The 56,656-nt window shown below is 63.9% G+C and carries 53 protein-coding genes (1 of these 53 cut by a window edge); 32 read left to right on the top strand and 21 right to left on the bottom strand.

The window, feature by feature from the left end; all coding sequences use genetic code 11:
* Positions 1 to 540 carry the 5' portion of a response regulator gene (locus AB4Z38_RS16310; protein ID WP_364536737.1) on the bottom strand. 138 nt of this gene lie to the left of the window's left edge, so only the first 540 of its 678 coding nucleotides appear in the window; it begins with the start codon at positions 538 to 540; its stop codon lies beyond the left edge, outside the window.
* Positions 537 to 3,179 (bottom strand): ATP-binding protein, encoded by a 2,643-nt coding sequence (locus AB4Z38_RS16305; RefSeq protein ID WP_441430673.1) that lies wholly within the window; start codon positions 3,177 to 3,179, stop codon positions 537 to 539. The genes AB4Z38_RS16310 and AB4Z38_RS16305 overlap by 4 nt, the downstream gene beginning before the upstream one ends.
* A gap of 324 nt (positions 3,180 to 3,503) precedes the next feature.
* Between AB4Z38_RS16305 and AB4Z38_RS16300 the strand changes: the two genes are divergently transcribed.
* The 3 genes from AB4Z38_RS16300 to AB4Z38_RS16290 are packed head-to-tail and all read left to right on the top strand — an operon-like array spanning position 3,504 to position 5,731.
* A complete protein-coding gene (locus AB4Z38_RS16300; protein ID WP_441430672.1) occupies positions 3,504 to 3,665 on the top strand; it encodes a hypothetical protein in 162 nt (53 codons plus the stop codon).
* Between the two features lie 49 nt (positions 3,666 to 3,714).
* Positions 3,715 to 5,094 carry a hypothetical protein gene (locus tag AB4Z38_RS16295; RefSeq protein WP_441430671.1) on the top strand — a complete coding sequence of 460 codons (1,380 nt, stop codon included), beginning with the start codon at positions 3,715 to 3,717 and terminating at the stop codon, positions 5,092 to 5,094.
* Positions 5,078 to 5,731 (top strand): hypothetical protein, encoded by a 654-nt coding sequence (locus AB4Z38_RS16290; RefSeq protein WP_441430670.1) that lies wholly within the window; start codon positions 5,078 to 5,080, stop codon positions 5,729 to 5,731. Before AB4Z38_RS16295 ends, AB4Z38_RS16290 begins: the two co-directional genes overlap by 17 nt.
* A 29-nt stretch (positions 5,732 to 5,760) precedes the next feature.
* Here the strand turns inward: AB4Z38_RS16290 and kdpC are convergent, their stop codons facing one another.
* Genes kdpC through AB4Z38_RS16270 form a run of 4 tightly spaced genes read right to left on the bottom strand, consistent with a single transcriptional unit; the run spans position 5,761 to position 10,293 of the window.
* Positions 5,761 to 6,372, bottom strand: coding sequence for a K(+)-transporting ATPase subunit C (gene kdpC, locus AB4Z38_RS16285; protein ID WP_441430669.1), 612 nt, complete (start codon positions 6,370 to 6,372; stop codon positions 5,761 to 5,763).
* A 10-nt stretch (positions 6,373 to 6,382) separates the two neighbouring features.
* Positions 6,383 to 8,542: a potassium-transporting ATPase subunit KdpB gene (kdpB, locus tag AB4Z38_RS16280; RefSeq protein WP_441430668.1), complete on the bottom strand. Its 2,160-nt coding sequence runs from the start codon at positions 8,540 to 8,542 to the stop codon at positions 6,383 to 6,385.
* Positions 8,539 to 10,206, bottom strand: a complete 1,668-nt coding sequence (kdpA, locus tag AB4Z38_RS16275; RefSeq protein WP_441430667.1) for a potassium-transporting ATPase subunit KdpA — start codon at positions 10,204 to 10,206, stop codon at positions 8,539 to 8,541. The genes kdpB and kdpA overlap by 4 nt, the downstream gene beginning before the upstream one ends.
* A gap of 6 nt (positions 10,207 to 10,212) precedes the next feature.
* On the bottom strand, positions 10,213 to 10,293 hold the full coding sequence (locus AB4Z38_RS16270) for a potassium-transporting ATPase subunit F (protein WP_231497388.1): 81 nt from the start codon (positions 10,291 to 10,293) through the stop codon (positions 10,213 to 10,215).
* Positions 10,294 to 10,678: 385 nt separating this feature from the next.
* Between AB4Z38_RS16270 and AB4Z38_RS16265 the strand changes: the two genes are divergently transcribed.
* Complete coding sequence (locus tag AB4Z38_RS16265) at positions 10,679 to 12,655, top strand: amino acid transporter (protein ID WP_441430666.1); 1,977 nt, start codon at positions 10,679 to 10,681, stop codon at positions 12,653 to 12,655.
* A gap of 33 nt (positions 12,656 to 12,688) precedes the next feature.
* Here AB4Z38_RS16265 and AB4Z38_RS16260 read toward each other — a convergent pair whose 3' ends face one another.
* Complete coding sequence (locus AB4Z38_RS16260; RefSeq protein WP_441430665.1) at positions 12,689 to 12,925, bottom strand: hypothetical protein; 237 nt, start codon at positions 12,923 to 12,925, stop codon at positions 12,689 to 12,691.
* A 187-nt stretch (positions 12,926 to 13,112) separates the two neighbouring features.
* On the opposite strand from AB4Z38_RS16260, the gene AB4Z38_RS16255 reads away from it, so the two are divergent.
* Complete coding sequence (locus AB4Z38_RS16255) at positions 13,113 to 13,745, top strand: hypothetical protein (protein ID WP_441430664.1); 633 nt, start codon at positions 13,113 to 13,115, stop codon at positions 13,743 to 13,745.
* Positions 13,746 to 13,752: 7 nt separating this feature from the next.
* On the opposite strand, the gene AB4Z38_RS16250 is transcribed toward AB4Z38_RS16255, so the two are convergent.
* Positions 13,753 to 14,787, bottom strand: a complete 1,035-nt coding sequence (locus AB4Z38_RS16250; protein WP_441430663.1) for a LacI family DNA-binding transcriptional regulator — start codon at positions 14,785 to 14,787, stop codon at positions 13,753 to 13,755.
* Positions 14,788 to 15,074: 287 nt separating this feature from the next.
* On the opposite strand from AB4Z38_RS16250, the gene AB4Z38_RS16245 reads away from it, so the two are divergent.
* From AB4Z38_RS16245 to AB4Z38_RS16215, 7 genes are read left to right on the top strand one after another with little or no spacing between them, the layout of a single operon-like run.
* Positions 15,075 to 16,394, top strand: a complete 1,320-nt coding sequence (locus AB4Z38_RS16245) for an extracellular solute-binding protein (RefSeq protein WP_441430662.1) — start codon at positions 15,075 to 15,077, stop codon at positions 16,392 to 16,394.
* Positions 16,395 to 16,397: 3 nt separating this feature from the next.
* Positions 16,398 to 17,300 (top strand): carbohydrate ABC transporter permease, encoded by a 903-nt coding sequence (locus AB4Z38_RS16240; RefSeq protein ID WP_441430661.1) that lies wholly within the window; start codon positions 16,398 to 16,400, stop codon positions 17,298 to 17,300.
* Positions 17,300 to 18,220 (top strand): carbohydrate ABC transporter permease, encoded by a 921-nt coding sequence (locus AB4Z38_RS16235; RefSeq protein ID WP_441430660.1) that lies wholly within the window; start codon positions 17,300 to 17,302, stop codon positions 18,218 to 18,220. Before AB4Z38_RS16240 ends, AB4Z38_RS16235 begins: the two co-directional genes overlap by 1 nt.
* A 34-nt stretch (positions 18,221 to 18,254) precedes the next feature.
* Positions 18,255 to 19,463, top strand: coding sequence for a Gfo/Idh/MocA family protein (locus tag AB4Z38_RS16230; RefSeq protein ID WP_441430659.1), 1,209 nt, complete (start codon positions 18,255 to 18,257; stop codon positions 19,461 to 19,463).
* Between the two features lie 12 nt (positions 19,464 to 19,475).
* Positions 19,476 to 20,480, top strand: coding sequence for a sugar phosphate isomerase/epimerase family protein (locus AB4Z38_RS16225; RefSeq protein ID WP_441430658.1), 1,005 nt, complete (start codon positions 19,476 to 19,478; stop codon positions 20,478 to 20,480).
* Between the two features lie 41 nt (positions 20,481 to 20,521).
* Positions 20,522 to 21,220 (top strand): ThuA domain-containing protein, encoded by a 699-nt coding sequence (locus AB4Z38_RS16220; protein ID WP_441430657.1) that lies wholly within the window; start codon positions 20,522 to 20,524, stop codon positions 21,218 to 21,220.
* A complete protein-coding gene (locus AB4Z38_RS16215) occupies positions 21,205 to 22,326 on the top strand; it encodes a Gfo/Idh/MocA family protein (RefSeq protein ID WP_441430656.1) in 1,122 nt (373 codons plus the stop codon). Before AB4Z38_RS16220 ends, AB4Z38_RS16215 begins: the two co-directional genes overlap by 16 nt.
* Here AB4Z38_RS16215 and AB4Z38_RS16210 read toward each other — a convergent pair.
* The gene (locus tag AB4Z38_RS16210; RefSeq protein WP_441430655.1) at positions 22,308 to 23,522 is read right to left on the bottom strand and encodes an ROK family transcriptional regulator; all 1,215 of its coding nucleotides are present in this window, start codon (positions 23,520 to 23,522) and stop codon (positions 22,308 to 22,310) included. The genes AB4Z38_RS16215 and AB4Z38_RS16210 overlap by 19 nt on opposite strands.
* Before the next feature lie 308 nt (positions 23,523 to 23,830).
* Between AB4Z38_RS16210 and AB4Z38_RS16205 the strand changes: the two genes are divergently transcribed.
* Positions 23,831 to 24,100 carry a type II toxin-antitoxin system Phd/YefM family antitoxin gene (locus AB4Z38_RS16205; protein ID WP_441430654.1) on the top strand — a complete coding sequence of 90 codons (270 nt, stop codon included), beginning with the start codon at positions 23,831 to 23,833 and terminating at the stop codon, positions 24,098 to 24,100.
* Positions 24,097 to 24,366, top strand: coding sequence for a type II toxin-antitoxin system RelE family toxin (locus tag AB4Z38_RS16200; RefSeq protein WP_441430653.1), 270 nt, complete (start codon positions 24,097 to 24,099; stop codon positions 24,364 to 24,366). The genes AB4Z38_RS16205 and AB4Z38_RS16200 overlap by 4 nt, the downstream gene beginning before the upstream one ends.
* A gap of 118 nt (positions 24,367 to 24,484) precedes the next feature.
* Here the strand turns inward: AB4Z38_RS16200 and AB4Z38_RS16195 are convergent, their stop codons facing one another.
* From AB4Z38_RS16195 to xylA, 3 genes are read right to left on the bottom strand one after another with little or no spacing between them, the layout of a single operon-like run.
* Positions 24,485 to 25,567 carry a Gfo/Idh/MocA family protein gene (locus tag AB4Z38_RS16195; RefSeq protein ID WP_441430652.1) on the bottom strand — a complete coding sequence of 361 codons (1,083 nt, stop codon included), beginning with the start codon at positions 25,565 to 25,567 and terminating at the stop codon, positions 24,485 to 24,487.
* On the bottom strand, positions 25,542 to 27,044 hold the full coding sequence (gene xylB, locus AB4Z38_RS16190) for a xylulokinase (RefSeq protein ID WP_441430691.1): 1,503 nt from the start codon (positions 27,042 to 27,044) through the stop codon (positions 25,542 to 25,544). The genes AB4Z38_RS16195 and xylB overlap by 26 nt, the downstream gene beginning before the upstream one ends.
* 19 nt (positions 27,045 to 27,063) lie before the next feature.
* On the bottom strand, positions 27,064 to 28,254 hold the full coding sequence (gene xylA / locus AB4Z38_RS16185; protein WP_441430651.1) for a xylose isomerase: 1,191 nt from the start codon (positions 28,252 to 28,254) through the stop codon (positions 27,064 to 27,066).
* Positions 28,255 to 28,458: 204 nt separating this feature from the next.
* Between xylA and AB4Z38_RS16180 the strand changes: the two genes are divergently transcribed.
* The 3 genes from AB4Z38_RS16180 (at position 28,459) to AB4Z38_RS16170 (ending at position 31,995) form a co-directional block, all read left to right on the top strand.
* Positions 28,459 to 29,724: an FAD-binding protein gene (locus tag AB4Z38_RS16180; RefSeq protein WP_441430650.1), complete on the top strand. Its 1,266-nt coding sequence runs from the start codon at positions 28,459 to 28,461 to the stop codon at positions 29,722 to 29,724.
* Between the two features lie 10 nt (positions 29,725 to 29,734).
* Positions 29,735 to 30,940 carry an ROK family protein gene (locus AB4Z38_RS16175; protein ID WP_441430649.1) on the top strand — a complete coding sequence of 402 codons (1,206 nt, stop codon included), beginning with the start codon at positions 29,735 to 29,737 and terminating at the stop codon, positions 30,938 to 30,940.
* A 104-nt stretch (positions 30,941 to 31,044) separates the two neighbouring features.
* Positions 31,045 to 31,995, top strand: coding sequence for an aldose 1-epimerase family protein (locus AB4Z38_RS16170; protein WP_441430648.1), 951 nt, complete (start codon positions 31,045 to 31,047; stop codon positions 31,993 to 31,995).
* A gap of 47 nt (positions 31,996 to 32,042) precedes the next feature.
* Here AB4Z38_RS16170 and AB4Z38_RS16165 read toward each other — a convergent pair whose 3' ends face one another.
* The 6 genes from AB4Z38_RS16165 to AB4Z38_RS16140 all read right to left on the bottom strand — a co-directional run bounded on the left by AB4Z38_RS16165 (position 32,043) and on the right by AB4Z38_RS16140 (position 38,412).
* A complete protein-coding gene (locus AB4Z38_RS16165; protein ID WP_441430647.1) occupies positions 32,043 to 33,230 on the bottom strand; it encodes a 4-hydroxybenzoate 3-monooxygenase in 1,188 nt (395 codons plus the stop codon).
* A gap of 113 nt (positions 33,231 to 33,343) precedes the next feature.
* Positions 33,344 to 34,096: an IclR family transcriptional regulator gene (locus AB4Z38_RS16160; protein ID WP_441430646.1), complete on the bottom strand. Its 753-nt coding sequence runs from the start codon at positions 34,094 to 34,096 to the stop codon at positions 33,344 to 33,346.
* A gap of 49 nt (positions 34,097 to 34,145) precedes the next feature.
* Entirely contained in the window at positions 34,146 to 34,709 is a 564-nt protein-coding gene (locus AB4Z38_RS16155) for a hypothetical protein (RefSeq protein ID WP_441430645.1), read from the bottom strand.
* Between the two features lie 105 nt (positions 34,710 to 34,814).
* The gene (locus AB4Z38_RS16150; protein ID WP_441430690.1) at positions 34,815 to 35,585 is read right to left on the bottom strand and encodes a GAF and ANTAR domain-containing protein; all 771 of its coding nucleotides are present in this window, start codon (positions 35,583 to 35,585) and stop codon (positions 34,815 to 34,817) included.
* 92 nt (positions 35,586 to 35,677) lie between these two features.
* The gene (locus AB4Z38_RS16145; RefSeq protein ID WP_441430644.1) at positions 35,678 to 36,727 is read right to left on the bottom strand and encodes an FUSC family protein; all 1,050 of its coding nucleotides are present in this window, start codon (positions 36,725 to 36,727) and stop codon (positions 35,678 to 35,680) included.
* 191 nt (positions 36,728 to 36,918) lie between these two features.
* Positions 36,919 to 38,412: a PucR family transcriptional regulator gene (locus AB4Z38_RS16140; protein WP_441430643.1), complete on the bottom strand. Its 1,494-nt coding sequence runs from the start codon at positions 38,410 to 38,412 to the stop codon at positions 36,919 to 36,921.
* 245 nt (positions 38,413 to 38,657) lie between these two features.
* Here AB4Z38_RS16140 and speB point away from each other — a divergent pair, with 245 nt between their 5' ends.
* The 12 genes from speB (at position 38,658) to AB4Z38_RS16080 (ending at position 52,214) form a co-directional block, all read left to right on the top strand.
* Positions 38,658 to 39,662, top strand: a complete 1,005-nt coding sequence (speB, locus tag AB4Z38_RS16135; protein ID WP_441430642.1) for an agmatinase — start codon at positions 38,658 to 38,660, stop codon at positions 39,660 to 39,662.
* On the top strand, positions 39,659 to 41,116 hold the full coding sequence (locus AB4Z38_RS16130; RefSeq protein ID WP_441430641.1) for a purine-cytosine permease family protein: 1,458 nt from the start codon (positions 39,659 to 39,661) through the stop codon (positions 41,114 to 41,116). The genes speB and AB4Z38_RS16130 overlap by 4 nt, the downstream gene beginning before the upstream one ends.
* A gap of 77 nt (positions 41,117 to 41,193) precedes the next feature.
* On the top strand, positions 41,194 to 42,726 hold the full coding sequence (locus AB4Z38_RS16125) for an aldehyde dehydrogenase family protein (protein WP_441430640.1): 1,533 nt from the start codon (positions 41,194 to 41,196) through the stop codon (positions 42,724 to 42,726).
* A gap of 28 nt (positions 42,727 to 42,754) precedes the next feature.
* Positions 42,755 to 44,050, top strand: a complete 1,296-nt coding sequence (locus AB4Z38_RS16120) for a D-arabinono-1,4-lactone oxidase (RefSeq protein WP_441430639.1) — start codon at positions 42,755 to 42,757, stop codon at positions 44,048 to 44,050.
* Between the two features lie 113 nt (positions 44,051 to 44,163).
* The gene (gene mscL, locus AB4Z38_RS16115; protein WP_441430638.1) at positions 44,164 to 44,595 is read left to right on the top strand and encodes a large conductance mechanosensitive channel protein MscL; all 432 of its coding nucleotides are present in this window, start codon (positions 44,164 to 44,166) and stop codon (positions 44,593 to 44,595) included.
* A gap of 120 nt (positions 44,596 to 44,715) precedes the next feature.
* A complete protein-coding gene (locus tag AB4Z38_RS16110; RefSeq protein WP_441430637.1) occupies positions 44,716 to 45,570 on the top strand; it encodes an ACT domain-containing protein in 855 nt (284 codons plus the stop codon).
* 73 nt (positions 45,571 to 45,643) lie between these two features.
* Positions 45,644 to 46,591, top strand: coding sequence for a proline dehydrogenase family protein (locus AB4Z38_RS16105; RefSeq protein WP_441430636.1), 948 nt, complete (start codon positions 45,644 to 45,646; stop codon positions 46,589 to 46,591).
* Between the two features lie 488 nt (positions 46,592 to 47,079).
* Positions 47,080 to 48,420, top strand: coding sequence for an MFS transporter (locus tag AB4Z38_RS16100; protein ID WP_441430635.1), 1,341 nt, complete (start codon positions 47,080 to 47,082; stop codon positions 48,418 to 48,420).
* 102 nt (positions 48,421 to 48,522) lie between these two features.
* A complete protein-coding gene (locus tag AB4Z38_RS16095; RefSeq protein WP_441430634.1) occupies positions 48,523 to 49,206 on the top strand; it encodes a GntR family transcriptional regulator in 684 nt (227 codons plus the stop codon).
* Entirely contained in the window at positions 49,203 to 50,015 is an 813-nt protein-coding gene (locus tag AB4Z38_RS16090) for an aspartate/glutamate racemase family protein (RefSeq protein ID WP_441430633.1), read from the top strand. Before AB4Z38_RS16095 ends, AB4Z38_RS16090 begins: the two co-directional genes overlap by 4 nt.
* A gap of 8 nt (positions 50,016 to 50,023) precedes the next feature.
* The gene (locus AB4Z38_RS16085; protein WP_441430632.1) at positions 50,024 to 51,472 is read left to right on the top strand and encodes an amidohydrolase family protein; all 1,449 of its coding nucleotides are present in this window, start codon (positions 50,024 to 50,026) and stop codon (positions 51,470 to 51,472) included.
* 7 nt (positions 51,473 to 51,479) lie between these two features.
* Complete coding sequence (locus AB4Z38_RS16080; protein WP_441430631.1) at positions 51,480 to 52,214, top strand: maleate cis-trans isomerase family protein; 735 nt, start codon at positions 51,480 to 51,482, stop codon at positions 52,212 to 52,214.
* A gap of 18 nt (positions 52,215 to 52,232) precedes the next feature.
* Here AB4Z38_RS16080 and AB4Z38_RS16075 read toward each other — a convergent pair whose 3' ends face one another.
* A complete protein-coding gene (locus AB4Z38_RS16075; protein ID WP_035743560.1) occupies positions 52,233 to 52,436 on the bottom strand; it encodes a cold-shock protein in 204 nt (67 codons plus the stop codon).
* 168 nt (positions 52,437 to 52,604) lie between these two features.
* Here AB4Z38_RS16075 and AB4Z38_RS16070 point away from each other — a divergent pair, with 168 nt between their 5' ends.
* The 3 genes from AB4Z38_RS16070 (at position 52,605) to AB4Z38_RS16060 (ending at position 54,746) form a co-directional block, all read left to right on the top strand.
* On the top strand, positions 52,605 to 52,988 hold the full coding sequence (locus AB4Z38_RS16070) for a response regulator (RefSeq protein ID WP_441430630.1): 384 nt from the start codon (positions 52,605 to 52,607) through the stop codon (positions 52,986 to 52,988).
* A gap of 9 nt (positions 52,989 to 52,997) precedes the next feature.
* The gene (locus tag AB4Z38_RS16065; protein ID WP_441430629.1) at positions 52,998 to 53,435 is read left to right on the top strand and encodes an SDR family oxidoreductase; all 438 of its coding nucleotides are present in this window, start codon (positions 52,998 to 53,000) and stop codon (positions 53,433 to 53,435) included.
* A 90-nt stretch (positions 53,436 to 53,525) separates the two neighbouring features.
* Positions 53,526 to 54,746, top strand: a complete 1,221-nt coding sequence (locus tag AB4Z38_RS16060; protein WP_441430628.1) for a serine hydrolase domain-containing protein — start codon at positions 53,526 to 53,528, stop codon at positions 54,744 to 54,746.
* On the opposite strand, the gene AB4Z38_RS16055 is transcribed toward AB4Z38_RS16060, so the two are convergent.
* Both AB4Z38_RS16055 and AB4Z38_RS16050 read right to left on the bottom strand, forming a co-directional pair.
* Positions 54,712 to 55,764: an iron ABC transporter substrate-binding protein gene (locus tag AB4Z38_RS16055; protein WP_441430627.1), complete on the bottom strand. Its 1,053-nt coding sequence runs from the start codon at positions 55,762 to 55,764 to the stop codon at positions 54,712 to 54,714. The two genes, AB4Z38_RS16060 and AB4Z38_RS16055, sit on opposite strands and share 35 nt — an antisense overlap.
* Positions 55,691 to 56,233: a recombinase family protein gene (locus AB4Z38_RS16050; RefSeq protein ID WP_441430626.1), complete on the bottom strand. Its 543-nt coding sequence runs from the start codon at positions 56,231 to 56,233 to the stop codon at positions 55,691 to 55,693. The genes AB4Z38_RS16055 and AB4Z38_RS16050 overlap by 74 nt, the downstream gene beginning before the upstream one ends.
* Positions 56,234 to 56,656 lie beyond the last annotated feature (423 nt).

The following is a 56,656-nucleotide window of genomic DNA, read 5'->3' as shown; positions in this document are numbered from 1 at the left end:
GACCTCGCTGAGGAGCTGCTGCTGGGTGATCAGCTTCTCGGGATTCCGCACGAAGAGATCCAGGATCCTCCACTCCGTCGGCGTCAGTCGAACGTCCTCGCCGTCGCGCGTCACACGTCTCATGGCAAGGTCCGCAGTGAACGATTCCGTGACAAGCACAGGGGCTTCTTCGCCCGGATCTGCGGTGCGCCGCAGGATCGCCCGGAGGCGCGCGAGCAGTTCGTCGAGTCCGAACGGTTTGGTGATGTAGTCGTCTGCGCCCGCGTCGAGGGCTTCGACTTTGTCGTCGGAGCCGTGCCGTGCGGAGAGGACCAGGATGGGCACGCTGCTCCATTCACGCAAGCGGGTGATGACCGTGGTTCCGTCGATGTCCGGCAAGCCGAGGTCGAGAATCAAGACGCCCACCGGGTGCTGGGCTGCAGAGCGCAAGGCTGATTCGCCGTCGGCCGCGGTGGCTACGGTGTAACCGTGGGCTTGGAGCGTAATCCGCAGCGCCTTGACGATATGGGGATCGTCGTCCACTACCAGGACGTTGCTCATCTCGCCTCCTTGGAGGCGCTACTTGAACCGCCCGACGGCGGCGCGTGGCGGCGCTCCAAAAGAACCGATTGCGCTTCCATGGGAGCTTGCGCCTCCTCGTTCGGGAACGCGACGCCTGTGGACAGCGGAAGCCGAATGACCATGGTCAGGCCACCGCCCGGAGTCTCCTCCGCGGTGAGCGTGCCTCCCATCGCTTCCGTGAATCCCTTGGCAACGGCGAGCCCCAGGCCAACCCCGGTGGTGGAAGGAACGTCGTTGAGCCGCTGGAATGGCTGGAACATCCTGACCACGCTTTCGGCGGGGATTCCTTGGCCGTGGTCGATGATGCGCAGTTCTCCGGACGGCCTCCCGTCCAGGGTCGATGAACTGAAGCCACCCGCGGCTCCCACCAGCACGACGTCGGAATCCGGCGCGTACTTGATGGCGTTCTCCACGATGTTTGCAATGACGCGTTCCAGCATCCCGGCGTCCGCGTCGATCTCCGGCATGTTTCCCGGCAGGTCGACGCGCACCCGCCCCGGCAGTACGCCATGGAGGGCGGCCGGGATCACTTCGTACCAGCGCACCGGGCGAATGAGTGCGTTCACCGAGTCCGAGGTAATGCGGGACATGTCCAGGAGGTTCCCCACGAGGACGTCGAGCCTGTCCGAGCATTCTTCGATGGTTGCCAGCAGTTCCTGCTCTTCTTCGGGTGTGTAATGGACGTTGCTTTGCCGCAGGCCGCCCACGGCCAATTTGATCCCGGCCAGCGGAGTCCGCAAGTCATGCGAGACGGCGCGCAGGATGGAGGTGCGCATGGTGTTGCTCTCGGCCAAGCGCATGACCTCGCGTCTGCTCGCTGCCAGTTGTCGCCGCTCAAGCTGGGCCGAAAGGTGCGCGCCGAAGGCGCTGAGCAAACGGCGGTCGCTGGCTGGCAGGATGCGGCCGGACAGGACCAGCCGGGTTCCGGCGTCGATCTGTTCGGTGTTTTCGCCGCCGTCGGGAGGAAGGGGTGCGGCCTCTCCGGCCTTCGCGACGAGGCGCCAGCCGGTGGCCGCCGCGCCGGTGGAACCTACGGCTCTGTAAAGTGCCGCACCGCGCATCTGGAACACGTCGATGGCCTGGTTCAAGAGTCCTTCCACGGTGTCCTCGGCGCTCGATGCCCCCCGCGTGAGATCGCCCAGCGTGGTGGCCTCGGCACGGGCACGGGCTGCCTCCTTGGAGCGCCTGGCCGATACGTCCACCACGGCGGCCACAGCAGCAGAAACACCCACGAAGACCAGCAAGGCAAGGATGTTCTCGGGGTCGCTGATGGTCAGTGTTCCCACGGGCGGTATGGAGAAGAAGTTCACCAAAAGGCTGCTCCACAGGGCACCGAGCAGGGCGGGCCACAACCCGCCGACCAGTGCCACGGCAACCGAGCCTGTGAGCTGGAGTAGCGCCGCCGTCGCGATGCTGTGGGAAGGGCTCGCGGCGAGCAGGAGCTGCAAAAGAACCGGAAGGACCACCGCCATGGCGAACCCGACGATCACCCTGGTGCGGCCAAGGTCCCGCTGCCGCGGGCGGTCGACTCCCCGGCCACCCAAGGGGTGCGAAACCATGTGCACATCGATATCGCCGGAGTCGCGCACCACCCGGTTGCCGATCCCCCTTCCGGTCAGCCGGGCGACGAGGCTCCGGCGTCGGGAAATCCCGACGACGATCTGCGTCGCGTTCACACTGCGGGCGAAGTCAAGCAAGGCCTTCGCCGGGTCCTCCCCTGCGACGGTGTGGTAGCTGCCGCCCAAATCCCGGACCAACAGGCGCTGGGCTTCCAGCGCTTGGGGAGATTCCGAGGCCACGCCATCGGCGGCGCGGACGTGCACCGCGAGCAAGTCGCCGCCGTTGACGCGCTTCAGGATCCGGGCGGCCCGGCGGACGAGGACCTCCCCTTCGGGCCCGCCAGTGAGGCCGATGACTATGCGTTCGCGGGCGGGCCAGCTCGCCTCGATCCCCTGTTCCGAACGGTACTTCGCGAGCCCTTCGTCCACCCGGTCGGCCAGCCACAGCAACGCCAGTTCCCGCAATGCCGTCAGGTTGCCCATCCGGAAATAGTTGGACAGCGCGGCGTCGATTTTGTCGGCCGAATAGATCTTGCCGTCGCCCAATCGTTGCCGCAACAGCTCCGGTGAGATGTCCACAAGGTGGATTTGATCGGCACGCCGCACGACGCCGTCGGGCACTGTCTCCGCCTGCCGGACGTCCGTGATGGCACTCACGACGTCACCGAGGGATGCCAAATGCTGCACGTTGACGGTGGAGAGGACGTTGATGCCGGCGTCGAGCAGTTCCTCGACGTCTTGCCAACGCTTGGCGTTGCGGCTTCCGGGGATATTCGAGTGGGCGTATTCGTCGACGACGGCGGTGCGCGGCTTGCGTGCCAAAACTGCGTCGAGGTCCATCTCTTCGAACGCCGTCTCCCGGTACGCGATGCTGTGCGGCGGGATGACTTCCAGTCCGTCCATCAAGGCACGGGTGTCACTGCGCCCATGGTCCATGGCGAAAGCCACCACCACGTCTTCGCCACGCCCGCTCAGTCGGTGGGCTTCTTCAAGCATGGCGTAGGTCTTTCCTACCCCCGGGGCTGCCCCGAGGAAAATGCGCAGCGTTGCCCTTGCCATGTGGTCATTCTTTCACTTGTTGAATGCGCTGGTTGCCCGCGAGAAAGCCAGCCGATTTGACCGGCGCGTCTGCCTGCCGGGGAACTTTCGGGAAGGTATTCTCACGATCAGCAATACATGTGCCTCGGGGGATGGTTCTCTTTACGGCTGCGTCACCGCGGCCACTGTCCTTGCCGACCGTGGCTTCGGTTTGAGTGTGGCGGTGAAGGAGAAAGCGATTACTGGCGTACAAGACGACCCCGGGATTTCCACGGGGCGCGGACACCTCCAATTCCCCCGCACACCGGGCCTCCATCGATTCGGGGCCGCAATAGCAATCGGCATATGCCTGGCACTTTTGCCCACCCCGGCCATAGCAGATCCAACAGCACCGCCGTCATCTTCCGCCTCCGCGGCACCGCAGGTTCCCGCGCCCGGCGTCCCCTCGCAGGTGCCGGTTACGCCGTCGCCATCACCGACGGCGCTACCCCAGCCCGGACCGACTAGTCCCTCCGCTACGGCGGCTCCGGCACTAACGCCGACGCCGGGCACCGCCTTGCCAAAGACAATCGAGCCTTCGCCAGTCACGTCAGCCGGCCCGGCACCTTCCTCCACAACCGTGCAGGCATCTGGTTTTGCCGTCCCGGGTGCGATCGGTGCCAAGCACGAAAGCCTGGGCGGCGATGCCGGCGGACTCGGCCCGGCGATTGCGGATCAACAGTGCGATCTCCCCGGAGGGGCTTGTCTGCAGCAATTCCAGCGGGGGTGGATTTACTTCGTCCCGGGGTACGGGACGTTCGGAGTTTGGGGCGCTATCAACGGCCGTTACCAACAGCTCGCCGCAGACACGGGCGGCCTGGGCTACCCGACCAGCGACGAGCAGTGCGGACTGCCTGAAGGGGTCTGTCTGCAGCAATTCCAGCGGGGGTGGATCTACTTCGTCCCGGGGTACGGGACGTTCGGAGTTTGGGGCGCCATCAACGGCCGTTACCAGTCCCTCGGCGGCCACAGCGGCTATCTCGGCGCGCCGCACGGTGACGAGCAGTGCGGCCTGCGGTTCGGCGGCTGCTCGCAACAGTTCACGCGGGGCAAGATCTACTTTGCGATAGGCGCCGGAACCCAGCCGGTATGGGGCGGCCTTGGGAGTTTCTACGACTCCCGTCATTCCCAGGACGGCGTCATCGGGTACCCGGTCACGCGCGAGGCCTGCGACGCGGCCGGGAACTGCAGCCAGAGCTTCCAGTTCGGACAGCTTCAGTGGATCAACGGTGGAGGTGTCAGGTACACGATCTCCACCGCGGGGTACTGCCCCGCCTTGAACTCCGGCGCGGTGAAGTACCCGAGCAACGGGGCACAAAGAGTGTCTTTGGCGATAGCGGACGCCTACCGTTCGACCCAGGTATCGATGATCACCTGCGTCCGCAGGCCCGGTGACGGGCGGTACGTGAAGGAGTGGGGTGCGATCGGCTCCGCCGGGGAGTCGGGGTTCGCCGGACCCGGCGTGGCGACCGGCCCCACCTGGCAGGCGTTTTCGCCCACAGGTTCGTTCACCGTGACCGAAGCATTCGGCCTCGGCAACCCCGGAACGGCACTGTCCTACCGGACGCTGAACCCGTTCTCGCGGTGGGGCGGCAGGCTCAATGCGAACTACAATCAGTACTTCGAATCCAGCTCGGACATTTTCCCGGACGAGAACATGTGGTACTTCGCGACCCGGCCGACGCACGACTACCGTCAGGGAGTGGTCATCAATTACAACCGGCCACCGGACTCGCCCATCGTCATGAACGCCGGATTCGCGATCTTCATGCACGGCAACAGCAAACCCACTTGGGGTTGCCTCGCGTTCAACGATCCGGACTTGCTGCAGTTCATGCACACCGCCCAGGCCGGGGACCGGATTGTGATGGGAGTAGGCTATGACATCTTCTGGTAGGCGCGTCCGCATTTGGGCCGTTCCGCTCTCCGTTGCTCTTGCCGGGCTCCTGCTTGCTGCTTGCCAAGGCGGCCCGGAGCAAAGTGGCCCCCCAACCAGTCCGGCACCAGCCAGCGCCCTGGCCTCTCCACGAACCGATGCCACGGCTTCCCCGGGCACGACGGCCATGGACGGCAGGATCATCGGGACCCCCGACTCGCAGGCCTGCAACGTGCCTGGCACAGACGAGATCCGACAAAAGCTTGGAGCCATTGCGGCGCAGATCCAGCCGGGCGTGCAATCCGTCACGGAAACCCAAGGCGTGAAGGAAACGAGTTGCACGTTCAGCTTGGTGGGTGTGCCTGGTGGGCAGGACCCGGATCCGGGCAACGCCTTGACCATTTCCACGGCCGTATACCCGGACACGGCTGCCCTGAGCAAAATGGAACTGCCTCGCCTCATGATGTCCCCCAAGCCCGTCGAGGGCGCAGGCGAACGCGCCTGGTATGCCCGGAACCAGTTGTCTTCAAGCATCGAATATGTCCTTGAATCAGCCTCGAAGAACGTCATCACGAGAATCACGCTGGCCGTCCCTGTCCACGCGCCGCCGGTCGAACAGTCCCAGGACAAACTCACCTCGTTACTGCAAGCTCCCTGACCCGGGGCGGCAGCAACTTCACTTGCCGGTCACTTGGTCGGCGCCGCTGCGGCCACGTCCAGGTTCAGCTCCGTGACGTTCACGGACGGCTGCCCAAGGAAGGCCTCAAGTCCGGTGACGGTGCGGCGGTCCACCATCGCCTGCACCGTCTCGGGACTCAGCCCATGCGCCTTGGCCACCCTGGGCATCTGGAGGCGGGCATAGGCTGCCGAGATCTGCGGGTCGAGCCCGGAACCACTCGCCGTCACGGCGTCGGCGGGGACGTCGGATTCCTTCACTCCCTCTGCGGCGGCGATGGCAGCACGGTTGGCTTTGACGGCGTCGAGCAGCTTGGGATCGTTGGGACCCAGGTTGCTGGCGGTCGATGCTCCCGGGTCCCACTTGGCCGCCGAGGGACGGGCGTGGAACCACAGCGGGTTCTGGATACCGGTGTCATCGGCAGAAACCTGCGCGATCAAGGCCGAGGCGGCAGGCTTGCCCGCCGCGTCTTTCACAATGGAGCCGTTGGCCTGGAACGGCGCAACGGCCTGCCCGATACCGAAGACCACCAGCGGGTAGATCAATCCGAGGACAACGGTGGCCAGGATCAGGAACCGCAGGGCCGTTCCTGCTTGCCGAAGATAGCCGGGAAGGGTATTCATGAGGTTGCTCCTAGCCGATGCCGGGGATGAGGGAAATGAGCAGGTCGATGAGCTTGATCCCGATGAAAGGAGCCACGAGTCCGCCGAGGCCGTAGATCGCGAGGTTCCTGGCCAGGGCCTGGTTTGCCGAGACTGCACGGTATTTGACGCCGCGCAGAGCGAGCGGAACCAAGGCAATAATGATCAAGGCATTGAAGATCACCGCGGACAGGATGGCCGAGGACGGCGAAGCCAGGCCCATGATGTTCAAGAGCCCGAGCCCAGGAAAAGCGCCAGTGAACAGGGCCGGAACGATCGCGAAGTACTTTGCAACGTCGTTCGCCACGGAGAACGTGGTCAGGGCGCCGCGAGTGATGAGCAACTGTTTGCCGATGCCCACGATGTTGATGAGCTTGGTGGGATCCGAGTCCAAATCCACCATGTTGGCAGCTTCCTTGGCGGCCGGTGTACCCGAGTTCATGGCTACGCCGACATCCGCCGCGGCCAGCGCGGGGGCATCGTTGGTGCCGTCGCCGGTCATGGCCACGAGCCGTCCCTCGGCCTGTTCCTCCTTGATCACGGCCATTTTGTCTTCCGGGGTGGCTTCGGCGACGAAGTGGTCCACCCCGGCTTCTGCGGCGATCGCCTTCGCGGTGATGGGGTTGTCACCGGTGATCATCACTGTCCGGATGCCCATCCGGCGCAGTTCGGCGAAGCGGGCGTGCATGCCCGGCTTGACCACATCGGCAAGGTGGATGGTGCCCAGGACCCGGGCTTCGCCGTCGTGCCCGACGCCGGCCACCAATAGCGGGGTGCCGCCCTGGGCAGAGATTTCCTGCACCTTGTGGTCGACTTCGGCCGGCGTGTGGCCCCCGGCGTCTGCGACAAATTTTGCGACGGCGGCTGCGGCGCCTTTGCGGATCTTCCGCCCGTCCAGGTCCAGGCCGCTCATGCGCGTGCTGGCGCTGAACTCGACGACGGCGAAGTCCTCCGAGCCCTTCAGGAGGGCAGCCAGGTCCGGGCCGCTGACGCCCTTTTCCGCTGCGAGTTCCACGATCGAGCGTCCCTCGGGTGTTTCGTCGGCCAGGCTGGAAAGCCGGGCTGCTTCGATGAGTTCCGTCCGGTCGACGTCGTGGGCCGGGAAGAAGTTGACCGCCCGGCGGTTGCCGTAGGTGATGGTGCCGGTCTTGTCGAGCAGGAGCGTCGTGATATCTCCGGCGGTCTCCACGGCGCGGCCGGACGTGGCGAGGACGTTGTGCTGCACCAGTCGGTCCATGCCGGCGATGCCAATGGCCGGTACGAGCGCCCCGATGGTGGTGGGGATCAGGCAGACGAGCAGCGCCACAAGCACGATCGGCGATGGAGTTGCCCCCGCCAGGGAAGCGAACGGCGCCAAACTCATGGTGACTGCCAGGAACACGATGGTCAGGGAGACAAGGAGGACGTGGAGGGCGATTTCGTTGGGCGTCTTTTGCCGGACGGCGCCCTCCACGAGCTTGATCATCCGGTCAATGAACGTTTCACCCGCCTCAGCCGTGATGCGAACGGCGATTCGGTCCGAAAGGACCTTGGTACCGCCGGTCACCGAGGAGCGATCGCCGCCGGATTCACGGATCACGGGCGCCGACTCACCGGTGATGGTGGATTCGTCCACGCTCGCCAGGCCTTCGATGATTTCGCCGTCGGAGGGGATGACGTCCCCGGCTTCGCAAATGACGACGTCGTTCTTCCGCAGTTCCGTTCCCGGCACTTCCTTGAGGGTGCCGTCCTCCAGCCGAAGCCTGGCAACAACGCCTTTCCTGCTGGCCCGGAGGCTGTCTGCCTGGGCCTTGCCCCGTCCTTCCGCTATGGCTTCGGACAGGGTTCCGAAGAGCACCGTCAGCCAAAGCCAGATTGTCACCGAGATGCCGAACACGGCTGGTTTGAGAATGCAGATGGCTGTGCAGAGAGCCGCCCCCACCAGCACGGTGAACATCACCGGAGAGTGGATCATCTGGCGTGGCCCCAGCTTCCGTACCGCAACCGGCAGGGCGGTCCGGATGCTGGCAAAGTCCAGCTTGGCCGGCGCCTTGGTGTGGTGTTTGTGCTCCCCTGGCGTGCCTAGGGGATTGCCGTCCGCGTAGGTCTGGGCGGCGGTGTCCGGGGCTAATGCCGTGTTGGACTTGGTAGTTGCCGTGCCGGACTTGGTCATTTGAGGAGTCCTTCTGCGAGGGGGCCCAGGGAAAGGGCCGGGAAGTAGCTCAAGGCGGTCATGATGACTGTGACGCCGAGCAACAGCGAGCCGAAAAGCCAGCCGTGGGTCGGGACCGTGCCGGACGACGCCGGGATCTTGGGTTGTTTGGCCAGGGAACCCGCCAAGGCAAGCACCAGCACGATAGGCAGGTAGCGGCCCAGCAGCATGGCGAGGCTCATCATCACCGACAGATACGGTCCGGAGGTGGTGATCCCGCCGAACGCCGAGCCGTTGTTGTTCGCGCCGGAGGTGAACGCGTAGAGCACTTCACTGAACTGGTGCGGTCCGGAGGCAGGTGCATTGGCCACGGCGTCCGGAAGAAGGACGGTTATCCCGGCCAGGGCCAGAACCACGGTGGGCGTCACGAGGATATACATCGCCGCGAGCTTCATTTCCCGGGGCCCGATTTTCTTGCCCAGGAATTCCGGTGTGCGGCCCACCATCAGCCCGGCAATGAACACGGAGACGATCGCAAGGATGAGCAGGCCATAGAGCCCTGATCCCGTGCCGCCGGGGGCCACTTCGCCGAGCATCATGTTCACCATGGCGACTCCACCGGCCAGGGGCGGCAGGGAATCGTGGGCGACGTTGACGGCCCCCGTGGATGTCAGAGTGGTGGCCGTGGCAAAGATTGAGCTCTGGGCCGCGCCGAGGCGCTGTTCAAAGCCCTCGCCCAAACCTCCGGCGGCCGCCGTCGCGGTTCCTTGGGCGGAGGCAACGGCCCAGCCCATCAGAGCGGTGGAGCTCAGCCAGAGCGTACCCATGACAGCGGCCACCGTGTAGCCCTGCCGTTGGTCCCCCACCATGCGCCCATAGGCGTACGGCAAAGCAAAGGGGATGAGCAGGATCAGGAAGACTTCGAACATGCTGATGAAGACGTTCGGGTTCTCAAACGGGTGGGCCGAGTTGGCATTGAAGTAGCCGCCGCCGTTGGTTCCCAGGATCTTGATGGCTTCCTGGGACGCTACCGGACCGCCCGGGATCGTCTGGGTGACACCTGTTGCCTGGTTCACGACGTCGGTGGACCAGAAATTCTGCACCACACCGCCGAGCACCATCACAATGGCTGCGAGCGCAGCCATCGGAAACAGTACACGGAACGAGGTGCGGGCCAGGTCGACCCAGAAATTCCCCAGCCTGTCCGTCCGGGTCCGCGCGATGCCGCGGATCAGGGCGACCACCACCACGATTCCGACGGCGGCAGAGAGGAAGTTCTGCACGGCCAGCAGGCACATCTGCACGAAGATGCCCACCGTGGCTTCCGGAACGTACGTCTGCCAGTTGGTGTTGGTGGCAAAGGAGATGGCCGTGTTCATGGCGATCCACGGATCCACGCCAGGCAGGGAATTGCTTCCGGGCAGCACGCCTTGGAGCCGCTGGAGCAGGAACACCAGCAGGATGGATACTGCCGAGAAGACCAGCACGCTGCGCAGGTAGATCGACCATTTTTGCTCGGCGTCAGGGTCCACCCCGGACAACCGGTAGAACAGCCTCTCTACACGAGTGGACTTCTTGCCCTCAAATACGCGAGCAAGGTAGACGCCCAGCGGCTTGTGCGCCAAGACCAACAGCAAGAGCAGGACGGCCACCTGGGTGACGAAGGAGGCAATGCTGAAAACCATCCGGAATCACCACTTTTCCGGGTGGATCAAGACGGCCAGCAGGTAGCCGAACAAACACAGGCCTGCAATGAACAGGACCAACCACATCACGGCGTCCGCGCTCACTGCCCGTTCACCGGCCCATCGCCGTCGACGATTTTGCCCAGAAGGTGGGCAATCCACATCACGATCCCCATGGACACCACGAAGATCCCCACAACAGCCACGTCGGCCACTGGAACGTCCTTTCATCCGCGCCCCGTTTGCGGGGCTGATGTCAGTCAACTCCTTGGCAGGCCGCGAAAATCGGTTCCTGATGGTTCCTTAACACGGCAGGGCCGAATCTTGACGGATTCTTAACAGGTGCGACGCGACTTCCGGGACATCGACGTTAAGGATTCATCAAGATCGGCTTCAACCAGCGAAAACACCTGTAGTCGGTGCTATCTTCAGCAATGATCGCGGTGCCTGCGCGTCGCGCGGAAAGGACACCATGACTACCCTGAGCAGGCCCCCGGCTGATCCTTCGGCACCACGGCCCGGTGGTATGTCTTCCTTGCGGACGTGGTTGCTGTTCGGACTGCAGGACTCCAAAGGATCGCACCAAGGCCCAGGCGCGGTGGGCGATTCCCATCTGAAGAAGCATTCGTGGTGGCAGGTCATGTGCCTCACCGGCGTCGACTATTTTTCCACCCTGGGCTACCAGCCGGCCATCGCAGCCTTGGCCGCGGGAGTGATCTCCCCCTTGGCCACCATCGTGCTGGTGGCCGTCACGCTGCTTGGCGCCCTGCCTGTGTACCACCGCGTCGCCGGGGAAAGCCACCGCGGCGAGGGATCAATCGCCATGCTTGAGCGCCTCTTGCCACGCTGGGGCGGGAAGCTCCTCGTCCTCGTGCTCCTCGGGTTCGCGGCAACGGACTTCATGATCACCATGACCCTCTCGGCCGCGGACGCCACGGCCCACGCGATCCAGAATCCGCTCGCCCCGGGCTGGCTCCAGGGACAGAACATCCTGGTGACGGTGTTCCTGCTGGCCCTGCTGGCCGCTGTGTTCCTCCGCGGATTCAAAGAAGCCATCGGTGTGGCGGTCGTCCTCGTCATTGTCTATCTGGGCCTCAACGTCGTTGTCGTGTTCGCAACTTTTGTGGAGGTGTTCGCCCATCCGGTTGCAGTGGGCGACTGGTGGCATGCATTGTCGACTTCGCACGGAAACCCGTTCATGGTAATCGGCATCGCGCTACTGGTGTTCCCCAAACTCGCCCTGGGCCTGTCCGGTTTCGAGACCGGCGTCGCCGTGATGCCCCAGATCCGGGGTTACGGATCCGACACCGAGGAAAACCCTGCCGGACGGATCAAGGGAACCCGCAGGCTTTTGAGCACGGCAGCAGTCATCATGAGCTGCTTCCTGATCGCCACCAGCTTTACCACCGTCGTGCTCATTCCGGATCAGGAATTCCAAGCCGGCGGTCAGGCCAACGGTCGTGCCCTGGCGTTTTTGGCGCACCAATATCTCGGGGTCGGGTTCGGCACCGTCTACGACCTAAGCACCATCGCCATCCTCTGGTTCGCCGGCGCCTCGGCCATGGCCGGGCTGCTGAACCTGGTCCCGCGGTATCTTCCGCGCTATGGAATGGCCCCGGGATGGGCCCGGGCGGTGCGCCCCCTGGTGTTGGTGTTCACCCTCATCGGGTTCCTGATCACCTTCCTCTTCAACGCCGACGTCGACGCCCAGGGCGGTGCGTACGCCACCGGCGTGTTGGTGCTGATGACCTCCGCAGCCGTGGCGGTGACCCTTTCCGCGCGTCGCTTGAGGCAGCGCAAACGCACAGTTGGATTCGGCATCATCGCCCTAGTGTTTATTTACACCACTATTGCCAACATCTTCGAACGTCCCGAAGGCATCCGGATCGCCGCGATCTTTATCGTGGGGATCATCGTGATCTCCCTGCTTTCCAGGATCCGGCGCTCCTTTGAACTCCACGCCACCCACGTCCATCTGGACCGCCAGGCGCTGGAATTCATGTCCACCAACCTGAGCGGCCCGATTGCGCTCATCGCCCACGAACCCCTCCGCCTCACCGCGGAGGCCTACCGGGACAAACTCACCTCAGCCATCGAAGTCAGCCACATTCCGGTGGATTACCAGGCGCTCTTCCTGGAAGTGATTGTGGACGATTCCTCCGACTTCGAAACCGCACTCGAAGTCCGAGGCGTTGTGCGGCACGGGCACCAGATCCTCGAAGTCCACGGACCCGTGGTCCCCAACACCATCGCTTCAGTGCTGCTGCACATCCGCGACGTGACCGGCCTCATGCCGCACATCTACTTCCGCTGGACCGAGGGCAACCCGGTCATCAATCTTCTTCGCTTCCTGTTCCTCGGCGAAGGGGAGATCGCTCCGGTCACCCGGGAAGTCCTGCGGGAAGCCGAACCCGATGTCAGCCGACGCCCGTGGGTCCACGTGGGCTGAGGGCGGCTGTAGGACGCCCTGGCAGCGCTGCTGTCAGGGCCGCTCCGGCACCTCGCCGTTCGCTACCGCTTCGATCCAGTCGACCGCCTCGTCCGAAAAGTAGAGCCCCGAAGGCCCATTCTCACCAACCCACCACGCATCGGAAGTAATGACGCCACCAACTCGGGTGATCTCGGCAACCACATCGGGGGACACGGCGTCGCCATTGTTCTCGATCAGCCATTTTTGGGTGGACAGCTTCAGCTTCGGCCACCAGTGCTCAATACTCATGGCCGAAGTCTGACATGCCCGCCGCGAATGCTCGAGCCCTGCCCGTTAAGAGAGTGCTAATTCTTCGCCTGCGGGCGTATGGAAACCGTTAAGACCGGCGGGGACGGGTTCTTTCGGTGATCTGATCGAGGAAAGAATTCCTGGCCACCCGGGCCGTGGACTGGTCTCCGCAGGAGCTGACGTAAGCATGAAGCGCATTGGCTTTACCAACGGAACGGCACCTGGCGCCATGGTTCCGGGCACGCGTCCGAACGACTATGTGGTGGTCGATGACATCGGTGAGTTCACCTACTACCCGTCCGAGGCAGCGATGCTGGAAGACCTCGAGTACGTGGACGAAGCAGCTTGCGTCCTTGACCGGGAAGGCAACGACTGCCGCCTCACCCTGGATAAAGACAGGAACCTGTGCCTCGGGCCCTCGTTCGGGCTTGTGGAATTCAGCTGGCTCCGACAGGCGTGGACGAGCAACCAGCAGAGGAACATGCAGGCCCATCCCTTGCAGCGGTTCTACCCGACAACGCTGGAAGCCCTCCTTGCCGGACTATTTGAAATGCTTTACCTCGAACATGCCGGCAGGACCACAGACGCGCCATGGGTCTTGGACGTGGACGGCGAAGTAACCCACCCAGCGACGCTCCAGGACGTCAGTAGCCTCCTCACCCGCGTGGATCACCTCGAACGAGTCACGGTGCATGACCCCTTCGGCCACGACTACCAGCCAATCCGACACGCAGGGCACCGCTTCTTCTTTCCTGCGGCGGGGTCTGTCTATTTCGTCGAGGTTCCTGGAAGATTCAAGCGGAGCAACGCCCAACACTGAGGCACCACTAGGCCGGCGGCGCCGTAGATTCACGGACCACAAGGTGCGTGGCGAGCTCCACCCGTCGCGAGTCCACTGCGTCACCCCGCATTTGTCGGAGCACGAACCGCAGGGCGGCGCGGCCCATTTCCTGCAGCGGCTGGGACACGGACGTCAGCGGAGGGACCGATTCCTCCGCTTGGTAGGTTCCGTCGAATCCCACCACGCTGATGTCCTCCGGGATGCGGATCTTTTGCCGTCGCGCCTCGGCGAGCACCCCCAAGGCAATGCTGTCGCTCGCGGCGAAGATCGCCGTTGGGCGCTCTTCGAGTTGAAGCAGGGTTTTCATTCCCGCCACACCATTCTCGGAGCGGAAGGGCCCCGACAGGATGTAGCGCTCCTCGACGGGCACCCCTTTCGCCATCAGCGCGGCCATGTAGCCGTGCAGCCGGGCCTGGTTGCATTCCGCCGCTTCCGGCCCACCCAGGTAGGCGATCCTGCGGTGTCCTAGATCCAGTAGGTGGGCCGTGGCAGCCTTGCCCCCGGCCCAGTTGCTGGCGCCGACGCTGACCACGTCACTTGGTGGCGGGTTGAGCGGGTCGATGACAACGATAGGTATCTGCCGCCGTCGAAATGGATCCAGCTGGGCCGAACTGAACGCCGAGGTCACCACGATCATGCCGCTGCGGCCTTCGTCGACGATTCGCTGCGCCCGTTGCTCAAGGCTCAGCTTCGACGCCGATTGCTGGCCGGTGATGTTGAGCAGGACTTCGACGTCGGAGGCGGCCGCGTGCTCCAGCACGCCATTGAGCACTTCCACTCCATACGCCGAATTCAAGGTGTCGAACACAACCTCCACCACCGGACGGCGCCCGGCGATGTTCTTCCGCTGAAGCGGCGACTTGTATCCCGTCCGCTCCAGCGCGGTCAGAACTTTGGCGCGCGTACCGGCGGCAACGTCCTCGCGCCCATTGACGACCTTCGAGACTGTCGGCATCGAGACACCCGCTTCCCGGGCGATGGCGGCCAATGTCACCTTGGCGGAACCTTCATTGCTGACCATGAATCCTCAACTCTTTCGAAATATTTCGTTGACACAAGTCTGGGCGGCAAGGCAAGCAGAGTCAACAACTATTTCGTAAAAGAGTTGAACTTTATGTGCAAATCGCCTTGACGGTGACCCACACCACAGCTAAATTTGCCTAACAGACCGAAAAGATTATCGAAATATTTCGAAGATTCGGATCAAGCGTATTCAGCGGCAGTGCAGCCTCGCTCCCCGAAGGCCGGACTCCCGAAACCAATAGCCGGGCGATCAGCGTCGAGCCCGGAGGACGAATGGAAATGCAAATGGTAAAACTCACGTTGCGCTCAGCGGCGATCGCCGTCACTGCTGCGGCCGTATCGATCTCCCTCGCAGCTTGCGGATCAAGTGGACCGGCAAGTTCGGCAGGAAACGCCGATTCGGCCACCATGTGGGGCCTTACGGGCGGTAACCAGCCCGTACTCCAGAAGTCCATCGATGCCTGGAACAAAGCCCACCCGGACGAAGCCGTCAAGCTCGACTTCTTCGCGAACGACGCGTACAAGACCAAGGTGCGCACCGCCGTCGGCGCCGGTCAAGGACCCACCTTCATTTACGGTTGGGGCGGCGGCGTGCTGAAGTCCTATGTCGATGCCGGCCAAGTGGCCGAGCTGTCGGACTTCGTAGCATCAAACCCCGATGTCAAGAACCGCTACCTGCCGTCCGTGCTCAAGAACGGCGTGATCGACGGCAAGACGTATGCCTTGCCCAACAACAACGTGCAGCCCGTCGTCCTGTACTACAACAAGGAAGTCTTCGATAAGATCGGCGCGCAGGCCCCCAAGACCTGGGATGAACTGATGGCCCTGGTACCGAAGTTCAAGGCAGCAGGCATCGCTCCGTTTTCCCTGGGCGGCCAGTCCAAGTGGCCTGACTTGATGTGGCTCGAATACCTGGTGGAGCGCATCGGCGGACCCGACGTCTTCGCGAACATCGCCGCCAACAAGCCCGGCGCCTGGTCCGATCCCGCCGTCAAGGAAGCCCTAAGCAAGATCCAGGACCTGGTGGACGCCGGCGGATTCGCCAACGGCTTCTCCTCCATCGCAGCCGACAGCAACGCGGACCAGGCCCTCCTCTACACCGGCAAGGCCGCCATGATCCTGCAGGGTGGCTGGATCTACCAGAGCATGAAGAAGGACGCAGCGGACTTCGTCAAGAACGGCAAGCTGGGCTACGTCACCTTCCCCACCGTTTCCGGGGGCAAGGGCGATCCGGCCAACGTCGTGGGCAACCCCTCCAACTTCTGGTCGATCTCTTCCAAGGCCACTGACAGCCAGAAGAAGGCAGCACTCGACTACGTCAAGAGCGGAATGTTCACCGACGCCGACACGCAAGCCTTGATCGACTCCGGCGCCGTTCCCGTGACCATGGGCATCGAAAGCAAGCTGGCCGCATCGCCGGACAAGGACTTCCTGAGCTATGTGTACGGCATGGCGAAGAACGCCCCGAACTTCACCCTCTCTTGGGACCAGGCCCTCAGCCCCGCCCAGGGAGACGCCATGTTGGCGAACCTGGACCAGATCTTCCTGAAGAAGATCAGCCCCGATCAGTTCGTCTCAACCATGAACGCAACGATCGGAAAGTAACCAGTGTCTATCTCAACCGGTTCTTCCCGGCGGGTCCTTGAAAAGGGCCCGTCGGGGTGGCTGGCCGCACCAGCCCTCGTCTTCTTCCTCCTCTTCGCCATCATCCCGCTTTTCGGCGTGCTCTTCCTCAGCTTCACCAAATGGGACGGGCTCGGCGAAATCAAGCTGGACGGCCTGTCGAGCTGGACCACGGTCCTGACTGATCCCGTCACCGGCAATGCGCTGTGGGTCACCGCCAAGATCATGTTCTTCTCGTTCATCGTCCAGGCTCCCATCAGCTTGCTCCTCGGGGTCTTCACATCCGCATCCCAGAAATACCGCGCGGCCCTCGCTGTCCTCTACTTCGTGCCGCTGCTGCTGTCTTCCGCGGCCGTCGCCATCGCCTACAAGGCCCTCCTGGACCCGAACTTCGGCCTCGGCCCGGGCCTGGGCCTTCCGTTCCTCGCCCAGGACTGGCTCGGCAACTCGGATCTGGTGCTGTTCGTCGTTGTCTTCGTCATCGCCTGGCAGTTTGTCCCGTTCCACACACTCATCTACCAAGGCGGCGTACGCCAGATCCCGGCGTCGCTGTATGAAGCGGCCCAAATCGACGGCGCCGGGCGCTTCCAGCAGTTCTTCGCCATCACCTTGCCCCAGTTGAAGTACACGATCATCACGTCCTCCACCCTCATGGTGGTCGGCTCACTGGCCTACTTCGATCTCGTCTTCGTCCTCACCGGCGGAGGCCCCGGCTACTCCACGCGGCTGCTACCGCTGCACATGTACCTGACCGGTTTCAAGGCCAACGATATGGGAGCGGCGAGCGCCCTGGGCGTCATTCTCGTGGTGATCGGCCTTGCCCTGGCCCTCCTCCTGCAGAGACTCGGTGGCAAGAACCGCAACGCAAGCCAATTGGAAGGTGCCTGATGGCTTCCACGACCCAGATTCCCGCACCGCCGGCCCGGCGCACCGCGCTAAGCAAGCAAGGCCACAAGAATGGCCCCGGAACAAAACGGACCAAGGGGCCGGGACGGCTCCGTCCCAACTACCTGGGTGGCCTGGGTGGCTGGCTTTGGCTGGCGATCATCATCGTCCCCATCTACTACGTCGTGGTGACCAGCCTGAAGAACCAAGCCGGGTTCTTCACCTCGAACCCGATGATGCCGCCTACCGAGCCGACCCTGGACAACTACAAGCTAGTCCTGGACAACGACTTCGCGATGTACTTCGCCAACAGCCTGGTTGTCACGGTGGGCAGCGTTGTACCTGCACTCTTTGTTTCGTTCATGGCCGCCTACGCGATTGTGCGGGGCAAGGGCCGGTTCCTGGCGTGGACGAACAACACGTTCCTCCTGGGCCTGGCGATTCCCTTGCACGCCACGATCATCCCCATCTATTGGATGATCACCAAGGCGCATCTCTACGACACCCTGTTGGCGCTGATCCTCCCCTCCATCGCGTTTGCCATTCCCATTTCCGTCCTCATCTTGAGCAACTTCATGCGCGATGTTCCCAACGAGTTGTTCGAGTCCATGCGACTCGACGGATGCTCGGACTGGGCCATGATGTGGCGACTCGCGCTGCCCATGACGCGGCCCGCCGTCGTGACCGTGGGCATCTACAACGCGCTCGGCGTCTGGAACGGCTTCCTCTTCCCGCTGATCCTGACCCAGAGCCCGTCCACCCGCGTGCTTCCGCTGTCCTTGTGGACCTTCCAAGGCGAATTCAGCGTGAACATCCCCGCTGTTCTGGCTTCCGTGGTGCTCGCCACTTTGCCGCTGCTGGTCATCTATGTGGTGGCCCGCCGCCAGCTGCTCAGCGGGCTGACCGCCGGATTCAGCAAATAGCCAACGCTCTTTTGAAATTCACGAAAGGAACACAATGACCACCGCAAAGCCCTTGCGCGTCGGCATGGTCGGCTACGCGTTCATGGGTGCCGCCCACTCGCACGCCTGGCGGACAGCGCCGCGGTTCTTCGATCTCCCGCTGGCCCCCCAGCTCACCGCGCTTTGCGGCCGGAACGACGACGGCGTCCGGGCCGCTGCGCGCAAGCTCGGCTGGGGATCGGTGGAGACGGATTGGCGCCGGCTCCTCGAACGGGACGACATCGACCTCATCGACATCTGCACCCCGGGCAACACGCACGCCGAGATCGCGATCGCGGCCCTTGAAGCCGGCAAGCACGTGCTCTGCGAAAAACCCCTGGCCAACTCGGTCGCGGAAGCGGAGCGCATGACCGAAGCCGCCCAGGCCGCAGCGGAACGCGGAGTGTTCTCGATGTGCGGCTTCAGCTACCGCCGCACCCCCGCGTTGGCCCTCGCCAGGCGGATGGTCGAGCAGGGCCGCCTGGGAACCATCCGGCACGTGCGGGCGCAGTACCTGCAGGACTGGCTCAGCGACGAAACCGCGCCCATGACCTGGCGGCTGGACAAGTCCAAGTCCGGGTCCGGCTCCCTGGGCGACATCGGAGCGCACAGCATCGACGCCGCGCAGTGGGTCACCGGGCAGCAGATCACGGGCGTTTCCGCGCTCTTGGAAACGTTCGTCCACGAGCGGCCGTTGGCCGGTGACCTCGTAGGACTCGGCGGACATGGCGACGTCGGCGCGGATGCGCCGCGCGGCACGGTCACCGTTGATGACGCCGCGATTTTCAGCGCCCGTTTTTCTGGCGACGGGTTCGACGGCGGCGCTATTTCCGCGGGCGCCGTCGGGGTTTTCGAAGCCACCCGTTTCGCCCTGGGACGGAAGAACGCCATGCGCCTGGAGGTCAACGGGACAAAGGCCTCCCTCGCGTTCGACTTCGAAGAGATGAACGTCCTGTCCTTCTATGACGCCGCAGAATCCCCCGACGCGGGGTTCCGGCGGATCTTCGTCACCGAACCCGAGCACCCTTACGCCGGCAACTGGTGGCCCACCGGGCATGGCCTGGGATACGAGCATGGCTTCACGCACCAAGTGGTGGACCTCGTGACCGCGATCGGGGCAAGCGAGCAGCCCTCGCCGTCGTTCGCCGATGCCTTGCAAGTGCAAAAGGTGCTGGCCGCCGTGGAAGCCAGCGCCGCAGAATCCAGCCGCTGGCAAAAAGTCTAGGAGGGAACCTCGATGACAAGACCCATCACACTGTTCACCGGCCAATGGGCCGATCTGCCCTTCGAAGAGGTCGCCCGGCTCGCGGGCGAATGGGGCTTCGACGGGCTGGAAATCGCCTGCTGGGGCGATCACCTGGACCCCTACCGCGCTTCCGTCGACGACAGCTACGTCCAGGAACGGCTCGACATCCTTGAGAAGAACGGCCTAAAGGTCTTCGCGATCGCCAACCACCTCGCGGGCCAGGCGGTGTGTGACGACCCCATCGATGAACGCCACCGGGACATCCTCTCCGATGAAGTCTGGGGCAATGGTGATCCCGAAGGGGTACGCCGGCGCGCTGCCCAGGCCATGAAGGCGACGGCACGGGCCGCCGCACGCCTCGGCGTCAAGACCGTCACAGGATTCACGGGCTCCTCCATCTGGAAAGCAGTGGCCATGTTCCCGCCCGCCTCGGAGGCGATGATCGAGCGTGGCTACCAGGATTTCGCGGACCGCTGGAACCCGATCCTCGACGTGTTCGACGAGGTCGGAGTCCGCTTCGCCTTGGAAGTCCACCCCTCCGAGATCGCCTACGACTACTGGACCGCAAAGCGCGCCCTGGAAGCCATCGGCCACAGGGAGAGCTTCGGGCTGAACTTCGATCCGTCCCACTTCATCTGGCAGGACCTGGATCCGGTGATGTTCCTCCAGGATTTCGCACCGAAGATCTTCCATATGCACGTCAAGGAATCCATCCGCCAGCTCAATGGCCGCAATGGCCGGCTCGGATCCCACTTGCCATGGGCGGATCCGCGCCGGGGCTGGGACTTCATCACCGCAGGCCATGGGGACGTGAAATGGGAGCCGATCTTCCGCACCCTCAATGCCATCGGCTACGAGGGGCCAACCAGCGTCGAGTGGGAAGACGCCGGCATGGACCGACTCGTGGGAGCGCCGCAATCCTTGGCCATGGTCCGGGAACTCGCCGCTATCGCCCCGCCCATCGCCGCCTTCGACGCGGCCTTCTCAAGCCGATGACCATTCGTTTTATCCGGCCGCATTTCTAAGCAAAGGAAACCATGACTGACAAGAAGACCGCCCTGGTGGTCCGTGGCGGCTGGGATGGCCATCAGCCATTCGAGGCCACAGAACTCTTTATCCCGTTCCTCAAGGACAACGGCTATGACGTCCGTGTAGAGGAATCCCCCAAGGTATATGCCGATTCGGCATATATGCCGGGCGTGGACTTGATCGTGCAGTGCGTGACCATGTCCACGATTGAAAAGGACGAGTTCGAGGGGCTCCGCACCGCCGTCGAAAACGGCACCGGGCTTGCCGGCTGGCACGGCGGCATCGCCGATTCCTACCGGAACAACTCGGACTACCTGCACATGATCGGCGGCCAGTTCGCGTGCCACCCGGGCAAACACCCGGACGAACGCATCGGCGAGCAGTCGGACAACTACGTGCCGTACACGGTGAACATGCTCCCAGCTGCCGCGAGCCATCCCATCACGCAGGGGATCAGCGACTTCGAGTTGGTCACCGAGCAGTACTGGGTGCTGTCGGACGACTACGTCGATGTCCTCGCCACCACCACCCAGAAGGTCCGCGAATGGGACCAGTGGAACCGGGAAGTCACCTCACCCGCCATCTGGACCAGGCAGTGGGGGAAGGGGCGGATTTTCGTCTGCACCCCGGGACACCGGGTGGAAATCCTGCAAGACAGCAACGTCCGCACGATCATCGAAAGGGGCATGCTTTGGGCAAGCCGTTAAGAGTGGGAATCATTGGCTGCGGCGCCATCATCGCCCAGTACCTCAAAAACTTCCGCCGGCTGGAGGCCATCGACTTGGTGGCCGTGGCGGATCTCGATCCGGCGCGCGCTCAGGCGGTGGCAGACTCCTACGACGGCGTCCGTGCGGTGACCGTCGACGAGCTCCTGGCGGCGGACGACGTCGAGCTCGTCCTGAACCTCACCATTCCGGCCGCGCATGCGCCGATCGCTTTGAGGGCGATCGCCGCCGGCAAGAGTGTGTATGGGGAAAAGCCGCTCGCCGCGACGACCGCCGAGGCACGGCAAGTGCTCGACGCGGCGCGGGAGGCCGGCGTCGTGGTCGGCTGCGCGCCGGATACGGTGCTCGGCACCGGGATCCAGACCGCCCGCAAAGCGATCGACGACGGCCTGATCGGTGCGCCGATCTCGGCCACGGCAACCATGGTGACGCCGGGACACGAGCGCTGGCACCCCAATCCGGATTTCTACTACCAACCCGGCGGCGGACCGCTGCTGGACATGGGCCCCTATTACGTGAGTGCCCTGGTCACGTTGCTGGGTCCGGTGGTCTCGGTCATCGGAGCAGCAAGCCACACACGGAACTCACGCACCATCGGTTCGGGCCCGCGCGAGGGCGAGGTGATCCCAGTGACCATCGATTCGCACGTGACCGGCGTCCTGGTCCATGCCTCCGGCGCCCTGTCCACGCTTGTGATGAGCTTTGACGCGGTGAAAACCAAGTCACCCAACATCGAGATCCACGGTGCGGCAGGGTCCCTTGTGGTTCCCGATCCGAACCACTTCGACGGCGACGTTGAGCTTTTCACCCTCGGCGCCGACTCCTGGCAGACGCTTCCGGTCTCGGCCGGTTACATCGATTCGGGCCGGGGCTTCGGCATCGCCGACCTCGCCGCAACCCCGGCTGGGGCCGAACCACGTGCTGGCGGCCAACTGGCGTTCCATGCGCTGGAGGTCATGGAATCTGTGTTGGCATCTGCCCACAGTGGCTCAGCGGTGTCGATCGAAAGCACGGTTGCACGGCCGGATCTCGTGGAGCTGACCGCCTTGGCTTCCCCGCTCGCGGAGGTTCAGGGAATCAGCTCGTAGGCTTGGCCCAAAATTCTCCGGACTGAGGTTGCCGCGGCGCCCCTGAGGGCCCCTGTCTGCCCCAGTCCGGAGAACGCCAGCTTTCCTTCCGGGATCAGCCCGGGCACGTGGTGGTCCAAGCTCCGGCGCAGTGCGGGAACGATCCATTCCTCCAGTACGGCGAAATGACCGCCGAGCACGACGGCGGAAATGTTCGCCACCCGCGCCGTGGAGGCAACCGCGATTCCGAGGTAGTGCCCGGCCTGTTCCACCGCTGACACGGCGCACTCATCGCCGTCGGCAAGACGGCTGAGCAAGTGGTCCATTTGCTCAGAGCTCGAATCCCGGTCTATTCCCACAGCGGAATATAAGGCCTCTTGGCCCGCGAACGTCTCAAGGCAACCGTGGCCCCCGCAGGCGCACAACGGGCCGTCCGGATGCACCACCACATGGCCGATCTCACCGGCATGGCCTTGCGGGCCGGCGAACAGCTGGGAATCGATGACCAGCCCGCCACCAACACCCACTTCGCCGGAGATGTACAGGAAATCACGGAACCACTCGCTTCTGCCGTGATCCGCGCCGTGGCCAAACCAGAGTTCCGCGAGCGCTGCGCTATTGGCCTCGTTCGAGAGGGAGACTCCGAAGGGGGCTTCGGGCAGGAGCTTGGGCAGCTCTCCAGAGAGCTCGACGTCGGCCCAGCCCAGGTTTGGTGCGGCCAGCACCACGTTGCGTTCCGTATCCACCAGCCCAGGCACGGTCAGTTCCCCGCCAAGAAGCTCGACGCCGGAGTCCGCCGCCTTTGTTGCCGCCCGCTGCGCCATGGCGACGAGGAGCGGCAGGATGTCTGAGGGTAGGCTTCCGCGGTTATGCCGTTCAAGGGTTTCGTGGAAGGTCAGTTCCCCTGTGAAATCCAGGACTCCCACCGCGAGGTAGTCCACGTTGATTTCCGCGGCCAAGGCACCGCGGGCCGGATTGAGGACAAGGCCGGTTCCGGGCCGTCCGCGTTCGCCGTCGTGGGTGACGCTTGCTTGCCGAACCAGGCCGGATTCGAGCAAGTCGGTGACGATGCTTGAAACGGAAGCCTTCGTCAGGCCGCTTTCCGCGGCAAGCTGAGCGCGTGTGGCCCCACCGCTCTTCTGGATCCCTGCGAGGACGAGAGCCAGATTCTGCCTGCGGACATCGCCCACTCTTCCGGGCGACGTCGTGGCGGACATGTTTCCTCCGGGATCCTGTTTGGCAAGGTGATCTCCATCATCATTCAGTGATCCGAGGTTGCGGTCCATTTGGACCGTGCCGCGCGGTCTGGCGACGATCCTGCGCCGGAGCCGCGTGTCTCCGGCGCAGGAGTCCTCACATGACCGGGACGCTCAGCTGGTGCTTGCCCGGGCCCAGTTCGCTGGGGAGGCCGCCGGGGAGCTCGAGTCACCTTCGTGCAGGAACGGCGACACCCGTGATCCATCGGCTTCTGGCGCAGGATCTCACGCGTGTACACAAGTTACGCAGAGTACACGAAAGGGTTATCATGATGAGTATGGAAACCGTGACCAGTGAAGTAAGCACCCGGGAGCTTCGAAACCACCTGGCTGACGTGGTGGGGCGGGTGAGCTACGGCGGTGAGCGCATCGGCGTGACCCGCAACGGCCGCTTGGCCGCCGTCGTGATCAGCGTTGGCGATGCCGAGGCACTGGAGGCGTACGAGACGGCCCAGGACATCGCCGCAGTCAAGGCCTGGGTTGAGGCTGGTCGGCCCTCGCGCCCGGCCGATGAGCTGAGGAAAGAGCTTGGCATTTGAGCCAGTGGAGCCTGCACACCTCTGCAGACTTCGACAAGGCCGCCCGGAAGATCGACCGGGCCATGCTGCGCCGCGTTTTCACGTACCTGGATGAGGTGTGCACCCTGGATGACCCGCGGAGCCGGGGGAAGGCGCTAACAGCCAACATGGCCGGGTTCTGGCGTTACCGGGTGGGGGACTACCGCGTGATCGTGGCGATTCAGGACGCTCAGCTCGTGATCGTCGCCGTGGCGATGGGGCATCGCTCAGTGATCTACGGCGACTGACAGCCCGGATCACATGGAGAAGGCCCGACACCGAATCTGGTGTCGGGCCTTGCGACGATCCATGCGACAAACCGTATCGGCTGGCTCTCACAAAAAGTCACGCCAAGCCGCGCAGCCCCTAGTCCGCCGGGTAGCTGATTCCCACCTGGCTGCGTGCTTCATCCAGCAGGGACATGGTGGTCAAGGTATCCGCCAACGGCATCGTGGGGCACTCGAGAAGGCCCTGCTGCAGGCAGCGGATCACTTCGCGCAACTGGTATGTGTAGCCACGGCCGACCGGGGTGAATTTCTCCACCCGTTGCTCGCCGGAGCCGGATGTGATGGTCAGCTCGGTCGGATTAAACAGCGGAGCGTTGCAGCGCAGCATGCCCTTCGTGCCGCAAACGGTGGCCGTTTGCGGGGTTGACGCGGTCAACGAAGTCATGGCCTGGACCTGCGCACCGGAGGAATAGGACAGCGTCAGTGCGGTCTCGGAATCCACTCCGCCGGTGAGATGAGCCGTAGCCGTGATCGACTGGGGACGCCCGAGGCTAATGAGCGCCCACGTCAGGGGATAGACACCCACATCCATCAGGGCGCCTCCCCCGTCTTCACGCCGCCACAGCCGGGACTCCGGATGAGACGGCGCCGGAAATCCGAGGTCAGCCTGCACCCACCGGATCTCGCCGAGTTCACCGGATGCGATGATTTCCGCCGCCCGTTGCACGCTGGGCAGTAACCGGGTCCACACTGCCTCCATCAGAAAAAGGTTTCCATCCTTCGCCAGCCGGACCAATTCGGCCGCTTCCCGGGCGTTGATGGTCAACGGCTTCTCACACAGGACATGCTTCCCGGCTTCGAGGGCCGCCTTCGCCACCGGGTAATGGCTCGTGTGCGGCGTTGCCACGTAAACCACGTCCACCGCGGGATCCTGGAGCAGACGCTGGTAACCCGGAAGCCCGCCGTCGTCACCGTAGGCGCTCTGGAAGCCGTGCTCGGCGGCAAACGCCTCGGCGTTTTCCTGGGTCCGGGAACTGACGGACTGCAGGACGGCGTCGGGCAACAGGGCAAGGTCGCTGACGACGGTGGCGGCTATCCGTCCGGTGGAAATGACTCCCCACCGGACGGTATTGCCCGATGCAGGCACCGGATCCTGGTTCATCGAATCGAGAAGCGGCGTCCTGGCAAGCAGCGGTTCAGTTACCGGTATCAACGCGGGCACTGACCATCCTGTAGTTCTCTCCGATCGAAGCCCGGAAATCCGGCTCGGGTGTGGCGTCCAGGGCCACGGGCCAGTCCGGGCGGAACCCGGCGAGCGCCCACGCCGCCTGCACAGCCGCCCCTCGGGCCACATATTCGCCTGGACTCGGAACCACCACAGGAAGGTCGAACACCTGGGCCGCAATCCGTTGGACTGCGGGGTTCTGCACGGCACCGCCGATCAGCAGTAACCGTTCCGCACGGACGCCCTGTTCACGCAGCGCGTCCAGGCCTCCGGCGAGTCCGCACAGCATGCCTTCGAAGGCCGCCCGTGCGATGTTCGGCCGCGTAGTTGAGGCAATGCTGAGCCCGTGGAAACTAGCCTTCGCATGAGGCAGATTGGGAGTCCGTTCCCCCTCGAAATACGGCACCAGCACCACACCTCCCGAGCCCGGCTCGGCCTCGAGGGCGAGCCGGGACAACTCGTCGAAGTCGACGTCGAGCACCGCGGCAACCGAGCTGAGCACACGGGCGGCGTTCAGCGTCACGGCGATCGGCAGGTACTCCCCGCTCGCATCCGCGAAGCCCGCCACGGTCCCGCTCGCATCGTTCCCCGGCGAAGAGTCGACGGCGAACACGGTGCCGCTGGTGCCCACTGACACGACGACGTCGCCGGGTTTGGCGCCGAGCCCAAGCGCGGCGGCGGCATTGTCCCCCGCCCCGACACCGAGCAGGATCCCGCCGCCCAACGCCTCGCTTGCGCCAGAGCCCCCGAAACACGCCGGGTGCACGCGGCCTGCGGTTTCGCCCGGACCCAGAACGCGGGGAAGAATGACGACGCCGGGCGCCGCCGTCGTTGTCCCGCCCGAGGCTTCCCGGGCGTCCTGGCCGAACGCCAGTTTGAACAAGTCCAGATCGTAGCGTCCGGTCCGCGGGCTCCAGTAGCCGGTGCCGCTGGCGTCCGAGCGGTCAGTGGTGAGTTCGTCCAGGTCCGGGCCCAACGGGCTGGAGCCCGCCGGGCCGTAACCGCGGAGCCGCCAGGTGAGCCAGTCGTGGGGGAGCGCGACGGCGGCCACCCTCGCTATGCTTTCGGGTTCGTGGTCCCTGATCCAGCGGATCTTCGTGATCGTGAACGAAGCCACGGGCACCAGCCCGGTCCGCCGGGCGAAGTCCTCCGCCCCTACTTCTGCGGTGAGATCTTCCGCGGAGCCGGCCGAGCGCGTGTCGTTCCACAGCAAGGCCGGCCGCACCACATTGCCGTCGCGGTCCAGCAGCACCATCCCATGCTGCTGGCCCGCAACGGACAGTGCCCCGACATCGGCAAGGCCGCCGGCGTCGTCGAACGCTTCGGACAGCGCCCGCCACCACTCGTCCGGATGAACTTCTGTTCCGTCCGGGTGGCTTGCCCGGCCCGAGCGGACCAGCTCACCGCTTTCCGCGTCCAGGACCACCACTTTGCAGCTTTGAGTAGAGGAATCAACCCCGGCAACAAGGTTCAAGGAAGCAGTGGCCACGGGATCAGCGCGCTCCGAGGAGGTGCTCGATGAAGAGCTGCTGGAGCTTCACGAAGCCGAAGCCCTTGCCGCCAAAGTAGGCATCGGCGTCGAAGTCCTCATAGGCGGACTTGTCCGCACGCAACTGCTCGTAGCCTTCGCCCGGGTTCAGGGTGGGCTCGTTGATTTCAGCCACCCGTGATGCGTGGAGGGCTTCCTGGACCTCGGGGTCGGCGCGGAATGCCCTGGCGCGCTCCTTGAGCAGCAAGTAGGTCTGCATGTTCGCGGCCGCAGAGTCCCACACGCCGTCGATATCCTCGGTGCGGCTCGGCTTGTAGTCAAAGTGGCGCGGACCGTCGTAGGCGGGGCCGCCGTCGGGACCGCCGTTTTCGAGCAGGTCCACCAGGGAGAAGGCGTTCTGCAGGTCTCCGTGGCCGAATACCAGGTCCTGGTCGAACTTGATGCTGCGCTGGCCGTTGAGGTCGATGTGGAAGAGCTTGCCCTGGTATAGGGCCTGGGCGATGCCGTGCGTGAAGTTCAGGCCTGCCATCTGCTCGTGGCCGGTCTCGGGGTTGATCCCCACGAGCTCCGGGCGTTCCAGGGTTTCGATGAAGGCCAGGGCGTGGCCCAGGGTGGGGAGGAGGATATCGCCGCGGGGTTCGTTCGGCTTCGGTTCGATGGCAAAGCGGATGTTGTAGCCCTTGTCCGTGACGTAGTCGCCCAGCAGGTTCACGGCCTCGCGATAGCGCTCCAGCGCGCCGCGGATGTCCTTGGCGGCGTCGTATTCACTGCCTTCTCGGCCGCCCCACATGACGAAAGTTTCGGCGCCGAGTTCAGCAGCGAGATCAATGTTGTCCAGCACCTTGCGCAGGGCGAAGCGGCGGACGCCGCGGTCGTTGCTCGTGAAACCGCCGTCCTTGAAGACGGGGTGGCTGAACAGGTTGGTGGTGACCATGGGAACGATCATCCCCGTGGCCTTGAGGGCCCCTTGCAGACGGTCGATTTCGCGCTGGCGATCGGCGGCTGAGCAGCCGAAGGGGAACAGGTCGTTGTCGTGGAAAGTGATGCCGTAGGCGCCAAGGTCGCTGAGCCGGTTGATGGCTTCCACGGTGTCCAGGGGCGGTCGGGTGGCCGAACCGAATTGGTCCTGCGCCTCCCATCCCACAGTCCAAAGGCCGAACGAGAACTTGTCTTCACGGGTGGGCTGAATCGTCATTGAGTGCTCCAGGTAGTTTTTGTGGATTTGTTTCTCTATCCAACATATTACGAATTTCTGTGATGTCAACCACGTGGAGTCACGGAGATTTTCTATCCAGCGAACGAAAAAATTCCCAAAAGATCTGGTGCAGCGACCAGCCAGCCATTATGTTGTTATGGACATCAAATAAGACCCCAAGGCTCTCGAACGAAGGATTCAACCGTGACTGATCAGCTAGTGGCGGAACGCAACTGGGCAGGAAACTACAGCTACCAGGCACCGCAGCTCGCCCATCCGGCCACTGTGGAGGAGCTCCAAGGGCTCGTGGCAGGCGCCAAGAAGGTCCGCGCGCTCGGGTCCCGCCATTCCTTCAACTCCATCGCGGACACGGCCGGTACCCTCGTGGTGCTGGACCGTCTGGATCCTGGCATCAGTGTGGATGCGGCCAACATGACCGTCACGGTGAGCGGTGGCACCCGTTATGGGACGCTCGCGGCGGAACTCCAGCGCCAGGGCTTCGCGCTCCACAACCTCGCATCGCTCCCCCACATTTCGGTGGCAGGAGCTGTCGCGACCGCCACGCACGGCTCCGGTGACGCCAACGGCAACCTGGCCACCGCCGTCGCTGGCCTTGAACTGGTCACGGCGGACGGCAGTATTCTCAGCGTGCGCCGCGGCGACAAGGATTTCGACGGCATGGTGGTGGGACTCGGCGCACTCGGCATCGTCACCAAACTGACCTTGGACATCCAGCCAAGCTTCGACGTCGCCCAGAGCGTCTTCGAAAACCTCAACTGGGATCTCGTCTTGGAAAACTTCGACCAAATAACCTCCTCTGCCTATAGCGTCAGCCTGTTCACCGACTGCAGCGGAGAAACAGTGGGCCAAGCCTGGCTCAAGAGGCGCAGCGTCGATCCGGCACCGGAAACTTCGGATTTCTTCGGCGGCACCGCGGCACCGGAAGCCCGGCACCCCCTTCCCGGCGTATCGGGCAGCAACTGCACGCAGCAGCTCGGCATTGCCGGGCCGTGGTCCGACCGGCTGGCCCATTTCAGGATGGAATTCACTCCGAGCCAAGGCGACGAGCTGCAGAGCGAGTACCTCATCCCCCGCGAGCACGCAGTGGACGCCCTCCGCACGATGCGCAGGCTCTCCGACGTCGTGACTCCCCTGCTGCTGGTGGGCGAAATCCGCACGATGGCGGCGGACCAACTCTGGCTGAGCGCCAACTACGGCCGCGACGGTATCGGCTTGCACTTCACCTGGCGTCAGGACCAGCCAGCGGTCGAAGCCATCCTGCCGCTGCTTGAGGCGGAACTGGCGCCGTTCGCGGCGAGGCCGCACTGGGGCAAGCTGTTCGACGCCGGTGCTGCCGCCGTCGCGCCCTTGTATCCTCGCTTCAACGACTTCATCGCCCTGGCCGAGCGCCTGGATCCTTCCGGAAAGTTCCGCAACGACTTCCTGGACCGAACGGTGTTTGGGAGCTGATATTGTCGCGATGATGCCCTCACCCACCCCGAATCCCGTCACCGCCAGCGAGCCCGATCCGTCGCGGCGAAACAACCTGGCGCTGCTGACCTCCCTTGTCCATCACAACGATGGTCTCAGCCGCGCCCAGCTGACCAAACGGACGGGCCTGAACCGGTCCACAGTTGGGACGCTGATAGGGCAGCTCGTGAACTTGGAAGTGGTGTACGAGACGGCGCCTTCCGGTGAAGCCCAGGTGGGCAGGCCCAGTCCGATCGTCCATCCGCGGCCCTCCATAGCCGCCCTTGCGGTCAACCCTGAGATCGATGCTGTCACCATCGGTCTTGTCGGCCTTGGGGGGAAGGTCCAGAAGAAGATCCGTTTCGACACGGAGCGGATCCCGACGGCCAAAGAGGCCGTGAACATCGCAGCCGCAGTGATCGCCGGAATGCGGTCCGAGCTCGACACTTCGTACCGGGTCATGGGCGTGGGTATCGCGGTGCCCGGGCTCGTCAACCGCGACGACGGGGTAGTCCGGCATGCCCCGCACCTGGGCTGGCGCGATGAGCCCGTGGCCCGCATGCTCGGCGAGGCCACCGGATACCCCTGCCACGCGGCCAACGACGCATCGCTTGGCGCTGAGGGCGAGCTCCTCTTCGGCGCCGGCGCGGGACAGAAGAACCTGATCTTCCTCAACGGCGGTGCCAGCGGCATCGGCGGCGGAATCATCGCTGACGGGGAATTGCTTCGCGGAACATCCGGCTACGCCGGGGAACTTGGACACACCTTTGTCCGCTCGTCCGGTAAACCTTGCCATTGCGGGGCAACGGGCTGCCTTGAAACCGAAGTCTCCCAGTCACCGCTTTTCGAGCTCGCCGGGCTGGGTGGCGGCGATGCGGGCCAACTCGAGCAAGCGCTCCGGACGAGCAGCAGCGAAGCCGTTGGCGCGGAAGTGGCACGCCAGCTCGAGTATCTTGGCATCGCCTTGCGGAATGCGGTGAACACTTTCAACCCGGAAGCGATCGTGTTGGACGGTTTCCTCGGTGTCTTGCACGTGCTGTCTCCCGGGACACTGGACAGCTTGCTCCGATCCCAGGCAATGGATGGACCGGCAGACCAGGTAAAGATCTACAGGGCTGCCCTCGGCTCGGATCTCATGATGATCGGAGCCGCGGAACTGGCCTTCGCGCAGTTCCTCGCGGACCCCGCCGGTGCTTTCCCTATCCCTACTCCTTAGTCAGGACGATCATGCCGAATCAGGCGCCCTCGCTCCATCAGGAACCCTCGCTTATTCGGGAACCCTCGCTTATTCGGGAACCGCGCCACCGTGCACCATCGCCCATGGGCGAACACTTTGAACTCACGGCCAGCATCGGCGGACGCCACCAACGCGTTGTGCTGACGGAAGTCGCCGCGAGCTTACGGGAGCTCGCCGTCGACGGCGTCGCCCTCATTCAGGACTACCCTGCCGACACCCAACCGCCGTGGTGCGCGGGCTGGGTCCTGGTCCCGTGGCCAAACCGGGTGGCCGGAGGCACCTGGCGCTATGACGGCGTCGCCCAGCAACTCGACATCACGGAACCTGAAAACGGCAATGCCTTGCACGGATTGCTGACTCACACTCCCTACCGGGTCAGCGCCCACACCGCGGACAGCATCACGCTCAACGCCGACATCTCGCCCCAGCCGGGATACCCCTTCGAGCTGTCGACGTCGGTCCGCTACCAGCTCGTGGAGGACGGGCTGCTTGTCACGCACCGACTGGAAAACACGGGCCACCAGTCCGCGCCCGTCGCGCTCGGTGCACATCCTTTCCTCCGCCTGGGGAGGGTGCCGACGGAAGAACTCACGCTCTACATCAACGCCGATACCCACATTGAAGTGAATGAACGCCTGAACCCGAGCGGAATCACCACGGACGTCAGCGGAACCGGGAACGATTTCCGTACCGGCCAACTGGTTGGCGCTGTTGACCTCGACGACGCCTGGGGCGATATCCGGCGCGAGGACGACGGAAGCTCCCTGCACTATCTGGAGGCGCCCGATGGCAGCCAAGTGCAGCTGTTCATGGATGCCTCCTTCGGCTATGTCCAAGCCTTCACCACCACAGAGTTCGCCACCCACGGCGGGATGGTGACCGCCGTCGCGGTTGAACCGATGACGGCGCCCGCCGATGCCTTCAACAGTGGCGAAGGCTTGCGCTGGCTCGAACCCGGCGAGGCCTGGGAAGCCAGCTGGGGCATCCGCTACCGGGCGACGCGCAAATTTCTCGCCGACACGGGGAATGCCTGACGATACGCGAATACTCGCCGCGCCAGGCATTCAGGGTGTCGCCAGGACTACTTCGTCCCGGGCCACCCCGTGTACGACTCCGCCAAGTACGCCCGGGCGTGCCGGGAAGAGACCACGGAGTGGAGCTCGCCGAGCTGGCGGGCCCGGCCGAAGTCGTCCGAACCGGGAACAGTGTGCAGCATGGACGTCATCCAGTAGGAGAAGTGCTGGGCCTTCCAGACTCGTTCCAAGGCGCGGTCGCTGTAGGACTCGAGCAGGGCGCCGGAGCCGTCCGAGTAGAAGGATTCGAGGCCTTCGAAGAGCACCTTGACATCGTGAAGAGCCAAATTGAGGCCCTTGGCACCCGTCGGCGGGACGGTGTGGGCGGCGTCGCCGGCCAGGAACAGATTCCCGTGGCGCATCGGGGTGTGGACGAAGCTGCGGAACGGCAGGACCATCTTCTCAAGGACCGGCCCCTCCTTGAGCTCAAAGCCGTTTCCGTTGACGCGTTTGCGGAATTCGGACCAAATACGTTCGTCGTCCCAGTCGGCCACGTTTTCCTTGGGGTCGCACTGGAAGTACATGCGCTGCACATTCTCCGTGCGTTGGCTGATCAGGGCGAAGCCGTTCTCGGAATTGGCATAGATCAGTTCATCTGAGCTCCGCGGTGCCTGGGCGAGGATGCCGAACCAGGCGAAAGGGTATTCGTGGAAGTACCACTTGCGGTTGGCCTCGGGGATCTGGAAGCGGCAGTGGCTGCGGGAACCATCGGCGCCCACGAGGAAGTCGGCCTGGATCTCGAATTCCTGTCCCTCGGCGTCGGTGAACCAGACTTTCGGCTTGCCTTCGAGGTCGTGGATGGTGGTATCCGTGACGCTGTACCGGACGTCGCCGCCGTCGTCCTTGCGCCGTGCGGCGAGGTCGAGGAAGACGTCCGTCTGCGGGTAGAGCCACACCGATTCCCCCACAAGCTCTTTGAAGTCGATCCGATGGCTTTCGCCGTTGAAGCGCAATTCGATCCCGTCGTGCCGGTCGCCGTCGCGCAGCACGCGGTCGGAAACCCCGCTTTCCACGAGCAGGTTCACGGAGCCGTGTTCCAGGATGCCCGCACGGACAGTTTCAGCGATCTGCTGATGGCTGCGGACCTCGACGACGGTGGATTCGATCCCCGACTTCGCCAGCAGGTGGTAAAGCATGAGGCCGGCCGGGCCTGCGCCCATGATGGCCACTTGGGTGGTGATGATCTTACGTGCCATGGTGTGCCTCGCTTCATTGCGGAACCGCGCCTGGGCGGCTGCGGAGGTTCTGCTGATCAGTGTGACCCCCACCGCATGATCGGCGTTATATGAATTCCGTTCAACGGAAGGCCTTAGGCGTTCCGCTGCTCCCCGAGCTGGCGAGCGATGCCACGGGCCGCCGTCTGGAGCGCGGGGACCAACGCCTGCAGGCGCATTTCAGCGAGGGGAACCACGACGCCGAGCGCAGCTACCGTACGCCGCTTGCCGTCCGTGACCGGAACCGCGATGCCCCATGTGTCCGGATCCACCGCACCGGCTAACTGCGCGTACCCTTGCTGCGCGGTTTCGGCCAAAAAGCGGCGGACGACGTCGGCCGCCACCTTTCCGGCGGGGTCGCTGAACTGTTTGAGGTACTCGGCCTGGAGCTCCCGTGGCTGGCTAGCCATCAACGCCAGCCCGGCCGAGGAGATGTGAACCGCCATGCGGCCAGCAACGCGGGCGCGGTTGGCCACGGATCCCCGGCGGGAGAGCCGCTCCACGAACAAAGCCTCCCAACCGTCGAGCACGGCAAGGTTCACATTCTGGTTCAGGACCTGCTGGATGTCCTCCATGAACGGCAGCGCCGCTTGCCGGAGGGCCAGGGTGGGTGAATTCCGGTTGACGAGTTCCCACAACCGCAAGCCCAGGCGGACATTTCCCCCAACCCCGAGTTCAAGGAGTCCGTGATCGGCGAGCTGCCGGACCAGGCGATGAGCGCTCGTGAGCGGCAAGCCGGCGGTCTCCGCGACTTCGGAGAGCCGCAGGGACGTAGAGCCTTCGGGAAAGGATTCAATGATCCGGACGATGCGATCCACCACGGAATCACCGGATGCCGAGTTGGCCACGGAGCGCTTCCCGCCTTCCTATGGATTCCATTGAATGGTGGGCTCAAGTTTACTGCGGTTCAGCGGGATCCGCCTTGAGGTCCTGGGTTTTCCGCCGCGAGATTTCCAGGCCAATCGCGTCGTAGTGCGCCAGCAACTCCGGGCCGGCATAGGTGGTGGGCTGGTCCAGCAGCCCAAAAGCGAAATCGCTGGCGGCGAGAAGTTCGTCATCGGAGTATTTGTCCAGCGGCTGGAATCCCCCAGCATCGATCGAGGCTGCGAACTCGCCGGTGATCTCGACAGATCTCGACCCCGCCGCGGCCTCGACGGGAAGGGCGGCAGGCCGATCCATGAATTCCAGCGAAACTCCGGAGCCTGTGGCTAGTCCTACTTCCGTGGTTCCGCCGTCGATCGCGTTGAGGTCGTTGCGGAGTCCCGCCAAGGCTTGAGATTCCACCAGCGAGGCACGGGAAAAGCCGACTCTAATGTGGGAGGTGATGCCCATACGCCGAATCCGGCGGACGATGTGAACGAGCGCGGGCCTCGAATCTTGATTCAGGCTCCCCCGCACGTCGATTTCGACCGCGTCGGTGGAAACATCGAATTTTACGAGGGCGTGCAATCTGCGGTCCATAGGTACTCCAAAAGAGGTGTCTATGGCCGACGGCTCAACCTCAAAAAGCGTAGCCTCTGGAAGCCTCGTTGTACACCCTGCTAGTTGACCCACGTCGGGCCGGGCTCACCCCGCCCGGCTGCGGCCCGGCTCCTGGACCGGCTCTTCGAAGTGGGTCAGGGTGCCCGCTGCGTCGACGGAATCCACCAAGGACTTGGCGATATCGCGCAATTTCACGTTGCGGTTACTCGAGGCCTCCGTCAGGATCCGGACCGCGTCCTCCTGGCTGCAGCGGCTCTGTGCCATGACAACTCCCACGGCAATGTCGATAATCGTGCGGGACTCCATGGCCGCCCGGAGATTGTTGGCGCTGTCCTTATGAACAGCGAACCTGACGGCAAGACGCAAGGCCTGCGATACCTCGCGGGTGTAGCCCCGGGCCCGATCCGCGGCCCTTTCGTTGAACTTGTATGGGGCATCCGAGTACAGATTGAGGGCCGCCTTGGCCTCGCCCTCAAGGTTGAAAGGCAAGGAGAGCACTGATCTCAGGCCGTACGATGCAACGGCAGTCGCGTAGTCGGGGCCCCAGCGGTTCTCCTCCAGGAGATCCGGAACGTAGACCTCCCGTTCCTCCTTGGCAGCGGTCAGGCATGGTCCTTGGGCCAGGGAATACTGGATTTCGTCCACTTCGCGGGCCACATCACTGCTCCACCCAATCGTGAGTGCCTTCCGCTCGCGTAGCAGCGTGATCCCACAGAGCGCATCATCGCCGTCGCCCGCCATTTGGTGGGCAGAAAACCGTGCCAATTCGTTGAGGAACTCCTCAAAATCGGCACTTTCCAGGATCAGGTTCTGGACTTGGTCATTGGTGGTCGGGGCGGGATCTGCAGGGAGCATGGCGCGTTCTCCAGGTGAATATGCTGACGGGGGCATGTGGAAATAATAAGTCCCCAATACAAGGTCCCACACGGTTGGCGATTGGGAAACGCCTAGCCCGAAGTGAGTTCCCGCAGCCGGGACCATGCCGCGGGCGCCAGTACCACCGCGACGCCGACGGCGGCTCCGATCACCGTCTCGACGATGCGATCCCGCAGCAAGAGCCCGGGCGGGACGTTGGCAACCAGCAGAGTGGAAATGAGCGCCAGCGGCGTGACGAAGATCTGTGCCACAAGATATTGGCGCGCAATGAAGAGCTCAGCCCCGAACTGGCATACGGCAATCACCAACACCATTTGCCATGGCGCCGGACCGAGCCAGAGGATTCCGGCCAACACCAGCAAACCCAGAAGGGTCCCGACGATCCTCTGGATTCCCCGTTGCACCCGGTGCCGGGTACTGCGACCCACCAAGGGAACCACGGCCGCCACCATGGCCCAATAGCCGTGTCCGAACCCGAGCCATTGCCCAGCCAAGGTAGCAAGCGTTCCGGCCAGCCCGGCGGCCACGAAGTAGCCCAGGCCTTCCAGCCAGGCAGCCCGGACTTCCTGCGGAAGCAACCGCTCCGCCGGCGGTCGCTTCCAGGGCGTCCGGTGGCTCGGGACCACACGTGCCGACATTCCGATTAGCAACGCCAACACAACGGTCAAAACGGCGGCCAACATCCCTTCCCAAAGCGGCGGCTGCTGAGGCACGGAGGCGATCGCGGCGAAAGCGAAAATATGGAAGAGGGAACCGGCCGGGCGAAGCCGCCATAGCGCAGTCACCACGGAGCAAAGCGCAGCAACCAATGTGGTGCCGAGCGTGAGGATCCACACGTAAGCGTCCGAGCCCTGTCCAACCCTGGCCGTAAGGGTGGCGAGAAGGATGATGCCCAGCAGCAGCGAGCCGGCCCGGAGTTGGCTTCGAAAACGGTGGCTGTGGGGCTCGTTGCGGCCATAGATGTTGGTGAACGCAGCAAAGCTGGCGAAAACCACAAGGTCCAGCCGTCCGAACAACACGAGGGTAATCAGTGGCACGAAGACGCCCACCGCGCAGCGCACAGCAGGGTGATGGTCCTTGTTGCCGGGACCGATCCTGAACATCTCCGCCAGGGCGTTCACGTCGCGGATTGCCTTTCGTCGCAGGGTCAAGAAGTACGACGGCGGCGCTGGCGTCCGTTTCGAATCTTACGCTCCGGGCGATGGGCTACTCCGAGTCATGCTCGGCGTCGCATGGTTCTTCCTGCGCCGCCGATGTGTCCATCAGCGCGGGTGCGCGGGGCGGGCAATGACAACAACCCCGCTGAAGGCCTCTACTGATGCATCGCCTCATGAATCTGGAGCGCAAACCAAAGCTGGGCCAACGTGGACGTTTCGCTCATGTCCAGCCCCGTCAACTCGCTGATTTTCCGGATGCGGTAGATGATGGTTTGGCGATGGGCGAAGAGGGCCGCGGCAGTCTTTTGCCACGACCTCTGGGTGTCCAGGTAGGTCCTCAAAGTCACGATGAGATCGCCGTCCTGGCTCTGTTCATACGCGAAGATCGGGCCGAGCAGTCGCTGGACCAACGCCGTGCCTTCCTCGAAGCTCGTGAGGCCCAGCCAGGACGGTCCCTCGGCGTAGTGGGCCAGGTTGACGGCGTTGCCTTTGGCTGAACCGAGCGCCCACAGCGATTCCTGCAGTGCACGCTGGATGCTGGCGGCGGACGTCGGCGAACTGATGCCAATCCGGACATCGGGCCCCGCGCAATGGATCAAGACGTCGTCGGTCACCGCTGTAGAGACCGCCACATGAAGTGTGTTGAAACGCCGGAGGCAAGCGGCTGGAAATCCGTGGCGCCACAGTTCGACGTGGACGTTCGCCAGCCGCTCGCCGTCGTCGGCTGCTATCGCGACCATCATGAAATCTTGGGCTGGGACATCAAAAGCGCTAAGGCGACTCTCCAGTTCCGCGACTCCCAGGCGTCCATCAACGGCCGGCCGGAGGAACTCGCCCGCCAGGCGATGTTGGCTTTCCAAGGACAGGACCGTTCGTGAAAGTTCCAGCCCCAGCACTGTTGCCGCGTGGAGGAGTACGACGGCGTCAGGGTGCGGATCGCTTTTGGGCAGCACCACCAGCAGTGCATTGGAGTGGGTGGGGATGTCCATCATCAACACGTGCCGATCCCCTAGCCGATGCCACTGGAACTTCTTCCCGGCCAGGGGTATGTGGCCGGTCAGCGGGGCCAATTCCGTCTGAAGAATTTCCGGTAGCGGCTTGCCGTCCGGATGCCACGGATGGAGGCAGCGCCGGTCCACCACGAACAACTCCGCATCGAGCTCAGCCGCGAGGCCGTGGAGGAGGCCCTGCCAGTGGTCCTCGATTGTTCCCGCGGTACGTAGCAAGTCATAGACCCTGGCGGTCTGGCGCAAGCGGCGCGATTCCTCCAGCAAGGTGGCCTCGGCTACCGCTCGCGCGATAGAGATGAAGGGCAACGGATACGGAATGCTAATCAGCGGCAGCGGCAGGTGTTCGCAGGCCGCCAGGAACTCCGGCGACAACTCCGGCGCGTGCATCTTCTCTCCGATGGCGAGCGCACTGGCGCCTGCATCGACGAGTGCCTCGGCGAGCGCTACTTGTCCCGGGGCGTCGGCCGGGATGGACAGGCCGTTGGTCATCATCAGTTCGCCGCCAGTGACCCATTCCCACAGCCTCGGCAGGTCAGAAGTGTGTGCCCACGTGATCCGGTTGTTAGTGCCGGCGTATCCGGCCAAAAGCGTCAGTCCCAACTGGGGTTCTGCCACGAGCTCGGCCACGGTAATCGCCATCGAAAGTGCACTCCCCGATCATTGGTTTCCGGCTGTTTTCACGAAGCTTAGACATTTGTATAAGCGCCTCGGCCATTTGTAGTCAATCTACCGCTATACGCAGTGACGTGCGTCACCAAGAATTGGAGTACTTACTTCCCGCCCCAACATTCCGACTCAACATTCCCGCTCAAAGGCGAGCACCCTCCTCCAACACCGAAAGCTGCCGGCAAGCCGCTCGGCCGCACTGCACGAAGGATCCCGGCATGACAACGCATAAGCCCATCGGCCCCGTCGACGCAACCAAAGTCCCCCGGTATGCAGGCCTCGGCACTTTCGCCAGGCTTCCCCAAATCGACCGCGTTCCGGACTACGACATTGCGATCGTCGGCGTACCGTTCGACGGCGGAACGTCCTTCCGGCCAGGCGCCCGTTTCGGTCCTGCCGCAGTGCGCGAGGCCTCCCGGCTCCTGCGTCCCGGCTACCACCCCGAACTTGACGTCGAGCCCGTTTACGAAGTCCAGGTTGTGGACGCCGGCGACATCGCATGCACCCCGTACGACATCACGCGGGCAGTCCGCGAAATCGAAGAGCAGGCACTGCCCCTGATCAGCGGGGACAAGAAGCTGATCTCGATCGGTGGCGACCACACTATCGCCCTCCCGATGCTGCGGGCCGTGAATAAGGTCCACGGACCGGTCGCATTGCTGCATTTCGACGCCCATCTGGACACCTGGGACACGTACTTCGACCAGCCGGTCACCCACGGAACCATCTTCCGGCGGGCTTTCGAAGAAGGCCTCCTTGTGGAAGATAGGTCCATGCACGTCGGCATCCGCGGGCCGGTCTACGACCGCAACGACTTCCTCCGCGACCATGAATTCGGTTTCCAGATCATCCGTTGCTCGGACCTGGACGTCATCGGCGTTCCCGCAGCGATCGAGCGGGTCAAGGATCGGCTCGGCGATACCCCCGTCTACGTCTCCATCGACATCGACGTCCTGGACCCCTCCTACGCGCCGGGCACGGGCACTCCCGAAATGGGCGGACTCCACTCCCGCGAGCTGCTGGCGCTGCTCCGCGGGCTGAACGGCATCAACATTGTGGGCGCCGACGTCGTCGAGGTCGCTCCGGCCTACGACCACGCAGACATCACCACCGTAGCCGCGGCCACCCTCGTCTTCGACCTCCTCGCACTGATGGTGAACCGCGGCAAGGCCGAGACGAACGCCGTCCGCGAATTGCAAGCAGCCTCCTGGACCGCATCATGAACACCCGAAGCAATCCCGCCGCAGCCACCGAAGTGCCCCGGCTCGAGGACAAGACCATCCAGCCCATCCCGCTTAACGAACGGCATGGAAAGGCCCGGGACCTCTTCACTATCTGGTTCGGTTCCAACATCATGATCATGACCATCGTGACCGGAGGACTCGCCACTACGGTGTTCGGGCTCAGCTTTGTGCCCGCCATCGTGGGAATCATCCTTGGAAACGTCATCGGTGGCATCTTCATGGCGCTCCACTCCGCCCAAGGACCGCAACTGGGCGTGGCCCAGATGATCCAGACCCGCGGCCAATTCGGCTCCATCGGGGCGCTGCTGATCGTTGTCATCGTGGTGATCATGTACGTCGGATTCTTCGCTGCGAACCTTGTCTTTGGCGGCGAAGCAATGGCCGCAGTCAGCCCGGACATCAGTGTTGACGCAGGCATCATTATCATCGGCGTTGTGAGCGTTGTTGCCACGATTTTCGGCTATCGGCTCATCCACGCCTACGCACGCTTCCTCAGCATCGTGGCCGGTTTGGCATTGCTTCTGGCCTTCGTCTGGATCATGTTCGTCCACGGGCTGCCTGCCACTTTCCTGTACCAGGGAAACTTCAACTGGGTTGGCTTCATGGCCACCGTCTCCGTATCGGCCTTGTGGCAGCTCGCCTACGCTCCCTACGTCTCGGACTACTCCCGCTACATGCCGCAAGGCACCGGCTCGGCCCCGGCGTTCTGGGCCTCCTACTCAGGCTGCGTCCTGGGCACGCTCTTCCCGATGATCCTGGGTGCCTTGGTGGGAACCCTTGCGGTCACGATGGGCGCAGACGCTGGCAACGTCGAAATCGTCGGCAGCATGGGAGCGTTGCTCCAACCATGGACCCTGGCAGTCGTGGGAATCTTCTGCCTCGGCGTCGCGGCATCGAACGCGATGAACCTCTACTGCGGCGTCCTGTGCAGCCTCACGATCGGGCAGACATTCAAGCCGAACTGGCTGCCGCGCGCCAAGACCCGCAGCGTGGCGGCAATCATCCTCTTCACGTTCGCACTCCTGATCTCGCTGTTCGCACGCGACAATTTCATCCTCTTTTACACGAACTTCCTCTCCTTCCTGATGTACGTGCTGGTTCCTTGGACGGCCATCAACCTGGTGGACTACTACCTCCTCCGGCACGGCGATTACAGGGTTGAGGACTTCTTCAAGCGCGACGGCGGAGTGTACGGACGGTTCAACTGGGTCGCCATCGGTTCCTACGTGGCAGGTGCCCTGGTCCAGCTTCCGTTCTCGGCAACAGCGATTTACACCGGGCCCGTCGCAGCTGCAATGGGTGGGGTGGACCTCTCCTGGATTGTCGGCCTCGTCGTGGTTGCTCCTCTCTACTACGTCGCGGCACGCACCTTCCGCAAGAAGAGCCAGGCCGCACCGCTTGAAGCCCTCGCACTCGCAAGCGACCTGGCCTAATCCACCCCGGGCCCAGGGCCCAGTCCCCCGTAAACTCCCGACGCCGCGACCGGCGCCAGAAAACAAAGGCAAATATCATGACACTCATTGACACCGAACAGTTCACCGTCCGCCGCGTCAGCGAAGACAACAGCTCCCCTGCGGCCCACAACGTCCCCGGCATCTTGCCGCTGCCCTTGCCTCCCGGCGGGCATTTCATCGCAGGATCGTTTGTCCCAGGTTCCTCCGCCGAGCTCATCGACGTCGTCGATCCCGCCACCGAGCAGGTCATCGCCTCGGTGCAGGCCGGCACCGCCGCAGATGTTGACGTTGCCGTTGAAGCAGCCGTGGCTGCGCAGAAGTCCTGGGGAGCCACCACGCCGAAGGAGCGGTCCGAGGTCTTGAACCTGATCGCCAACATCGTCGAAGCGAACCGGGAAACGTTCGAAGCCCTCGAGTCCGCCAACACGGGCAAACCGCGGGCCGTCGCGGAAGACGACGTCTCCAGCACCATTGACACTTTCCGTTTCATGGCCGGAGCGTCCCGCACGCTGACCTCCATGGCCGGCGGCGACTACGCCACCGGACACACCTCGGTCATCCTCAGGGAGCCCGTGGGCGTGGTGGGCGTCATCACCCCGTGGAACTACCCGCTTCTGATGGCAGCCTGGAAGATCGCGCCCATCTTGGCCGCCGGAAACAGCATCGTCCTCAAGCCCTCCGAGCAGACGCCGCTCTCCACGCTGAAACTGGCGGAACTCGTGGCCGGGCGCATTCCGGATGGCATCCTCAACGTCGTCACTGGCCAGGGCCGGACCGTTGGACAGCGGCTTTCCGAACACCCCGACGTCGCCCTCGTCGCCTTGACAGGAAGCGTCGTCAGCGGACAGGCCGTGGCGGCGACCGCCGCGAAGTCGGTCAAGCGCGTCCACCTGGAACTCGGCGGCAAGGCTCCGGTTGTTGTGTTTCCCGACGCCGACCTCCGCGCGGCCGCTGCCGGCGTGCGGAACGCTGGCTACTGGAACGCGGGCCAGGACTGCGGCGCTGCCTGCCGGGTGCTCGTCCATGAGTCAGTTGCTGCCGAGTTCACCGAACACCTCGTGCGCGAAGTCAGCACGCTGGTGGTCGGGGCACCAGGGGCGGGGGACGACGTCGAAATCGGTCCCATGATTTCGCGCCCGCACTTCGAACGCGTCAAGGAATCGCTTGCCGAGGCGAAGGCCGCTGGACTGCACCTCGCCATCGGCGGTTCGGCGTTGGAAGGCCCGGGCTACTTCATCGAGCCCACGGTGATCAGCAACGTGCCGGCCGGGGCGCATATTGCCACCCACGAGATCTTCGGTCCCGTGGTTACGGTCGAGACTTTCAGTTCCACGGAAGAGGCTGTTACGCGGGCAAACGAGAGCCCTTACGGCTTATCCGCCTCTGTATGGACCCGGGATTCAAGCCTCTCGCTGAGCGTTCCGAAGCAACTCGACTTCGGTACGGTATGGGTCAACTCACACTTGGTGTTGGCTTGCGAGGTACCGTGGGGCGGATTCAAGGGATCCGGCTACGGCCGCGACCTCTCGCTCTACGCTTTGGACGACTACTCCCGCACCAAGCACGTCATGATCAACCACGGCGCATGAGCGTTCGGACAAGCAACGGAGCTTAGCAATGACCACCACGAACCTTCCCCACACATCATCCGCGGCACGCGCCGCCACCCCGTCCGCCCCCTTCGGCACGGACGTCACGTGGACCAACTGGGGCGGTAACCAGAGCGCAACGCCAGCCTTCACCGTCCGGCCGCGGAATGAACAAGAAGCGCTCGACGCCGTCCGTTTCGCCATCCGCGAAGGCCTGCCGGTGCGGGCGGTCGGCTCGGGGCATTCGTCCTCGCCGCTGGTCCAGACGGGTGGTGTCCTGATGGACATGTCCGCTCTTTCGGCGATCACCGGAACCGACCGCGAGCGGCGTCGTGCGAGGGCTCTGGCCGGCACCACCATCAACGCCTTCGGCGATCCCCTCTGGGAACAGGGGCTGGCTTTGGGTAACCAAGGCGACATCGACAAACAGCAAATCGCGGGGGCACTGGCTACCAGTACCCACGGTTCGGGGAAGAACCTGGGCAGCTTCTCGTCCAGCCTACGCTGGGTGAAGCTCATCAACGGCTACGGCGAAATCGTGGAGATCGGAGAGGGGCAACTCCGCGAACTCAGGGCCGCCCAGGTCGCATTGGGTACGCTCGGGGTTTTTCTGGAGGTGGAACTGGCTGTTGAGGACAGCTACTACCTGCAGGAGCAAATCACCTACCCCACGTGGGCCGAGACCGCCTCTACCTGGGATACCGATATCGACTCCAACAGACACTACTCGTTCCTCTGGTGTCCCGAGAACGATTCTTGCGAGCTCCTGGACCTCCCGGGCGCGCCCGGCCTGAGCATGGCAAACCGCAGCTACACCAAGCGCTACAACGTGGCCCACATCCAGGACGAGCGAGATATCTCTACTGTTGAGGGCTCCCGACTGGACCGCTCCTACCGGATCTATCCGGGCGGATTCACCACGCAGTTCCACGAACTCGAGTACTTCGTCCGCAGCGAGGACGGCTTGGCCGCCGTCGAGGCCATCCAGGACCTGATCCGCACCAGGTATCCCGAGCAGAGGTACCCCGTGGAGGTCCGCTGGGTGAAGTCCGACGAGGGCTACATGTCCCAGTTCCAAGGCCGCGACAGCACCGTCATTACGCTCACCACCGAACCCGGTACCGACTATTGGCAGTTCTTCCGGGATGCCGATTCGCTGCTCCAGGAATTCGAACCGCGTGCGCACTGGGGAAAGATCCATTTCATGACGCGGAGCCGCTTGGAACGCCTCTACCCGGAGCTGGACACCTTCATCCAGGTACGCCGCGAGTTCGATCCTCGCGGAATGTTCCTCAACGACCACACTCGCGCCCTGCTGGGCTAGATGAGTGTATTTGGGCCCGGCGAATCCGGGCCCAAATACACTCGTTGAAACCTTGGGGTGGTAGTTTGATCTCTGCTTGAGCCAGACACCCGCACCCACTCGGAGGATTTTCCATGCTCAAAGGTTTCAAAGACTTCGTTCTTCGCGGCAACATCATCGAGCTGTCCATCGCCGTGGTCATCGGCACCGCGTTCACCGCCTTGGTCGCGGCGTTCACCACCAACATCGTGAACCCGATCATCGCCGCAGCCGGCGGAGTCAACGCCGAGGGCTTGGGCTTCTCCATCTGGCCGGACAACGCGAAGACCTTCGTCAACTTCGGGGCCGTCATCACTGCGTTCGTGACCTTCCTGATCACGGCCGCCGTGGTGTACTTCATCTTCGTTGCGCCCATGAACAAGATCAACGAACTGACCAAGCGCCGCGCCTCCATCGAAGAGCCCGAGGACGAACCGCTTCCGGCCGACACCGCCCTGCTTGTTGAAATCCGCGACCTCCTGACCGAGCTCGCGGCCGCCAACAAGAGCAACGAGAACGCCCGCTAGAGGTCCTTCGTGCGTCAGTTCAGCACTTCCATCGAGCGCTGAACTGGCCCGCGCTAGTGCTGCCTAAGATCGTGACGCAGGCGCAACCCACGTGAAACAGGGCTCGGGCACGATAGTGCCATGAAGCCGAACAAGAGGACTTCCGCTACAGCCGAGCTCTCCTGCGAAGTGTGCGGCCAGATGCCCGAGGCTCCGAAGGCCCGGGTCACCGTGGCCCAAATCGCCGTGATGCTCCCTATCGAACTTCTTGTCCACGCCGCCGTGGTTGAAACGCAATTGCCTTACCTGGCCAAGGTGCTCCTCCTGACCGTGACCGCAACGGTCCTGGTCATTTGGGTCGCCGAGCCTTCGGCGGCCAGGATTCTGCGGCGCTGGATCCACGCGCCTGCCCTCCGCCACCGCAGGAAGCTCCGCTCGGCCCCTGCTCTTTGGCGGGCGAGGACCGTGCTCCGCGACCAGCCCGGTTCCCTCCAACGCATCACCCAATCCCTGGCGCGGACCGGCATCAACATCCTCAGCATCCATGTCCACCCCATGGATGGAGCCGTCATGGACGAATTCGTACTTTCCGCCCCGGGCCACCTCGGCGAGCAGGAGCTACTGACAGCACTCGACGACGGCGGCGGCCGGGATTCGCACGTGTGGCCTACCACTGCACTCGCCATGGCGGACGGCCAGACCAAGGCCCTGAGCCTGGCTGCCCGGATCGCCGACAACCCTGACGAACTGCCGCTGGCCGTTGCGGAACTCCTTTCGGCGAAAATCGTCACCCCCGAAGCCGAAGGTCCGGCTGCCGAGGCGGGCGCCGCCGTCGGGCCCTCCACGACGCTCCTTAAGATCCCCACCGCCTGGCACGGACCGCTCCTGTTCTCCCGGCCGGGCGAGCCGTTCACGCCGGCGGAGTCAGCACGTGCGCACCGGCTCGCCGAGCTGGCGGAAATCCTGGCGCACACCCGCGGGGGTACCCGACCCTGACCAGCCCAGCGTCGGATTCCGCAGCGTGAACCCGACGCCCGTGCCCGCAAACTCCGCAGGTACAGTTTGTCGGGTGACTACCAAGATTGACCTCGAGCGTGCCGCCAATACCCTGCGGGCGTGGGCATTGGATGAAGACCTGAAGCAGCGTGTCATGTCCACACCAGCCTTGGCGACAATGGCATCACGCGTGGCAAGGCGATACTCGGCCGGGGACACCGCCGCTGACGCCATCGAGGTAGCGGCAGCGGCGGTGGCCCGAGGGCATGCCGCGAGTATCGAATACGCCGGTGAGAGCGTGCGCAGCGCCGAGCTCGCACGCTCTGAAGCCGGGGTGTTCCTTGAGTTGGGCGCTGCGCTCGGGAAGACCGGTGTGCCGAGCACCATCTCTTTTGATCTTTCCCACCTCGGCGCACTCGTGGACCGCGATCTGGCGCTCGACCATGTACGCCAGCTTGCCGCGATAACTGAACCGTTCGGAACGGGGCTGATGATCTCGGCCGAAGGCTCTGATCGGACCGAACTGGTCCTGGACCTGTACGACGAGCTCGCCGCCGAGATCCCCCGCGTCGGCATCACGCTCCAAGCCCGCCTGCACCGTACCCCCGGAGACCTCGAGCGGGTCCTTCGCCACCCGGGTACCGTTCGCTTGGTCAAAGGCGCGTTCCTTGAACCCGAGGCCGTCGCCTACCCCCGCAACAGCGTCGAACTGACTGCCGCCTACCTCGATCTTGCCAGCCACCTCATTCGTTCCGGCCATCCGCTTTCCCTCGCGACGCACGACGACGAGCTCGTCGACACCCTCATAGCCCGGCACGGTGAGGCGCTGAAGTCCGGCGCGATCGAATTCGAGATGCTCCTCGGACTGGGGACCGATCTTCTCGACCAACTCCACAGGGACGGCTACAGGACACGCGAGTACGTCATCTTCGGTGGCGAGTGGTGGTTGTACGTCCTCAACCGCATCGCGGAACATCCCGAGCGGGCTCTGACGGCTCTCGCCGACCTCAACCCGAACTAAGCCTTCCCCGACCCTGCTCTAGACGCCTGGCGACGCCCTAACTGCCTCGTGACACGGAAAATCCCTATCGACGCCGGTATTCGCGCGTCGCAGGACTTTCCCCGCGTCCCGTAGCCAGTTGCGCGTCGTGAGGTAGGGAGCGCGTCGGCAGGCAGGTCCACGTTGAGCGCCCCGGTATCCCATCCGCGGCATCTCCTCGCACGCTACCGCTCAGGCTAGGGCCGGAGCATCTTCGGTCACATTCCGTTTCTTCACTTTGTATACCAAAACCCTTGACAGTGCGCCGGGTCACATCTAATTTTGATTTTGGGATCCCAAAACGGGATCCCAAGACGGACTCAACGAACCGGCATCGTCCCCCCCTCCCAGAAAGAGGACCGGGCCGCTACTGCCGCCGCCGGCGCGAGTCCAGCTGCCGCGGCAACCCGCACCCAGCTCAACAATTCAAGACTTTCCCCGCTCCTCAAACTCCCCCTGAAGGAGAACCTGTGTCTCTCCAAAACACCGAAACAGAAGCGCATGCCTTCGAAGGAAAAGCCGGCAAGGACGGCGTGCAGCGACGCACGAGTGTCCGTTGGAGGCTCTTCGTCCTGCTGCTCATCCTGGTAGCCGTCAACTACATCGACCGCGGCTCCATTTCCGTGGCATTGCCCATCATCCAAAAGGAATTCAACCTCGCCCCGGAGCTCGTCGGACTCCTGCTTTCGGCATTCTTCTGGACCTACGCCCTCATGCAGATCCCCGTCGGCTTGCTCATCGACAAGTTCGGCCCCCGCAAGGTCGTGACGGCGTCGTGCATCGGCTGGGGTGCCGCAACGGCAGCATCCGGCCTGGCTGGCGGCTTCCTCAGCATGTTCATAGCGCGCCTGGGTATCGGCGTCGCCGAAGCAGGAGTCATGCCGGCCGGCGGCAAGCTCAACGCCATCTGGATGCACAAGAAGGAGCGCGGCCGCGGCGCCACGATCCTTGACGCCGGCGCCCCGCTCGGCGCCGGCCTGGGCGGCATCCTCATCACCTGGCTCATCGCCTCAACAGGCAGCTGGCGCTACTCGTTCATCATCGCCGGCGCGGCGACGGTCCTCATGGGCCTGGCCGTGTGGTGGTACGTCCGCGACAATCCCCGCAACCACAAAGGCGTCAACGACGCCGAGGCCAGCTATATCGAGGCCTCCCACGCCGAGGAAGACGCCGAGGACAAAAAGGACGGCGTCAAGGGCAAGCGCGCCCTCCTCCCCTATCTGAAGTTCCGCTCTTTCTGGGCCATGTGCTTCGGCTGGCTAGGATTCAACGGAGTGTTCTACGGCCTGCTGACATGGGGCCCGCTCTACCTGGCCCAAGCCAAGCACTTCAACCTGAACACCATCGGCTGGTCCACCTTCGTGATCTTCGGTGCCGGCTTTGTCGGCGAAATCCTGGGCGGCACCATCGCTGACAAGTGGCGTGCGGCCGGCGCGTCGGCAAACAAGGTCATGCGCACCCTGCTAGGTATCTCCAGCGTCGTGGTGATTGGCGGCCTGGTAGGCGTCACCATCGTGGCAGACCCGACGACGGCGGTTGTCCTGCTGTCCGTGGTCATGTTCTTCCTCCGCTGGGTTGGCCTGTTTTGGAGCATCCCCTCCATCCTGGGCGGGCGCACCAACTCGGGCGTCCTGGGCGGCGCCATGAACTTCAGCGGCAACATCTCAGGCTTCGTCACCCCGATTGTGGTGGGCCTGATTGTCGGCGCCACAGGCTCCTACACCTGGGCCCTCCTGTACTTTGTCGGCTCCGCGATCATCATGGGCGTGTCCGTGCTGACGCTGGACTACGGCAAACGACTTCCGGTCTAACTCGCCTGACCGGTCTGGCCGGACGGTCCTGAACCACCAAAAGCCAGACGCCCGCCGGGAATGCCGGGCACAATGACCCAAGAGAACACGAATGGAGCAAAGATGCTGATTGCAGAAGGAACCCCCGCCACGGACCGTCCCCTCCGGGAATCCGTGCGGGACGCCATCCGTTCGCGAATCTTCGAGGGTCACTACGCGCCCGGCACCCGGCTGGTGGAGAGGGACCTCGCCGCCGAATTCAACGTCTCGCGACTCCCCATCCGCGAAGCCCTCCGCATGCTGCGGCAGGAAGGCCTCATCCAGGACCGGGCCTCCCGCGGTTCCGAAGTGGCAGGGTTGAGCCCCAAAGACGTCGAGGACCTCTTCGACGTCCGCCAGTCACTCGAAGTCCTCGCCTGCCGCCTGGCGGCGGCCCGCGCCACGGACAAGGACCTCAAGCACCTGGCCGGGCTCCTCGATGAGGCCGATCGCTTCCTTGCGAAAGGCTCAATACTCGAGGCGCACCGCGCCAACAGTGAATTCCACGATGCCATCACGGCCATCGCCAACAACGATTTTCTCCGCACCGCGTTGGAACCGCTCCAAGGCCGCATGCACTGGCTCTTCCGCCACGTGGACGACCTGCCGGAACTGATCCAGGAGCACCGCGATCTCTACGCCGCCATCGCCAGCGGCGATGCCGAGCGCGCCGCTACCCAATCGGCGTCGCACATTGGAAAGTACCGCGAGCAGTTCCCCCAGAACGAGCCCGCCACGGAACTCAAGCTGCAAGGCAAACGACCATGAAATTGCTAGTCATCAATCCCAACATCAGCGCGGATGTCACTGCGTTGATCGACGCCGAAGCCCGCCGCTCGGCGGGGGCTGACACCGAGCTGATCGTCCGGACCGCCGGACATGGCGTCGAATACATCGAGACCCGTTTCGAATCCCTCATCGCAGCCGGAGCCGTCGCCGAAATCATCGCCGAGGCCTGCGGGGGCGATCCGGCAGCGGACCGCATAGACGGCGTCGTGGTGGCCGCATTCGGCGACCCCGGGATGCCCGCCCTCAAGGAGCTCACCGACGTGCCCGTCATCGGGATCACGGAGGCCGCCCTCTGCGCCGCGGCCCTGCAGGGCCAACGCTTCTCCATCATCGCCATTTCGGACCGCATCACCGCTTGGTACCGGGACTGCGTGGAGCATTTCGGACTTGGCAGCCGCCTTGCCTCGATCCGGTCCATCAACCAGAGCCTCAACGGCATCGGCACCGTGCAGCAGGATTTCAAGGAAACCCTGCTGGCACTGAGCCGGCAGGCGGTCGCGGAGGACGGCGCCGACGTCGTCATCCTGGCGGGCGCCCCGCTTGCCGGACTCGCGCGCGAGCTTGAAGGACAGATCCCCGTGCCCGTGGTGGACGGAATCTCCGCCGGCATCCGGATGACAGAAGCGGTTGTGGCGCTTCAGTCCGGCTTCCACCGCCAGGGCGCTTTCGCGCCGCCGCCCGTCAAGCACCGCCGGGGGTTGTCTGAAAACCTCGACGCCGCCCTGACCGCCATCCAGTCCGCCGCCAGCACTTCCGTTGCTGCCGCCGCCGTTCCAGCCGGAAAGTAGGGACCACCGTGACCATCCCCGATCTCGTCATCGCCCACGGCACCGTGGTCAACAGCCGTCAATCCACCGGGCCGGCCCGGCAAGCCGCCCACGTCGTAATCGACGGCGGCCGCATCACCCACCTCATCGACGCCGCCGAGCCGGTCCCCGCAGCCTCCCGCATCGTCGACGCGGCCGGCAAGTTGGTCATCCCTGGCGGCGTGGACGGCCATTGCCACGTGGCCCAAGTGACCGGCCGCTTCCGCACCCTGGACGACTACCGCACTACCTCCACCGCTGCCCTGTGGGGCGGCACCACAACCATCATCGATTTTGGTATTCCGCGTGACGCCCAGGAATCACCGCTGGACGCAGCCCTGAACAAGAAACGATTGGCCGCCGAGTCCCGCTGCGATGTCGCGCTGCACGGCTCCGTGGTCAGCTGGGACGAGACTGTGCCGTCGCAGCTGGAGCAGCTCGCCGCACTGGGCGTCCGTTCGGTGAAGATGTACACCACCAACCGCGGTTCCACCATGGCCGACGGCGACACCATCCTGAAAGTCATGCGCGAGATGGTGCGCCTGGACGGACTCACATACATCCACGCGGAGCACGATCCCATCATCGCCGACTGCACCGAACAGCACGCCGCGGACGGCCGGATCGGCATTGAGCACCTGCACTCCACACGGCCCGAACTTGCCGAGGAAATTTCCGTCAAAGAGACCCTCGCCATGGCCGAGTACACCGGAGCGCCCGTCTACTTTGTGCACCAGTCGACCCCAGGCGCGGTGGATCTGGTCACCGAGGCCCGCGAGCGCGGCCAGGAGGCCTACTCCGAGACGTGCCCGCACTACTTGACGCTGGATGACACCGTATATGGCTCAAAATTCCCCGAATGGTATGCCTGCTGCCCGCCCATGCGCAGTGCTGAAACCGTCGCGGCGCTGAAGGAACGTCTCGCGGCCGGAGCCATCCACACCGTCTCCTCGGACCACTCCTGCTACGACCTCTTGCAGAAGCGCGAGCGCACCGACGACGTCCGCTTCATGCCGCACGGGCTGCCCGGCGTCGAAACCCGCATGCCCGTCACGTTCACCGCGATGGCCCCCCACAGCACCATAGAGGACTTCGTCGAGGTCTTCTCGGCCGGCCCCGCGCGGATCAATGGCGTGCCCGGCAAGGGCGCTATCGCGGTAGGGTTCGACGCCGATCTCGTCATCTTCGATCCCGCCGAAGTGCGCGAGGTCGACGGCGGCGTGCTCCACATGGGAACTGACTTCTCGCCTTTCGAAGGGAAGGCGCTGAGCGGCTGGCCCGCCGTCGTCGTCTCCGCCGGACGCGTGGTGGTCGACGACGGCGGTTTCCACGATCCCGGCCCGGTGGGCCGTTTCGTTGCCCGCAACGGCTTCGCCGCACACCGCGACGCCCTGTCCGTTCGAAAATCGCCGTCCGCTCCCGCCCCCGTTTCTGCTTAGGAGAACCATGCCTTCCGCACACCGCCCCACCCGCATCGGCATGATCGTGCCGTCGTCCAACACGTGCCTGGAGCCGCAAAGCTACCGGATCCTGGGTGACCGCCAGGACGTCACCATCCACTCCACACGCATTCCGGTCACTCGGATTGCGCTGGATGATTCCTCGGACAAACAGTTTGATTCGGCCGTCATGCGGGAAGCCGCCGCGTTGCTTGCGACGGCGGACGTGGACGTCATCGCGTGGAACGGAACCTCAGGTTCCTGGCTCGGTGCCGCGCACGACGAGGCCCTGGTCCGGGAAATCACGGAGGCCACCGGAATCCCGGCCACGACCTCCACGTTGGCCTATCTGGAGGCCTTCAGGACGTTCGGCACGGAAAGGATCGGCATGTTCACGCCCTATACCGGGGACGTGAACCAAGCCGTCATCGAGTCTTATGCGCGCGAAGGGATCAAAACGGTGGACCACCGCCACCTGGACCTCAGCAACAACGAATCCTTCGCCCGGGTCACGGACGCGGAAATACTGCCCGGGTCCTTGGAACTTGCCGCCTCGAACCCGGACGCGCTCATTTATTTGTGCACGAACCTTTACGGCGCCAACATCACCGCGGAAGTGGAGGAAACCACCGGGGTGCCGGTGCTGGATTCCGTAGCGGTGACGCTGTGGCATTGCCTCAAGCTTGCCGGGGCGCCCTTACTGGCGCCCAAGTGGGGCCGGCTGCTTGCAGAAATAGCCTGATTCGTCAGTGGTCCCCTCTTAAAGAGGCTGGATGTTCTCCGCCTGGGGGCCTTTCGGGCCCTGCACGACGTCGAACTGGACCCGCTGATTCTCGTCCAGTGATCGGTACCCACTCGAGGCGATCGCCGAGTAGTGGGCAAAGACGTCCGCCGAACCGTCGTCGGGGGCAATGAAGCCGAAACCCTTCTCGGCGTTGAACCACTTGACAATACCTGTTGCCACGGCCATGTTCCTTCTCTGAATCTGACTGACCATCGGCTTCAAACCCGATGCCCCCGGACGCATACGTCCGCTTCCTCAAACCTACGGCGCGGGGTTCGGGGGCGCAAGGATCCGTGTTGACTGTTTGAAAAGCTCCGGCTGGCCGCCTTCTTTCCGGATGCCCGAATCTTGAGGATTTCTTGTTCCCTCGAAGACCACGCACTGCTCCGGGAGAGTCTTGCTTCTTGGCTTGAGGCCAACGCCGCAACCGTAAAGGTGGTGGGCAGGTTCAGGTCCTGGGCCGAGCTCGCCGCCTCGCTGGGACAGTTGTCTGACGTTGTCCTGTTGGACGTCATGCTTGGTGACCGGATCCCGCTCCGCTCCAAAATCCAGGCCATTCTCTCGACCGGATCACAAGTGGTGGTCCGCAGTTCCCTCGCGACCCCAGTGGTGATCCGCCAAGCGTTCGACGCCGGCGCCCTGGCCTACATACCCAAGACCGCGGGGGCCGAAGTGCTCACCACTGCCGTTCTCGCCGCGGCGCGCGGCGTGGCCGCCGATGCCGCTTCCTAGAATCGAACCATGACTATGCAGAGCCATTCGAAAGTCGCGGTTGTGACGGGCGTCGGCCGGCGGCGCTCGATCGGGGCGAACCTCGCGGTCGGTCTGGCGCGCGACGGCTGGGACCTCGCCCTCAACTATTGGCGGCCGTACGACGATCGCGTCGGACTGGAGCGCAATCCCGACGACCCGGAATCCATCGCCAGCGAATGCCGCGCGCTGAGAGCCGCCGTCGAGCTGGCAGGCCGGGGTGTGCGTGCGAATGTGGTGAATCCGGGCCCGATCGATACCGGGTGGATGGACGACGCGACGCGGCGCTCGGGTATTGATGCAACCCCGGCCGGCCGACTCGGCACGGCCGAGGACACGACAGACCTGGTGAGATTCCTGTTTTCCGAGCGGGGATCGTGGATGAATGGCCAGATTCTCTACAGCAACGGGGGCTTCAAGGTCGACTGAAATGGTCTCGTGTCCCTCGGTTACCTCGAAGAGGAGAGTGAGGCATAATCATGAAAGAGAATGCCATTCGCTTTCATGAGGAGGAACACCATGTCACGCATTACCACTCGCCAAAGCAGGGTCACCGTTGACAACTGGCAGGAGCCCGGGAATCTGCAATGGTCCTTCCTTCACATGGATGAGCTGTTCGAGAACGCTGCGATTCGTGCCGCGTCCACGGACCCCGCCGGCCTGCCGCAGCGGGCGGCGCCCGGGGATTCCCTCGGGCTCGGGGGAGTGCCTGTGCGCTTGCCCGACGGCCTGGACAGCACGGTCGGGCAGGTCCTGGCGGCCACGAGCACCGATGCGTGGATGGTCCTGCACGGCAATGAGGTCCTCGTCGAGGAGTACTTCGGGGAGATGACTCCCGATACAAGGCACCTGCTCATGTCCGTCAGCAAATCCATCGTTTCCTCGGTGGTCGGCGTACTGGCGGCCCAGGGGAAGATCGACACCGCCCGGCCGATAGAGCACTATGTTCCCGAGCTCGGCGCCAGCGGCTACAGGGGCGCTACAGCGCGGGACATATTGGACATGCGCAGTGGCATCAAATTCTCGGAGGATTACCTCGACGCAGGGTCCGAGGTGCGGAAGCTGGACGAGGCTGTGGGCTGGGCGCCCCGCAACGGCGGAGCAGGCACGCTCAAGGAGTTCCTGCTGACCTTGGAACAGGTCCGTGAGCACGGCGGCCATTTCGAATACCGCAGTTGCGAGACGGATGTGCTCGGCTGGCTTTGCGAAGCTGCCAGCGGGGAGCCGTTCGCAAAACTCGCCTCCGAGGTCCTCTGGTCACGGATGGGTGCACGTCACGACGCCTACATCTCCCTCGACGCGGCCGGAACCGGCATGTTCGACGGCGGCATCTGCGCCACGCTTGGGGATATGGCTCTGTTCGGGGCCTTGATCCGCGACGGCGGGGTCTCACTGAACAATGAGCGGATCCTTGAGCCTGGCTGGGTTGAGGACATCTTCACAGGCGGCCCTGATTCCGCAGCGGCTTTCGCCGCCGGCAATCATGCGGAAGCGATGCCGGGAGGCAGGTACCGCAGCCAGTTCTGGTTCCTCTCGGACGACCCGGACACCGCGTACTGCCTCGGCATCCACGGGCAGATGGTCTATATCAACCGGAAGTCAGGCGTAGTGGGGGTCAAATTCTCTTCAACCGCACTGCCCGTTGATCCTGCTGCGGGACCGGCAGCCGCTGCGATGTTCGAGGCCATCAGCGGGCGGTTGGGGCCTAAAGAAGCCCGACCTTGGTCATCAGCTCGGTGACCTTTTCGCTGTTGAGCTTGGCGGGGTCCACCGAAGGTGCCTGAAGGTCCTTGAGGGGCACAAGCTTGGAGTTTGCCGGTACGTCGGAGCCAACCGCGTACTCAAAGGAGTCACCGTTCTGGAGGACCTGCTGACCCGCTTTGCCCGTGATGAACTTCAGGAACTGCTGGGCTTGTGCCTGCTTCTTGCTGGATGCCAGAACAGCGCCGCCGGAGACGCTGACGAACGCGCCCGGGTCCTGGTTCTTGAAGTAGTGGAGATCGACGTTCTTGCTGTTTTCTCCGGTCTGGGCCTGGTCCACGAAGGAGTAGTAGTGGTACAGCACTCCCGCGTCGACCTCGCCGGCGTTCACGGCTGCGAGCACCGGGGTGTCGTCCTTGTAGGACTTGAAGTTGGTTTTGGCCGCCTCCAGCCATTTCTGGGTAGCGTCTTCTCCCTTGAGCGCAAGCATCGCGCTGACGATGGCCTGGAAATCAGCTCCGCCCGTCGACGCACCGATGCGTCCCTTCCATGACGGATCCGCGAGATCCATCAAGGACTTGGGAAGCTGGTCTGCGCTGAGCTTGTTCTTGTTGTACGCCAGCACGGTGGAGCGGGCCGCGATGCCCGTCCAGTCGCCGCTGGAGGGCCGGTACTGCGCAGGGACCTGGCTGAGGGTTGCCTGGTCCACGGGAGCGAGCAATCCCGCACTCGCGATGCGGACCATGGCCGGGGAGTTTTCCGTGAGGAAGACGTCCGCTGGGGAGTTCTTGCCTTCCTCACTGAGCTGGTTGCTCATTTCAAGGTCGTCACCATTACGGAGCGTAACCTTGATGCCCGTTTCCTTGGTGAAGGCATCCACCCATGCGCCGGTGAGGTTTTCATGCTGCGCGTTGTATACGACGATGCCGTCGCCGGACGCGCCGGCCGTAGAACCACCGCTTGCGGTACCGCTTGGTGCGCCGCTACACGCCGAAAGTGCCAGCAGCGTGGCCGTGGCGGCGGCAAGGGCCGTAGCGGGTTTGATGCCGAATTTCATGGGGGCCTTTCAAGGTTCCGGCTGGGACCGGAATGGTTGGGGGCAGCCCTACCCTCCACGCAGAGCAGCCCGAGGAGTCGGGAGGAACGGCAGTGAGATAGGCAAGGCAATCCTTACTGTAATAACAACATGCCACTGTTGCGTAATTCTGGGCACGTAGAGGTCGACTGTTACAAACAGTCTCCTGCGCCGGCGCGTCCTGCCAGCCGTCTGAGCCGTTGAAAGGGCACATTTGCGCCCTCGGCAGGCTCAGCGTTTTTTGGTCAGGGCGATGCCTTCGGTTGGCGTTCGCTGACGAGGTAACGCTCGAATTCTGCAGATTCTCCACGACGGAGCGCTGGTCATCGAGGTTTCTCACCAGTCGGCCCTTGCCGTGCACGATGACGGGGTCACCGTCGCGGGCGAACTTTGAGAGTTCCTCCAGTTGGGGACGATTGGTTTCCTTGCCGGACGCCTTGCCCGTGAACACCCTGCCTACCTGGACGTCCTCCAACTGGCGCTGGCTGTTCTAGTCCAGCCCGCCGACCCTGACGTATCCGATGCGTTAGCCGACCATGTTCCACTCCTAACGAAGAGTGTCAGGTTGAAATCCAAGACCTCGGGCAACTTGCGTCAGGAAAACACTAAGGACACTCTAATCTGACAGTATTGCCGGCTGTTTCCTGACGTCCAATTGGGGTATACCCCAACATGACACTCAAGGCTTAGCGTTCAACTTCACGCCGTTACTACTCGAACCCGAGGGCTCCCGTGAGTTCAGCGAAACTGAGGGTTCCTCGGTGGGAACCCGAGGGTCCGTTCCGCTCTGGACCAGGGATCGACCCGTGGGTTCGGCTCAACCCGTAGTGGGGGTGGCTCACCCTTCAGGCTTTTCCCGCACACATATGGAGCA

It is taken from the genome of Arthrobacter sp. 2RAF6, from assembly GCF_052115205.1.
Lineage (GTDB): Bacteria > Actinomycetota > Actinomycetes > Actinomycetales > Micrococcaceae > Arthrobacter.
This window is presented reverse-complemented; position numbering and strand designations above follow the sequence as displayed.

Excerpts from the sequence above, each read along its gene's own strand:
- AB4Z38_RS16110 (WP_441430637.1), top strand. The coding sequence starts at position 44,716 with ATGAAGCCGAACAAGAGGACTTCCGCTACAGCCGAGCTCTCCTGCGAA.
- kdpB (WP_441430668.1), bottom strand. The coding sequence starts at position 8,542 with ATGACCAAGTCCGGCACGGCAACTACCAAGTCCAACACGGCATTAGCC.
- AB4Z38_RS16140 (WP_441430643.1), bottom strand. The coding sequence starts at position 38,412 with ATGGCGATTACCGTGGCCGAGCTCGTGGCAGAACCCCAGTTGGGACTG.
- AB4Z38_RS16080 (WP_441430631.1), top strand. The coding sequence starts at position 51,480 with ATGCCTTCCGCACACCGCCCCACCCGCATCGGCATGATCGTGCCGTCG.
- mscL (WP_441430638.1), top strand. The coding sequence starts at position 44,164 with ATGCTCAAAGGTTTCAAAGACTTCGTTCTTCGCGGCAACATCATCGAG.
- AB4Z38_RS16265 (WP_441430666.1), top strand. The coding sequence starts at position 10,679 with ATGACTACCCTGAGCAGGCCCCCGGCTGATCCTTCGGCACCACGGCCC.
- kdpA (WP_441430667.1), bottom strand. The coding sequence starts at position 10,206 with ATGGTTTTCAGCATTGCCTCCTTCGTCACCCAGGTGGCCGTCCTGCTC.
- AB4Z38_RS16210 (WP_441430655.1), bottom strand. The coding sequence starts at position 23,522 with ATGTCCGCCACGACGTCGCCCGGAAGAGTGGGCGATGTCCGCAGGCAG.
- AB4Z38_RS16305 (WP_441430673.1), bottom strand. The coding sequence starts at position 3,179 with ATGGCAAGGGCAACGCTGCGCATTTTCCTCGGGGCAGCCCCGGGGGTA.
- AB4Z38_RS16290 (WP_441430670.1), top strand. The coding sequence starts at position 5,078 with ATGACATCTTCTGGTAGGCGCGTCCGCATTTGGGCCGTTCCGCTCTCC.
- AB4Z38_RS16095 (WP_441430634.1), top strand. The coding sequence starts at position 48,523 with ATGCTGATTGCAGAAGGAACCCCCGCCACGGACCGTCCCCTCCGGGAA.
- AB4Z38_RS16065 (WP_441430629.1), top strand. The coding sequence starts at position 52,998 with ATGACTATGCAGAGCCATTCGAAAGTCGCGGTTGTGACGGGCGTCGGC.
- xylA (WP_441430651.1), bottom strand. The coding sequence starts at position 28,254 with ATGACGATTCAGCCCACCCGTGAAGACAAGTTCTCGTTCGGCCTTTGG.
- AB4Z38_RS16150 (WP_441430690.1), bottom strand. The coding sequence starts at position 35,585 with ATGCTCCCTGCAGATCCCGCCCCGACCACCAATGACCAAGTCCAGAAC.
- AB4Z38_RS16060 (WP_441430628.1), top strand. The coding sequence starts at position 53,526 with ATGTCACGCATTACCACTCGCCAAAGCAGGGTCACCGTTGACAACTGG.
- AB4Z38_RS16205 (WP_441430654.1), top strand. The coding sequence starts at position 23,831 with ATGATGAGTATGGAAACCGTGACCAGTGAAGTAAGCACCCGGGAGCTT.
- AB4Z38_RS16120 (WP_441430639.1), top strand. The coding sequence starts at position 42,755 with ATGACCACCACGAACCTTCCCCACACATCATCCGCGGCACGCGCCGCC.
- AB4Z38_RS16220 (WP_441430657.1), top strand. The coding sequence starts at position 20,522 with ATGACTGACAAGAAGACCGCCCTGGTGGTCCGTGGCGGCTGGGATGGC.
- AB4Z38_RS16300 (WP_441430672.1), top strand. The coding sequence starts at position 3,504 with ATGCCTGGCACTTTTGCCCACCCCGGCCATAGCAGATCCAACAGCACC.
- speB (WP_441430642.1), top strand. The coding sequence starts at position 38,658 with ATGACAACGCATAAGCCCATCGGCCCCGTCGACGCAACCAAAGTCCCC.
- AB4Z38_RS16055 (WP_441430627.1), bottom strand. The coding sequence starts at position 55,764 with ATGAAATTCGGCATCAAACCCGCTACGGCCCTTGCCGCCGCCACGGCC.
- AB4Z38_RS16235 (WP_441430660.1), top strand. The coding sequence starts at position 17,300 with ATGGCTTCCACGACCCAGATTCCCGCACCGCCGGCCCGGCGCACCGCG.
- AB4Z38_RS16090 (WP_441430633.1), top strand. The coding sequence starts at position 49,203 with ATGAAATTGCTAGTCATCAATCCCAACATCAGCGCGGATGTCACTGCG.
- AB4Z38_RS16255 (WP_441430664.1), top strand. The coding sequence starts at position 13,113 with ATGAAGCGCATTGGCTTTACCAACGGAACGGCACCTGGCGCCATGGTT.
- AB4Z38_RS16170 (WP_441430648.1), top strand. The coding sequence starts at position 31,045 with ATGGGCGAACACTTTGAACTCACGGCCAGCATCGGCGGACGCCACCAA.
- kdpC (WP_441430669.1), bottom strand. The coding sequence starts at position 6,372 with ATGAATACCCTTCCCGGCTATCTTCGGCAAGCAGGAACGGCCCTGCGG.
- AB4Z38_RS16250 (WP_441430663.1), bottom strand. The coding sequence starts at position 14,787 with ATGGTCAGCAATGAAGGTTCCGCCAAGGTGACATTGGCCGCCATCGCC.
- AB4Z38_RS16165 (WP_441430647.1), bottom strand. The coding sequence starts at position 33,230 with ATGGCACGTAAGATCATCACCACCCAAGTGGCCATCATGGGCGCAGGC.
- AB4Z38_RS16245 (WP_441430662.1), top strand. The coding sequence starts at position 15,075 with ATGGTAAAACTCACGTTGCGCTCAGCGGCGATCGCCGTCACTGCTGCG.
- AB4Z38_RS16125 (WP_441430640.1), top strand. The coding sequence starts at position 41,194 with ATGACACTCATTGACACCGAACAGTTCACCGTCCGCCGCGTCAGCGAA.
- AB4Z38_RS16155 (WP_441430645.1), bottom strand. The coding sequence starts at position 34,709 with ATGGACCGCAGATTGCACGCCCTCGTAAAATTCGATGTTTCCACCGAC.
- AB4Z38_RS16130 (WP_441430641.1), top strand. The coding sequence starts at position 39,659 with ATGAACACCCGAAGCAATCCCGCCGCAGCCACCGAAGTGCCCCGGCTC.
- AB4Z38_RS16270 (WP_231497388.1), bottom strand. The coding sequence starts at position 10,293 with ATGTGGTTGGTCCTGTTCATTGCAGGCCTGTGTTTGTTCGGCTACCTG.
- AB4Z38_RS16230 (WP_441430659.1), top strand. The coding sequence starts at position 18,255 with ATGACCACCGCAAAGCCCTTGCGCGTCGGCATGGTCGGCTACGCGTTC.
- AB4Z38_RS16260 (WP_441430665.1), bottom strand. The coding sequence starts at position 12,925 with ATGAGTATTGAGCACTGGTGGCCGAAGCTGAAGCTGTCCACCCAAAAA.
- AB4Z38_RS16175 (WP_441430649.1), top strand. The coding sequence starts at position 29,735 with ATGATGCCCTCACCCACCCCGAATCCCGTCACCGCCAGCGAGCCCGAT.
- AB4Z38_RS16225 (WP_441430658.1), top strand. The coding sequence starts at position 19,476 with ATGACAAGACCCATCACACTGTTCACCGGCCAATGGGCCGATCTGCCC.